At 26.2% G+C, this 57,671-nt stretch carries 57 protein-coding genes, 2 riboswitches and 1 other annotated feature (1 of these 60 running past the window's edge); of the genes, 49 read left to right on the plus strand and 8 right to left on the minus strand.

What is annotated here, in order from left to right:
- The first annotated feature begins 102 nt into the window (after positions 1 to 102).
- The 3 genes from OM90_RS01065 (at position 103) to proB (ending at position 2,922) form a co-directional block, all read left to right on the plus strand.
- Entirely contained in the window at positions 103 to 1,041 is a 939-nt protein-coding gene (locus OM90_RS01065; RefSeq protein ID WP_058485035.1) for an IS982 family transposase, read from the plus strand.
- A 287-nt stretch (positions 1,042 to 1,328) separates the two neighbouring features.
- Positions 1,329 to 2,072: an HAD-IB family hydrolase gene (locus OM90_RS01070; RefSeq protein ID WP_330381806.1), complete on the plus strand. Its 744-nt coding sequence runs from the start codon at positions 1,329 to 1,331 to the stop codon at positions 2,070 to 2,072.
- Between the two features lie 31 nt (positions 2,073 to 2,103).
- Entirely contained in the window at positions 2,104 to 2,922 is an 819-nt protein-coding gene (proB, locus tag OM90_RS01075; RefSeq protein WP_058485036.1) for a glutamate 5-kinase, read from the plus strand.
- A 20-nt stretch (positions 2,923 to 2,942) separates the two neighbouring features.
- On the opposite strand, the gene OM90_RS01080 is transcribed toward proB, so the two are convergent.
- Positions 2,943 to 3,911: a hypothetical protein gene (locus OM90_RS01080; RefSeq protein ID WP_058485037.1), complete on the minus strand. Its 969-nt coding sequence runs from the start codon at positions 3,909 to 3,911 to the stop codon at positions 2,943 to 2,945.
- Between the two features lie 108 nt (positions 3,912 to 4,019).
- Positions 4,020 to 5,729 (minus strand): ABC transporter ATP-binding protein, encoded by a 1,710-nt coding sequence (locus tag OM90_RS01085; protein ID WP_058485038.1) that lies wholly within the window; start codon positions 5,727 to 5,729, stop codon positions 4,020 to 4,022.
- A 260-nt stretch (positions 5,730 to 5,989) separates the two neighbouring features.
- Here OM90_RS01085 and OM90_RS01090 point away from each other — a divergent pair, with 260 nt between their 5' ends.
- The 34 genes from OM90_RS01090 (at position 5,990) to tyrS (ending at position 42,106) form a co-directional block, all read left to right on the plus strand.
- Complete coding sequence (locus OM90_RS01090; protein ID WP_058485039.1) at positions 5,990 to 6,190, plus strand: DUF896 domain-containing protein; 201 nt, start codon at positions 5,990 to 5,992, stop codon at positions 6,188 to 6,190.
- A 36-nt stretch (positions 6,191 to 6,226) separates the two neighbouring features.
- Positions 6,227 to 6,706: a C2HC5-type zinc finger protein gene (locus OM90_RS01095; RefSeq protein ID WP_058485040.1), complete on the plus strand. Its 480-nt coding sequence runs from the start codon at positions 6,227 to 6,229 to the stop codon at positions 6,704 to 6,706.
- Positions 6,703 to 7,344 (plus strand): DUF2085 domain-containing protein, encoded by a 642-nt coding sequence (locus OM90_RS01100; RefSeq protein WP_058485041.1) that lies wholly within the window; start codon positions 6,703 to 6,705, stop codon positions 7,342 to 7,344. The genes OM90_RS01095 and OM90_RS01100 overlap by 4 nt, the downstream gene beginning before the upstream one ends.
- Positions 7,345 to 7,372: 28 nt before the next feature.
- Positions 7,373 to 7,945, plus strand: a complete 573-nt coding sequence (locus tag OM90_RS01105) for a 5-formyltetrahydrofolate cyclo-ligase (protein WP_058485042.1) — start codon at positions 7,373 to 7,375, stop codon at positions 7,943 to 7,945.
- 90 nt (positions 7,946 to 8,035) lie between these two features.
- Complete coding sequence (gene ruvA, locus OM90_RS01110) at positions 8,036 to 8,632, plus strand: Holliday junction branch migration protein RuvA (protein WP_058485043.1); 597 nt, start codon at positions 8,036 to 8,038, stop codon at positions 8,630 to 8,632.
- A gap of 17 nt (positions 8,633 to 8,649) precedes the next feature.
- On the plus strand, positions 8,650 to 9,651 hold the full coding sequence (gene ruvB, locus OM90_RS01115) for a Holliday junction branch migration DNA helicase RuvB (protein ID WP_058485044.1): 1,002 nt from the start codon (positions 8,650 to 8,652) through the stop codon (positions 9,649 to 9,651).
- A gap of 141 nt (positions 9,652 to 9,792) precedes the next feature.
- Positions 9,793 to 10,386: a DUF1836 domain-containing protein gene (locus tag OM90_RS01120; protein WP_058485045.1), complete on the plus strand. Its 594-nt coding sequence runs from the start codon at positions 9,793 to 9,795 to the stop codon at positions 10,384 to 10,386.
- Between the two features lie 56 nt (positions 10,387 to 10,442).
- A complete protein-coding gene (locus tag OM90_RS01125; protein ID WP_058485046.1) occupies positions 10,443 to 11,135 on the plus strand; it encodes a LiaF transmembrane domain-containing protein in 693 nt (230 codons plus the stop codon).
- Between the two features lie 112 nt (positions 11,136 to 11,247).
- On the plus strand, positions 11,248 to 11,676 hold the full coding sequence (gene zapA / locus OM90_RS01130) for a cell division protein ZapA (RefSeq protein ID WP_058485047.1): 429 nt from the start codon (positions 11,248 to 11,250) through the stop codon (positions 11,674 to 11,676).
- 101 nt (positions 11,677 to 11,777) lie between these two features.
- The gene (locus OM90_RS01135; RefSeq protein WP_058485048.1) at positions 11,778 to 14,159 is read left to right on the plus strand and encodes a U32 family peptidase; all 2,382 of its coding nucleotides are present in this window, start codon (positions 11,778 to 11,780) and stop codon (positions 14,157 to 14,159) included.
- A gap of 10 nt (positions 14,160 to 14,169) precedes the next feature.
- Positions 14,170 to 15,537, plus strand: a complete 1,368-nt coding sequence (locus OM90_RS01140) for an FtsW/RodA/SpoVE family cell cycle protein (RefSeq protein WP_058485049.1) — start codon at positions 14,170 to 14,172, stop codon at positions 15,535 to 15,537.
- The gene (locus OM90_RS01145; RefSeq protein ID WP_058485050.1) at positions 15,524 to 16,921 is read left to right on the plus strand and encodes a peptidoglycan D,D-transpeptidase FtsI family protein; all 1,398 of its coding nucleotides are present in this window, start codon (positions 15,524 to 15,526) and stop codon (positions 16,919 to 16,921) included. The genes OM90_RS01140 and OM90_RS01145 overlap by 14 nt, the downstream gene beginning before the upstream one ends.
- 20 nt (positions 16,922 to 16,941) lie before the next feature.
- Positions 16,942 to 17,625: a PrsW family intramembrane metalloprotease gene (locus OM90_RS01150; protein WP_160323630.1), complete on the plus strand. Its 684-nt coding sequence runs from the start codon at positions 16,942 to 16,944 to the stop codon at positions 17,623 to 17,625.
- A 145-nt stretch (positions 17,626 to 17,770) separates the two neighbouring features.
- Positions 17,771 to 18,238 carry an NUDIX hydrolase gene (locus OM90_RS01155; RefSeq protein ID WP_058485052.1) on the plus strand — a complete coding sequence of 156 codons (468 nt, stop codon included), beginning with the start codon at positions 17,771 to 17,773 and terminating at the stop codon, positions 18,236 to 18,238.
- A gap of 119 nt (positions 18,239 to 18,357) precedes the next feature.
- The gene (locus tag OM90_RS01160; protein WP_064505468.1) at positions 18,358 to 18,978 is read left to right on the plus strand and encodes an RNA polymerase sigma factor; all 621 of its coding nucleotides are present in this window, start codon (positions 18,358 to 18,360) and stop codon (positions 18,976 to 18,978) included.
- The gene (locus tag OM90_RS01165) at positions 18,975 to 20,192 is read left to right on the plus strand and encodes a DUF4349 domain-containing protein (protein ID WP_058485054.1); all 1,218 of its coding nucleotides are present in this window, start codon (positions 18,975 to 18,977) and stop codon (positions 20,190 to 20,192) included. Before OM90_RS01160 ends, OM90_RS01165 begins: the two co-directional genes overlap by 4 nt.
- Before the next feature lies 1 nt (position 20,193).
- Complete coding sequence (locus OM90_RS01170) at positions 20,194 to 20,934, plus strand: SIMPL domain-containing protein (protein WP_058485055.1); 741 nt, start codon at positions 20,194 to 20,196, stop codon at positions 20,932 to 20,934.
- 91 nt (positions 20,935 to 21,025) lie between these two features.
- On the plus strand, positions 21,026 to 21,874 hold the full coding sequence (locus tag OM90_RS01175) for a ComEC/Rec2 family competence protein (protein WP_058485056.1): 849 nt from the start codon (positions 21,026 to 21,028) through the stop codon (positions 21,872 to 21,874).
- A gap of 17 nt (positions 21,875 to 21,891) precedes the next feature.
- Positions 21,892 to 24,570, plus strand: a complete 2,679-nt coding sequence (gene polA, locus OM90_RS01180) for a DNA polymerase I (protein ID WP_058485057.1) — start codon at positions 21,892 to 21,894, stop codon at positions 24,568 to 24,570.
- Positions 24,571 to 24,602: 32 nt separating this feature from the next.
- Complete coding sequence (coaE, locus tag OM90_RS01185) at positions 24,603 to 25,193, plus strand: dephospho-CoA kinase (RefSeq protein WP_058485058.1); 591 nt, start codon at positions 24,603 to 24,605, stop codon at positions 25,191 to 25,193.
- A gap of 23 nt (positions 25,194 to 25,216) precedes the next feature.
- Positions 25,217 to 25,795, plus strand: coding sequence for a lytic transglycosylase domain-containing protein (locus OM90_RS01190; RefSeq protein ID WP_058485059.1), 579 nt, complete (start codon positions 25,217 to 25,219; stop codon positions 25,793 to 25,795).
- 40 nt (positions 25,796 to 25,835) lie between these two features.
- Positions 25,836 to 27,422, plus strand: coding sequence for an ABC transporter substrate-binding protein (locus OM90_RS01195; RefSeq protein ID WP_058485060.1), 1,587 nt, complete (start codon positions 25,836 to 25,838; stop codon positions 27,420 to 27,422).
- A 141-nt stretch (positions 27,423 to 27,563) separates the two neighbouring features.
- Positions 27,564 to 28,442 carry a patatin-like phospholipase family protein gene (locus tag OM90_RS01200; RefSeq protein WP_058485061.1) on the plus strand — a complete coding sequence of 293 codons (879 nt, stop codon included), beginning with the start codon at positions 27,564 to 27,566 and terminating at the stop codon, positions 28,440 to 28,442.
- Between the two features lie 212 nt (positions 28,443 to 28,654).
- Positions 28,655 to 30,652, plus strand: coding sequence for a cell division protein FtsA (locus tag OM90_RS01205; RefSeq protein ID WP_058485062.1), 1,998 nt, complete (start codon positions 28,655 to 28,657; stop codon positions 30,650 to 30,652).
- A 4-nt stretch (positions 30,653 to 30,656) separates the two neighbouring features.
- Positions 30,657 to 32,315 carry a sensor domain-containing diguanylate cyclase gene (locus OM90_RS01210; protein WP_058485063.1) on the plus strand — a complete coding sequence of 553 codons (1,659 nt, stop codon included), beginning with the start codon at positions 30,657 to 30,659 and terminating at the stop codon, positions 32,313 to 32,315.
- A 79-nt stretch (positions 32,316 to 32,394) separates the two neighbouring features.
- Positions 32,395 to 33,264: a DNA-processing protein DprA gene (gene dprA, locus OM90_RS01215; protein WP_058485064.1), complete on the plus strand. Its 870-nt coding sequence runs from the start codon at positions 32,395 to 32,397 to the stop codon at positions 33,262 to 33,264.
- 49 nt (positions 33,265 to 33,313) lie between these two features.
- The gene (gene thpR / locus OM90_RS01220; RefSeq protein WP_058485065.1) at positions 33,314 to 33,868 is read left to right on the plus strand and encodes an RNA 2',3'-cyclic phosphodiesterase; all 555 of its coding nucleotides are present in this window, start codon (positions 33,314 to 33,316) and stop codon (positions 33,866 to 33,868) included.
- Positions 33,840 to 34,268: a hypothetical protein gene (locus OM90_RS01225; RefSeq protein WP_242860839.1), complete on the plus strand. Its 429-nt coding sequence runs from the start codon at positions 33,840 to 33,842 to the stop codon at positions 34,266 to 34,268. Before thpR ends, OM90_RS01225 begins: the two co-directional genes overlap by 29 nt.
- 53 nt (positions 34,269 to 34,321) lie before the next feature.
- A riboswitch (glycine riboswitch) is annotated at positions 34,322 to 34,397 on the plus strand.
- 3 nt (positions 34,398 to 34,400) lie between these two features.
- A riboswitch (glycine riboswitch) is annotated at positions 34,401 to 34,479 on the plus strand.
- A gap of 148 nt (positions 34,480 to 34,627) precedes the next feature.
- Positions 34,628 to 36,001: an alanine/glycine:cation symporter family protein gene (locus OM90_RS01230; RefSeq protein WP_058485067.1), complete on the plus strand. Its 1,374-nt coding sequence runs from the start codon at positions 34,628 to 34,630 to the stop codon at positions 35,999 to 36,001.
- Between the two features lie 40 nt (positions 36,002 to 36,041).
- A complete protein-coding gene (locus tag OM90_RS01235; RefSeq protein ID WP_058485068.1) occupies positions 36,042 to 36,311 on the plus strand; it encodes an ACT domain-containing protein in 270 nt (89 codons plus the stop codon).
- Between the two features lie 23 nt (positions 36,312 to 36,334).
- Positions 36,335 to 37,693 carry a PFL family protein gene (locus tag OM90_RS01240; RefSeq protein ID WP_058485069.1) on the plus strand — a complete coding sequence of 453 codons (1,359 nt, stop codon included), beginning with the start codon at positions 36,335 to 36,337 and terminating at the stop codon, positions 37,691 to 37,693.
- Between the two features lie 82 nt (positions 37,694 to 37,775).
- Positions 37,776 to 39,233: an aminoacyl-histidine dipeptidase gene (locus tag OM90_RS01245; protein WP_058485070.1), complete on the plus strand. Its 1,458-nt coding sequence runs from the start codon at positions 37,776 to 37,778 to the stop codon at positions 39,231 to 39,233.
- A gap of 38 nt (positions 39,234 to 39,271) precedes the next feature.
- Positions 39,272 to 40,486 (plus strand): peptidase T, encoded by a 1,215-nt coding sequence (gene pepT / locus OM90_RS01250; protein ID WP_058485071.1) that lies wholly within the window; start codon positions 39,272 to 39,274, stop codon positions 40,484 to 40,486.
- 86 nt (positions 40,487 to 40,572) lie between these two features.
- Positions 40,573 to 40,828 (plus strand) — a binding site (T-box leader).
- A gap of 51 nt (positions 40,829 to 40,879) precedes the next feature.
- Positions 40,880 to 42,106 carry a tyrosine--tRNA ligase gene (gene tyrS, locus OM90_RS01255; protein WP_058485072.1) on the plus strand — a complete coding sequence of 409 codons (1,227 nt, stop codon included), beginning with the start codon at positions 40,880 to 40,882 and terminating at the stop codon, positions 42,104 to 42,106.
- A gap of 57 nt (positions 42,107 to 42,163) precedes the next feature.
- On the opposite strand, the gene OM90_RS01260 is transcribed toward tyrS, so the two are convergent.
- The 5 genes from OM90_RS01260 to OM90_RS01280 form a co-directional block, all read right to left on the minus strand.
- Positions 42,164 to 43,363 (minus strand): AI-2E family transporter, encoded by a 1,200-nt coding sequence (locus OM90_RS01260; protein ID WP_058485073.1) that lies wholly within the window; start codon positions 43,361 to 43,363, stop codon positions 42,164 to 42,166.
- Positions 43,364 to 43,466: 103 nt separating this feature from the next.
- Positions 43,467 to 43,880, minus strand: a complete 414-nt coding sequence (locus tag OM90_RS01265; RefSeq protein WP_058485074.1) for a hypothetical protein — start codon at positions 43,878 to 43,880, stop codon at positions 43,467 to 43,469.
- A gap of 138 nt (positions 43,881 to 44,018) precedes the next feature.
- Positions 44,019 to 44,243 carry a DUF378 domain-containing protein gene (locus OM90_RS01270; protein ID WP_058485075.1) on the minus strand — a complete coding sequence of 75 codons (225 nt, stop codon included), beginning with the start codon at positions 44,241 to 44,243 and terminating at the stop codon, positions 44,019 to 44,021.
- Between the two features lie 102 nt (positions 44,244 to 44,345).
- Positions 44,346 to 44,804, minus strand: coding sequence for a hypothetical protein (locus OM90_RS01275; protein ID WP_058485076.1), 459 nt, complete (start codon positions 44,802 to 44,804; stop codon positions 44,346 to 44,348).
- Positions 44,804 to 45,127: a YtrH family sporulation protein gene (locus tag OM90_RS01280; protein WP_058485077.1), complete on the minus strand. Its 324-nt coding sequence runs from the start codon at positions 45,125 to 45,127 to the stop codon at positions 44,804 to 44,806. The genes OM90_RS01275 and OM90_RS01280 overlap by 1 nt, the downstream gene beginning before the upstream one ends.
- A 165-nt stretch (positions 45,128 to 45,292) precedes the next feature.
- Between OM90_RS01280 and OM90_RS01285 the strand changes: the two genes are divergently transcribed.
- The 12 genes from OM90_RS01285 (at position 45,293) to OM90_RS01335 (ending at position 57,372) form a co-directional block, all read left to right on the plus strand.
- Positions 45,293 to 46,561, plus strand: a complete 1,269-nt coding sequence (locus OM90_RS01285) for a M14 family metallopeptidase (RefSeq protein WP_058485078.1) — start codon at positions 45,293 to 45,295, stop codon at positions 46,559 to 46,561.
- A 273-nt stretch (positions 46,562 to 46,834) separates the two neighbouring features.
- Positions 46,835 to 47,251: a secondary thiamine-phosphate synthase enzyme YjbQ gene (locus OM90_RS01290; protein ID WP_058485079.1), complete on the plus strand. Its 417-nt coding sequence runs from the start codon at positions 46,835 to 46,837 to the stop codon at positions 47,249 to 47,251.
- Between the two features lie 19 nt (positions 47,252 to 47,270).
- Positions 47,271 to 48,542: an O-acetylhomoserine aminocarboxypropyltransferase/cysteine synthase family protein gene (locus tag OM90_RS01295; protein ID WP_058485080.1), complete on the plus strand. Its 1,272-nt coding sequence runs from the start codon at positions 47,271 to 47,273 to the stop codon at positions 48,540 to 48,542.
- A gap of 107 nt (positions 48,543 to 48,649) precedes the next feature.
- Complete coding sequence (locus OM90_RS01300) at positions 48,650 to 48,913, plus strand: metal-sensing transcriptional repressor (RefSeq protein ID WP_058485333.1); 264 nt, start codon at positions 48,650 to 48,652, stop codon at positions 48,911 to 48,913.
- A gap of 96 nt (positions 48,914 to 49,009) precedes the next feature.
- Positions 49,010 to 49,180, plus strand: a complete 171-nt coding sequence (locus OM90_RS13020; RefSeq protein WP_162838868.1) for a hypothetical protein — start codon at positions 49,010 to 49,012, stop codon at positions 49,178 to 49,180.
- 17 nt (positions 49,181 to 49,197) lie between these two features.
- Positions 49,198 to 49,506 (plus strand): hypothetical protein, encoded by a 309-nt coding sequence (locus OM90_RS01305; protein ID WP_058485081.1) that lies wholly within the window; start codon positions 49,198 to 49,200, stop codon positions 49,504 to 49,506.
- Positions 49,507 to 49,551: 45 nt separating this feature from the next.
- Entirely contained in the window at positions 49,552 to 50,313 is a 762-nt protein-coding gene (locus OM90_RS01310) for an SDR family NAD(P)-dependent oxidoreductase (protein ID WP_058485082.1), read from the plus strand.
- A gap of 64 nt (positions 50,314 to 50,377) precedes the next feature.
- Positions 50,378 to 53,299 (plus strand): insulinase family protein, encoded by a 2,922-nt coding sequence (locus OM90_RS01315; RefSeq protein WP_058485083.1) that lies wholly within the window; start codon positions 50,378 to 50,380, stop codon positions 53,297 to 53,299.
- Between the two features lie 110 nt (positions 53,300 to 53,409).
- Complete coding sequence (locus OM90_RS01320) at positions 53,410 to 54,177, plus strand: SDR family oxidoreductase (protein ID WP_058485084.1); 768 nt, start codon at positions 53,410 to 53,412, stop codon at positions 54,175 to 54,177.
- Between the two features lie 9 nt (positions 54,178 to 54,186).
- On the plus strand, positions 54,187 to 54,753 hold the full coding sequence (locus OM90_RS01325) for an NERD domain-containing protein (RefSeq protein ID WP_058485085.1): 567 nt from the start codon (positions 54,187 to 54,189) through the stop codon (positions 54,751 to 54,753).
- A gap of 101 nt (positions 54,754 to 54,854) precedes the next feature.
- The gene (locus OM90_RS01330) at positions 54,855 to 56,330 is read left to right on the plus strand and encodes a stalk domain-containing protein (RefSeq protein ID WP_058485086.1); all 1,476 of its coding nucleotides are present in this window, start codon (positions 54,855 to 54,857) and stop codon (positions 56,328 to 56,330) included.
- A gap of 85 nt (positions 56,331 to 56,415) precedes the next feature.
- A complete protein-coding gene (locus tag OM90_RS01335) occupies positions 56,416 to 57,372 on the plus strand; it encodes an RluA family pseudouridine synthase (protein ID WP_058485087.1) in 957 nt (318 codons plus the stop codon).
- Positions 57,373 to 57,380: 8 nt separating this feature from the next.
- Here OM90_RS01335 and OM90_RS01340 read toward each other — a convergent pair whose 3' ends face one another.
- On the minus strand, positions 57,381 to 57,671 hold the 3' portion of the coding sequence (locus tag OM90_RS01340; RefSeq protein WP_058485088.1) for a soluble NSF attachment family protein. The gene runs 891 nt beyond the window's last position; 291 of the gene's 1,182 nt are visible here — the last part of the coding sequence; its start codon lies beyond the right edge, outside the window; it ends in the stop codon at positions 57,381 to 57,383.

The raw sequence follows: 57,671 nt of genomic DNA on the forward strand, positions 1-57,671 counted from the left end.
ACTCGTTGTGCTAGTTAAAAATTACAAATAAAAAGCTCCAGCATTTTATGTTATCCTATCTTTACAAAGATATTTCCAAAATCCATGATAGGGGGACCATAAATGCTGAAGCTTAATAATTATTCTATCACAGAAATTGAAAATTTAAAGGATTTTTTTACAGTAAGTTTTGTTATTATAGATGATATTTACCAAGAAATTATTCCTGATAATATTCGTAACCGAAAAAATATCAATTTAGCTATTCTATCAGACAGCGAAATAATCACCATTGCTTTAGTTGGAGAACTGCTAACTATCGATTCTGAAAATGCATGGTTTAAATTTGTAAAGAAAAATTTTAAAGATCTTTTTCCTAAACTATGTGATAGGTCTAGATTCAATAGAACAAGAAAAAATTTGAGTTCTGTTATTGATGAAGTACGTAAACAATTAACCAATTTCTTTAAAAGTAACCAACCTAATTATAGGATTATAGATAGTATGCCAATCCCTGTTTGTAAATTTGGAAGAGCTCATTTCCATAAAACATTTAAAACACATGCGTCTTATGGATATTGTCCTTCTAAAAAAGAAACATATTATGGTTTTAAACTTCACGTACTTACAACATTTGAAGGATATATTACAGATTTCGTTCTAACTAATGCTGCTGTAGATGATAGAAAAGCTATATGGGAGCTTACTGATAAATATGAAAAAGGTTTAACCATTATAGGTGATAAAGGTTACATTAATAAAGATCTTAATCCTGCTCTTAAAAAAGAAAAGGATATTAATCTAATCTTTATGCAGAGAGATAAATGTAAAAGTCCATATCCTAAATGGTATAGACAAATGATTTTTAAAATCAGAAGAAGGATAGAAACCTCTTTTTCTCAACTTACTGAACAATTAAACATTGCAAAAGTAAAAGCAAAATCTTTATTAGGGTTAATTGTAAGACTTAGAACAAAAATTCTTGCATATAATCTTTGTTTTTATATAAACCAATGTTTAGGGAAAAAAGAATCAAAAATTAAAAATTTAATATTTGGATAATTAATCCAATAATTTATAATTATATGGGTAGAGACTTTTTAACTTTTCTAACTGGATATATTATCCATATATTTTAATTAACTAGCACAAGAGATTANATTTATAATTATATGGGTAGAGACTTTTTAACTTTTCTAACTGGATATATTATCCATATATTTTAATTAACTAGCACAAGAGATTAATATAGGATGTGCTATAGGAGCCCATTCTGGGCCAGGAACAATTGCTCTTTTCTTTCTTAATAAGGAATTACCTTTAAATACGAAATAATACTAAAAATAGGGGTGAGTTATATTAAAAATATAGCAGCTTTTTTTGATATAGATGGGACTTTATATAGAGAAGGTCTTATAACTGAAATGTTTAAAAAATTAATAAAATATGATATTGTAGATCCTAAAAAATGGTATGAAGAAGTAAAACCTAAATTTATAAAATGGGATAATAGAGTTGGAGAATATGATGATTATCTTCAAGAAATGGCAGATATATATATCGAAGCTATAAAAGGTTTAGATTGTGCATTAATTGAATTTATCGCTAAGCAAGTAGTAGAACAAAAAGGAGGAAGAGTTTATACTTTCACTAGAGATAGGATTTTATGGCATAAAGAACAAAATCATAAAGTAATCACTATATCAGGAAGCCCTATTGAATTAGTAAAAGAAATGTCTTTAAGATATAATATGGATGATTATAGAGGAAGTATTCATGTTTGTGATAAAAAACGATATGTAGGGCAAGTAATACCTATGTGGGATAGTAAGAGTAAAAAGAAAGCATTAGATGAATTAGTTAATAAATATAATATAGATTTAGAAAATAGTTATGCATATGGTGATACAGCAGGGGATTTTTCTATGTTAAAGGCTGTAGGAAATCCTTTTTGTATAAATCCTACTAAAGAATTAATAGAATTAGTTATGAAAGATGAAAGTGTAAAGAAAAAAATAAAAGTAGTTGTAGAAAGAAAAGATATGATTTATTATTTAGATTACAATTATTTTGAAATGAGAAAAGAAAAATGACTATAAATTATATCAAAGGGGATTTAGTTACATGGACAGTAGAAATAAACTAAAAGATAGTAAAAGAATTGTTATAAAAATAGGGACATCATCATTAACCCATGAAAATGGAACTCTTCATTATAGTAAGATGGAACATTTAGCAAGAATTTTATCGGATTTAAAAAATTCAGGAAAAGAAGTTATTTTAGTTTCTTCTGGAGCTATTGGAGTTGGTTCAGAGAGATTAGGTTGTAAGCAAAGGCCAAAACAAATAGAAATGAAACAAGCTGCTGCAGCTGTAGGACAAGCTATATTAATGCAAATATATGAAAAGTTTTTTGGAGAATATAATCAAATTATAGCACAGATATTATTAACAAAAGATGTTTTAGAAGATAATATAAAAAAAACAAATGCTCAAAATACACTAAATACTCTTCTAAAAATGGGGGTTATTCCTATTGTTAATGAAAATGACACCATAGCTACAGAAGAAATACAAGAAAGTATTTTTGGAGATAATGATACTTTATCGGCTATGGTTGCAGTATTGATAGAAGCAGATTTGCTTATTCTTCTTTCAGATATAGATGGTTTATATACAGAAGATCCTAGAAACTGTATTGATGCCAAGTTAATTGATACAGTAGATAATATTACTTATGAAATTGAAAGTTTAGCAGGAGATTCTGGAAGTAATGTAGGGACTGGAGGAATGATAACGAAAATTTCAGCTGCTAAAATAGCTAATAAAAATGGAATAAATATGGTAATAGCTAATGGAGAGAATTTAAATAATATATATAAAATATTAGAAGGGGAAAATGTAGGAACTTTATTTAAGAGCAATAAAAAAATGAACGCATAATATAGGCGTTCATTTTATATTTATTCAAATAATTCAGACATTTCTTTAATATTTTCTAAGGCAATATCACATTTAATAGTAGTTAAGGTTGAATCTTCTTGTTTTATGACATCCTCTAATTCAATAATACTTTGATTAAATTTTATAGCTAAAGAATCTTTTTCTTCCATAATTTTCGATTGAAATGTTGGCCATATTTCATTGATTTCATTTAAACTTTTTTCAACTTCATCCCATTTATTTTGTTTTGAAGATATTTTTATATTTCTTAAAAGATATTTTAATGTTAATATATCAGAGGGGAATTCGCTTTTAAATAATTCAACCATATATGGAATATGACTTGTTAATTTTACAGCAGCATGGGCAATTTCTAATTCCTCAGAAGTAGAAGTCATAAGAGGATAAGAATCAGGAAGAATTTCTTCAGGAAGAGTTATTTCTTCTTTAACATCTTTTTCACTGCTAGATGAACTATTTTGACTAGAGGAATTGTTACTAGAAGTATTACTAGAGTTTTCACTGGATTCTCCAGATTGTTCTTTGTTATTTCCTTCTTCATTACTTTCTTCTTTGGACATATATTTTTCTAATTCTAAAGTAGTTTTTTTATATTGCAAATCAATTTTAGCTTTACTATCTTCCATAGCTTTTGAAATAATTAAGCTAGTCAATGTATTTAAATCTTTATTGAAATTATCAACTTTTTCACTAGATATTCCTTTTTTTTGTGCTTCTACAAAAAAATCATTCCATTTAGAATGGATAGATTTAATTTGTTTTGCACTCATGGACCAGTCTTTATTATTTATATAAGTTAGCATATCTTCTGATAATTGTTGTAAATCTTCCAATGAAGAAGGAGGAGAATTATTTTCAGTCGAATCAGATTCAGATTCCAAATTTTTTTCTGATACGTCACAGGCTGCTAATACAAAAATAATCAAAATTAAACATAATAGTATATAAAATAAATATTTTCTTTTCATAATATTCCTCCAATTTACGTCATAAATAGTTTTAAATTAATATAAGTAGTATTTGTCATAAAGACAGATAAAATACAGATAAATAAAAAAGTCGTTATTAAACGACTTTTATTTGAATTGAGAATTATACAAGGAATAATAAATTCCTCCTTTTTTTAACAATTCTTCATGTTTTCCTTTTTCTTGTATTCCTTTATCTGTTATAACTACAATTTCATCTGCATTCTTAATAGTAGATAATCTATGAGCTACAACAATAGTTGTTCGTCCTTTAGAAAGTTCATCTAAGGATTGTTGAATTAATAATTCAGTAACATTATCAAGAGCTGAAGTTGCTTCATCTAATATTAAGATGGGAGGATTTTTTAAAAATATTCTAGCTATAGAAATTCTTTGTTTTTGCCCCCCAGATAATTTTATTCCTCGTTCTCCAATATACGTATCATATCCATCAGGTAAAGACATAATAAAGTCATGAATATTTGCTTTTTTTGCTGCATAAATTACTTCTTCTTTTGTTGCATTATAATTTCCACATATAATATTATCATAAATAGTTCCTGTAAAAAGGAATACATCTTGTTGAACTATTCCAACATTTTTTCTTAAAGATTTTAATGTGAAATTTTTTATATTTTTGCCATCAATAAAAATATTTCCAGATTCTAATTCATAAAAACGAGGAATCAAATGACAAAGAGTTGTTTTTCCTCCTCCAGAAGGACCAACTAAAGCTATGGTTTGTCCTGCTTTAATATTTAGATTAATATTTTTAAGTATAGATTTATGTTCATTATAAGAAAAGGATACATTTTCAAATTTAATATTTCCTTTTACAGTTTCTACATCAATAGCATTAGGTTCATCTTTTTCTATTGGTTCATTCATAAGTTCATCAAATCTTTTAAATCCAGATATCCCCGATTGATATTGTTCTACAAAATTAATTAATTTTCTAATAGGAGTTAAAAAATTTCCAATATATAATATAAATGCAGCGAAATCTCCAAAATTTATATATCCTTTATAAAAAAATATTCCACCTGCTCCTAATACTAAAATATTTAAAAAATCCATTATGAATGAAGAACCAGTATGAAATTGTGCCATTACTTTGTATGCATTTTTTCTAGCTGTTTGAAATATATCATTATTTTTATTGAATTTTTTTAGTTCATTCTTTTTATTATTAAAAGCTTTAGATACTCTAATCCCACTAATACTATTTTCTAAAGTTGCATTTACTTCTCCAATAGTAATTCTTGTTTCTAAAAATGCATTAGACATTTTAATTCTTAATTTCATAGCAAAAAAAACTAGAAGAGGAACAGCAGAGAATACAATTATAGCAAGGGGGAAATTTATAGTACTTAATATAATAAAAGACCCTACCATCATGACAATAGAAATAAATAAATCTTCTGGGCCATGATGAGCGAGTTCTGAAACTTCCATAAGGTCATTAATAATTCTAGAAGTAATTGTACCAGTTTTATTGTTGTCAAAAAAAACAAAAGGTAAATCTTGAAGATGTTCAAATATATCTTTTCTCATATTTGCTTGCATAGTTACTCCCATAGAATGACCATAATAGATTATATAATAATTGAATATAACTTTTAATATATAAAGAATACCAAGAATTATTAACCATTTTATTATTAAGTTAAATTGTTGATTTGGAACGTAAATATTAATAATATTTCTTGTAATCATAGGATAGAATAAATCACATGCAGATACTAAAAAGGCACAAAGTATATCAATAGCAAAAATTTTACTTACAGGTTTATAATAATGTATAAATCTTTTAATCATTATAGTACGACTCCTTGCTGTAATTATTTATATTTCTAATCTATTATAATTAACATATAATAAAATTTCAATAAAAGATAAGAGCCTTAGTATAAAAATAATTTAAAGGGAAATACAAAAAAGTAGCTCTATTTTATTAAACAAGGAAAAAATAATTATTTTTTTATAAAAAAAATTATATTATGTATGAAAATTTTTGATAATTTTTAAAAAATATACTATAATAAATGTAAAAATTAAATATTATACAGGAGGGAAATATGGAACAGAAAAAGATAAAAAGAATTAATGAATTATATAAAAAACAAAAAACTGTAGGATTGACATTGGAAGAAAAATTAGAACAAAAAAAGTTGAGAAAAGAATATATAGAGCTTTTTAAAAGAAATTTGAGACAAACAATGGATAATATAATGATAAAAAATGAAGATGGAAGTATTACACCATTGAAAAGAAAATAAGTTTTAAAAAATTATTATAGTATAGGAGGGGAAGATATGAACTATTGTAAAAAATGTGGTAAAATAATTGAAGACAATATTGGAAAATGTCCATTTTGTGGGGCAGAAATTAATAATTCAAATGCCACATATGCTATTGAAGAAAAAATTTTTAAAGAAAAAGACAATCAATATATTGATGCAGGTTCGAAAGTTATTGAAAGAAGTATATCAGATGATAGTTATGAAGAAGTTTTTAAAGGACATACTAAAATGAGCAGAAAAGTTAATGATAATAATTACAAAGTAGAACCTTTAAATAATTGGGTTAAAGTTACTTTATCAATTTTAATTTTATTAATTCCTGTAATAGGTTCTATAATAGATATTATTGTGGCTATAGTTTTTATGAATAATGAGGATGAAGATAGAAAAAGCTTTGGATATGCTCTTCTTACATATAGTATTATTTTCTTAGTTATATTTTTCGTTTGTTGTTTATTATATTCATTAGATGATGTAGAGATGTGGTTATGATGAAAAAATTACTTTATTTTTTAGGTCGTTCAGTATGTCATCAAATACCTGAACGTTCTTTTTTTATTGGTGGATGTCAAATGCCTTTATGTGCAAGATGTACAGGAACGTATATGGGAATTTTTTTAGGATTTATTTATTTACTTGTTAGAAAAAGATTAAGAGGAAATAAGCCTCCAAATTTAAAAATATTATTTTTAATGATTATTTGTTGGATACCTTTTATGATAGATGGAGCAACTTCCTACATAGGACTTAGAGAGACTAATAATATTATAAGATTTATTACAGGATTACTTTTTGGAATATTTATTCCTGTATTTATAATTCTTATTAAAAATTTTGATTTTAAAAATAAGAATTATATATATATTATAAAGAGCTATAGAGATTTAATGTATATGATTTTAATGTTATTTTTTGGAGTAATAATTATTATAGAACTTGATATAATTTGGTGGATAATATCTATTATTACTATATTTACTATTTTATATTTGTATATTCAAATTTTTAATATTATAATAAGAAAATTTATATCAAAAATTAATAGAAAAACATCTTACATAATAGCTTTTATTATTACTATGATAATACTGAGTAGTTTATCCATGGTTAACAAAATAATATTACAATAATGATATTAGAATTATAAAGGGTGATATTATGACAGAAAAGCAAAGACTTAGGAAGTTATTTCTTGAAAGAAGAAATAAAATGTTAAAGGAAGAAGTACAAGAAAAAAGTAAAAAAATATATAATAATGTGATTTCTTCTTCTGTATATAAAAAAGCAAAATCTATATTTATATATGTTAGTATGGGAAATGAAGTAGATACTAAAGATATTATTAATAAGGCATTAAAAGATGGGAAAATAGTTGCAGTACCTAAAGTGTATTCTAAAAGAAAAGAAATGATTTTTTCAAAAATAACTTCTTTAGATGAATTAGAATTAGGACATTTTAATGTTTTAGAACCTAAAAATGAAAGTATAAATCCTTTAACTAGTGATGAATATACTATTATAATTGTTCCCGGAATAGTATTTGATAAGAATAATAATAGAATAGGTTATGGAGGAGGATATTATGATAGATATCTTTCTTCTGTTAAAACTTCTTTAAAAATTATAGGAGTTTGTTATGATTTTCAGATAATTGATAAAATACCTGTTGATTATTATGATATTTCTTTGGATAGTATTATTACAGATGATATTAATTTAAAAAATTTATAAATTATATAACCTATCTTGTTATTTTAAATATAATAAAGTATAATAAATAAAAAGAACTAATGTTCTCAACCTCCAGAAAGGATGAAGGTTTTGATTTCATATGTTAAAGGAAGATTAGAATATATAGGAGAAAGTTATATTATTATAGAAGTTAATGGAATAGGATATAAAATAAATATCCCTTCCTCAACTATAGAGAAGCTTCCTTCCCTTAGAAGTGAATTAAAAATGTTTACTTATTTTTATGTTAAAGAAGATGAAATGTCTTTGTATGGATTTCTTTCAAGGGAAGAACTTACTATGTTTGAAAGACTTATATCTGTGAGTGGAATAGGACCTAAAGTGGCTGTTGGAATTTTATCTACTATAAGTCCCCAAGATTTATGTTTAGCAGTTATAACAGAAGATATTAAAACTTTAAGTACTGCTCCGGGGGTTGGTAAGAAAACAGCTCAAAGAATGATATTAGAATTAAAAGATAAAATAGATACAGTTGAAACTTTACAAAGTAGTGTTGATGATTCTAGATTAAGGGAAAATAACGTTTCACAAGAAGCTATTTCAGCCCTTATTGCTTTAGGATACTCAAGAATCGATGGAACAAAAGCTGTACAAGCTGTTTTTGAAGAAGGAATGACTGTAGAAGAGGTTATTAAAGCTGCATTAAACAAATTGGCAATATTCTAAAGAAATGGGTGAAATAATTGAAAGACCGTATTATTACATCGGAATTAAGATATGAAGATTTAGAATTAGAGAAAGGAATTCGTCCTAAAACTCTAGATGAGTATATGGGACAAAAAAAAGTAAAAGAAAATTTAAAGGTATTTATACAGGCTGCTAAAGATAGAAAAGAAGCTTTAGATCATGTATTATTATATGGTCCACCAGGACTTGGCAAAACTACTTTAGCTCATATTATTGCCAATGAAATGAACGTAAATATAAAAGTAACTTCAGGTCCTGCAATTGAAAAACCGGGAGATATGGCAGCTATATTAAATAATTTAAACGAAGGAGATTTACTATTTATAGATGAAGTTCATCGTTTAAATAGACATGTAGAAGAAATATTATATCCTGCGATGGAAGATTTCACTATAGACATAGTAATAGGAAAAGGGCCTAGTGCAAGGTCTATTAGATTGGATCTTCCGAAATTTACATTAATAGGAGCAACTACAAGGGTGGGGTTACTTACAGCACCTCTTAGGGATAGATTTGGAGTGATTCAAAGACTGGAATATTATACAATTGAAGAATTATCTAAAATTGTGAATAGAGCTGCTAAAGTTTTAAATATAGAAATAGATAAAGAAGGAGCAGAAGAAATAGCAAGAAGGTCAAGAGGAACACCTAGAATAGCTAATAGACTTTTAAAGAGAGTAAGAGATTTTGCTCAAGTAAAATATAATGGATTTATTAATAAAGAAGTAGCTTCATCAGCATTAGAATTATTAGAAGTAGATGAGTTAGGTTTAGATAGAATAGATAGAAAAATATTATTAGTTATGATAGAAAAATTTGGTGGAGGACCAGTTGGTATAGATACTTTAGCAGCTGCAGTAGGAGAAGAAAATGATACTATAGAAGATGTATATGAACCATTTTTAATACAATTAGGATTTATTAATAGAACGCCTAGAGGGCGAGTTATTACAGATCTAGGATATAAACATTTTGGGATAGAACAAATGAAGATTTAATTATTATAGGAGCGGTTAACCGTTCCTTTTTTAATAATTAATTGACAAATTTAATTAATATGGTACAATTTAGAGTAAGACTCTATTTATTACAGACTGTATATATACACTTCTATTTTTATATAAAAGGAGGATATTGATATGAAAAATAAAGAAAAATTTACAACTAAAAAGCTTTTGGAGTTAGTAAAAAAAATAGCAGATAGTAGTAATTTTGTGGAACTTAATACTTTTAATGATGAAATGACTATTTCTCAAGTAGTTCGTTTTTTTAACAAACAGAGAATAAATTTTACAAAAACTATGATACAAAATTATGTTAGAGTAGGAGTTTTACCACCACCTTTAGATAAAAGATATTATACTAAAAATCATTTAATTTTACTTGTTTTAATAGATAATTTAAAATCAATTTATTCTTTAGATGAAATAAAGAATGTATTGGCTCCTATATTAAAAAGTCCAGAAACTTTTGAAGATGATATTATTAAAGTATCAGATTTATATAAAAATTATATAGAGCTTCATGAAAAAGTATTAGAAAATTGGGAAAAGTCTTTGCCACAAAATTTAGAAGAAGTTAAAAAAATTTTAGAAGAATATGATATTGTTGAAGATGAAAAAGATACAGTGTCGGCTTTTATGCTTGTGTTGACTTTAATGACTGAAACTATAGCAATTAGAAAATTAATACATCTTATATTAGAAAAATATTTAATAAATAAAGAAGAATAAATTAATAAATTAAAGTAAAAATAATTATCAATATAATTGTTAAAAGGAGAAGAAAAATGCATGGGAAAAAATTTTTTGGAGTAATTCTTATTATTTTAGGAATAGCTTTTTTACTAGATGAATTGAAAATCATTGAATTTGGAAATTTAATAGGGACATATTGGCCTATTATTCTTATTATAATTGGATTAGTTAATATATTAAAAAAAGATAGTATTTTATCAGGAATTATATTAGTTTTTATTGGAATCTTATTTCAAATGAAAATATTAAATATATTTTATGATATATGGGATATTTTTTGGCCAATTTTGCTTATAATAATTGGAATAAATATTATTTTTTCTAACAAGTTTAAATTACAAAAATCGATTTATAATGAAAATAGTAACAGTACTAAAAGCCGATTTGAAGATATAATAGATTATTTTACAATTTTTTCTGGTTTAGATACAAAAAGCAATTCGCAAAATTTTAAAGGTGGTAGTGCAATAGCACTTTTTGGAGGAATGAACATAGATTTAAGAGAAGCTAAAATTATTGAAGAAAGAGTGTTTTTAGATTTAAAAGCTATATTTGGAGGAATAGAAATAAAGGTACCAGAAGATTGGAAAGTAGTAGCTAAAGGAATTCCTTTATTTGGAGCGTGGGAAAATAGGACTATTATAAGATATACTAATCAACAAAATATTCCTGTATTAGAAGTTAAATGTTTAGCATTATTTGGTGGCATCGAGATTAAAAATTAAGGAATAAGATTAATAAAAAATCAAATTAAAGTATAAAAATAGTTATTGTCTATTTTAAGCAATATGATATAATAAAATTAATACTCTTTATAAGTAATTAAGGAGCGGTCATATGAATGAAAAGAATAAAATTGAAGTCATTATAGGTGGAAATGTTTATACATTAGTGGGAGAAGAAAGCCAAGAATACATTCAAAAAGTAGCTTTATATATAGATAAAAAAATGAATGAAGTGAAACAAATAGAATCTTCTAAAAAGTTAAGTACTAGTTTAATTTCCATTTTGACTTCTATAAATGTGGCCGATGATTTATTTAAAGTAAAAAAAGAGTTACAAGATGCCTACAAAAAAATAGAAGATTTAAAAAAGCAAATAAATGAAAAAAATAGTCAAATAAAAGATTATGAAAAAGAATTAGAAAATATGCAAGCCGAAAATATAGCTTTAAGAGAAAAAGTAGATGAACTACAATTAGAAGTAATGAGAGGGAAAATGGAATTAGATGAGTACATAAGAACTTTTGATTCTAAAGCAAAATAATCTAATATTTGAATTATAAAGGGGAGTAATATTTATTACATCCCCTTTTTATTATATAATATTTTTTTATATGAGATTTAAATATCAGAAAGGTGATAGTTATGGATAAAAAAATAGAACTCCTTGCACCGGCAGGGATTAAGGAAAGCGTAATTGCTGCAATAAATAATGGATGTGATGCTGTATATTTAGGTGGAAAGTCATTTGGAGCAAGGCAATATGCAGGAAATTTTTCTATTGAGGAGATAAAAGAAATGGTTGACTATTGTCATTTAAGGGATGTAAGAGTATATATAACTGTAAATACCCTATATAAACAAAAAGAATTAAAGGTTTTATTTAATTTTTTAAACGAAATATATAAGATAGGAGTAGACGCTTTTATCGTTCAAGATATTGGAACAGCAATTCAAATTAAAAAATTATTTCCTAATATAGAACTTCATGCTAGTACTCAGATGACAATTCATGATTTATATGGAGTAAAATTTTTAGAAACTTTAGGATTTAAAAGAGTAGTTTTAAGTAGAGAAATGTCATTAGAAGAAATAGCATATATATCAAAAAATACAAATTTGGATATAGAAGTTTTTGTACATGGAGCATTATGTTTTAGTTATTCTGGGCAATGTTTAATGAGTAGTATAATTGGAGGAAGAAGTGGAAATAGAGGTCGATGTGCTCAGCCTTGTAGATTACCTTATAAACTTTTTGAAAATAAAAAAGAAGTAGGAGAAGGATATCTTTTAAGTCCTAAGGATATTCAAACTCTAGATTATATTCCACAGCTAATAGAAGCAGGAGTTACTTCTTTTAAGATAGAAGGAAGAATGAAAAGACCAGAATATGTAGCAGGAGTAGTAAGTACTTATAGAAAATATATAGACAAATATTTAGAAAATCCAAAATATTATTCAGTAGAAAATAAAGATATAAAAAATTTAGCACAAGTTTTTAATAGAGGAGGATTTTCTAAGGGATATTTATATCAACATAGTGGAAAAGATATGATGAGTATCGAAAGTCCTAAACATAAAGGGATATATTTAGGAAAAGTAATAAAATATAATAAAAAAACAAAAAAATGTATAATAGATACAAAAGAGCCTTTAGAAGCTGGAGATGGAATAGAAATATGGAGAAGAGATAAAGAAAATATAGGAACAAATATATCTAAAGCAAGTAAAGCTGGTGAGAAAATTACTGTATATATAAAAGATACAGTTAAAACTGGGGATTTAGTTTATAAAACAAAGGATAAAGTACTACTTGATAAGTTAAAAAGTTCTTATAAAAAAGATATTCGAAAAAAATCTATATTTGCTCATATTGAATTAAAAAAACATACTCCTATTAAACTTCAGTTATGGGATAATGAAGGGACCTTTATTGAAGTAGAGGGAAGTAATGCAGAAAAAGCAGATAATCAAGCTCTTTCAGAAGAAAGAATCAAATTACAAATATCAAAGATGGGAAATACTCCATTTAGACTATATACTTTAACTATAGATATGGATAAAGATGTTTATGTTCATATTAAAGAATTAAATTCTTTAAGAAGGTGTGGAGTGGAGAAGTTTCAAAAAGCTATTATAGAAAAGTCAAGACGCAATTCCATATCTTTAAACTATTCTTTTAGCAAAAAAAATGATTTTATAAAAAAAGAGAAATATTTCACAGTATTAATTAGAGATATTGATAAAGTACAATATGCTTTTCATCCTAAAGTTAAAAGGATATATCTTGATGTAAATAAATATAAAATATCAGACATAGAAGAAATAGCAGAAATATGTCATAAAAATAACACAGAATTTTATATTGCATTACCACGAATAGATGTTAATTACAAAGCACCAAAAATATGGTATAATTTAGAAAGTACTAATATAGATGGTTATTTAATTAGAACCTATGGACAAGTTTTTAAACTTAAAAATACAATGAAAAGAAAAATTTTGGATTATACTTTCAATATATTTAATCAATTAACAGTAGAGTTTTGGTTGGGACATGGGGTAGACGGTGTTACTCTTTCGCCGGAATTAAATTATGAAGAATTAAAAGGTTTTACATCAAATCAATTAGAAAGTATAGTATATGGACATATTCCTTTAATGACAACACAGCAGTGCATTATAGGAAATATTGTAGGTGAAAAGTCTAAAAAAAGATTTTGTAATAAAAACAATAATAAAAATTTATATCATCTTGTAGACCGTAAAGGAGAGATTTTTCCTATAGTAGAAGATTGTACTTCTTGTATAGCTACTATATATAATGGAAAGCCTATTTTTTTAGGAAAAGACATGGATTCTATTTTATCCCTTCCTATGGATTTCTTAAGGTTAGATTTTATATTTGAAGAAGGAGAAGATATAAAAAAAATAATAGAAATTTATAGTGATTACAAAAATATAAACTTTTCTAAATTTAATAACATGGCATATACAAAGGGGCATTATTTTAGAGGAGTAGAGTAGGTGAATTATTATGAGCCAGAAATCAATTGTAGAAATCATTATATTAATCTCTAGAAATCTATTTTTATTGTTAATTTTTATGTTTTTATATTCAGGATATAAAGCGGCTATGTACGAGAGAAAAAAAGAAAGAGATATGTATAAGAAAAAAATATTTATGCAAAGATGTTATGTTATTATTCTTCATTTTTTAGGTTTTATTATATTGATAATAAACTCTAAGAATACTGAATCTATGTTAGAAATAGCTAAAATAGGAATGGGTGGTGCCTTTTTTATTATATTTAGCATTATACTTATATCCATAATTTATAAAAAAGGTGATGCTATCCTTTGGAATAGTGTATTTTTTTTGATGGATATTGGATTAATTATGCTCCAACGATTAGACCCACAATCAGCGGAAAAACAGCTTATATGGTATTCTTTAGGTGTGGGGCTAACCCTTTTATTTCCATTTATATTCAAAATAATTCTTAATTTTGAAAAATTTAAAGTTTTTTATGCAATATTAGGATGGATATTTATTTTATCTCCACTATTATTTGGAAAAGAGCAATTTGGGGCAAAAAATTGGATTTTAATAGGCAATTTTGGTTTTCAACCCTCTGAAATAGTAAAACTTTTGTTTATATTTTATTTATCTGCTTCATTTATAAAATATAAAACTTTTAAAGATCTTATATTTCCTATTATAATGAGTGGGGGATATATTTTAATACTTGTAATTCAAAGGGATTTAGGAGGGGCTTTAATATATTTTCTTACTTTTTTAGTTTTATTATATATCAGTACTTCTAGTGTTATTTTGTTTTTTGGGAGTTTAGGAGGAGCTTCTTTAGCTTCTATGTTGGCTTATAAATTATTTAATCATGTTAGGGTTAGGGTAGAAGTGTGGTTAAATCCATGGAAAGAAATAGATTCTAAGGGATATCAAATTACACAATCTTTATTTGCTATTGGAACTTGGGGATGGTTAGGGAGTGGTCTTACCCTAGGATATCCTACTAGTATCCCAGTTGTTAATACAGATTTTATATTTTCTGCTATATGTGAAGAATTCGGAAATTTATTTGGTATAGGAGTAATTTTAATATTTTTACTTATTGTATTTAGGGGTATTATTATTTCTATTAGATGCAATGAAAAATTTTATTCTCTTATTGGAGTAGGGATTAGTAATTTAATTGCCATACAGACTTTTTTAATTGTTGGAGGAGTAATAAAAATGATCCCTTTAACAGGAGTAACTCTTCCTTTTATAAGTTATGGAGGAAGTTCGGCAATAGTTAGTATTATAATGATAGGGTTACTTCAATGTTTAAAAAGTTTTTATATATTAAGAAAAGAGGGGGAGAAAAACTTTGAAACAATTTAGAAAAAATATAAAAAGAGTATTTGGGGTATATGTAGTAATGTTTTTCTCTCTTATTTTATATTTAGTTAAATTTTTAATATTAGATAGTTCTTCGATAATTATAAATACATATAATCCAAGATTAAGTGCCTTAGAAGAAAATATAATTAGAGGAGAAATAAGAGATAGTAAAGGGGTCGTATTAGCAAGAACAAAGTTAGAAGGAGATACTTGGATTAGAGAATATCCTGAAGGAAGAGATTTTGCTCATATAGTGGGATATGTTCAAAAAGGGAAAACAGGAGTAGAAGCTTTTAGTAATTTTAAGTTGTTAGAAGTAAGTAATAAAATTATACAAAATGTAAAAAGTCTTTTCACAGGAGATAAACTTAAAGGGAATAATGTTATTCTTACGTTAGATGCAGACATTCAGCATACAGCTAGAGAGTTATTAAATAATCAAAAAGGGGCTATTGTTGTTATGGAGCCTTCTACAGGTAAAATTTTATCAATGGTATCGTATCCAGATTTTAATCCTAATGAATTAAATGAAATTTGGGAACAATTAAATAAAGATGAAAAAAATAGTCCTCTCATTAATAGAGCTACTCAAGGATTATATCCTCCTGGTTCAGTTTTTAAGATTGTAACAGCTTCAGCTGTCTTAGAAAATAAAGAGGATTGGGAAAATTTTACTTATAATTGTACTGGAGAAGAAGAGTTCCATGAAAAAATAATTCGTTGTTATGGTGGTAAAGCTCATGGCGAAGTAAATTTAGATAGTGCTTTTTATTTTTCTTGTAATACAGGTTTTGCAAAATTAGGAGTAGATATAGGAGCAGAAAATCTTAGAGAAACTGCTGAAAGACTTCTTTTTAATAGGAATTTACCCTATGAATTAGAATATTCTAAAAGTCAATTTCTTCTTGATAAGAATTCAGAAGATAAAGAAATAGTTGAAACAGCTATAGGACAAGGAAAAACATTGGTTTCTCCATTACATATGGCAATGATAACTTCGGCAGTTGCTAATGGAGGAATTTTAATGAAACCATATATTATTGACCATATAGAAACAAATTATGGGAAAATAAAAGATAAAACAATTCCTAAAAAATATGCTACGCTATTTCAACCTGAAATTGCTAATCAAATAGTAGATATGATGGTAGAAGTAGTAGAAAAAGGGACAGGAACTAAAGCTAGTATACCTAATGTATTAGTAGCTGGAAAAACAGGAACGGCAGAAAATTCCTCAGGTGAAGACCATGCTTGGTTTGTGGGATTTGCTCCAGCTTATAAACCAAAAGCTGTTGTAGTAGTATTAATTGAAAATGGAGGGTCAGGAGGCAGCAAGGCAGGACCTATTGCAAGAGAATTATTTAAAAAAATTTTGAATCAGTAAAAATTAAGGAGATGACATCAGTGTCAACTTTATTGCAAGTAGCTTTAGCTCCAGTAGTTATTATAATTGTATATATTTATATAAGAGATAAATATGAGAAAGAGCCTATCAAATTATTATTTTTAGGATTACTTTTTGGATTAATTATTTCATTTCCTATTATGGGAGTGGAAATGATTTTATCCATGTTTACACCTAGTGAGCATTTTAATAAATCCGTATATACAGCTTTTGTTATTGCAGCTGGGACAGAAGAATTATTTAAATTTATAGTTTTATATTTTTTAATTTGGAGAAATAAAAATTTTAATGAAAAATTTGATGGAATTGTTTATGCAGTTTTTATCTCCTTAGGATTTTCAGCAATTGAAAATATATTATATGTATTTAATCCTTATTTAGGAGGATATGAAACAGCCTTTGCAAGAGCAATTTTTGCAGTTCCAGGGCATGGATTATTTGGAGTGGCTATGGGATATTATTTTGCTCTTGCTAAGTTTGAAATTTATAAAAAAGTTAATAAGATTTTTAAAGCTTTTTTTATTCCTTGGATTTTACATGGAGTATATGATTTTATTCTAATAATACAAATTCCAGCACTTACTATATTTTTTCTACCATTTGTTTTATATTTATGGATACAAGGAATGAGAAAAATGAAAAAACATATTCAAAGTTCTCCTTTTAAACCAAGGAATAGGTAAAAAATAAAAATAGTTTTTTTGAAAGAGTTTATATCTTAGGTTGAAAAATATATAAAAAAGAGTTATACTCATTTCATGTTTATATATAACAAATATGTATTTTATTTATTTTCAGAGTATTTGTAAAGCGTCAGGAGGATTAGAAATGATAGAAGCAGTAAGTTGTGGAGGTGTGGTAATTCATAGAGGGAAAATCCTATTATTATATAAAAATTATAAACACAAATATGTTGGATGGGTTTTGCCAAAAGGAACAGTAGAACCGGGAGAAAGATATAAAGAAACAGCTTTAAGGGAGGTACAAGAAGAAACATCGGTTTCTGCTAAAATTATTAAGTATATAGGTCATAGTCAATATACTTTTCAAGGTAGAGAAGATATAGTTAATAAGACGGTTCATTGGTATTTAATGAGAGCCAATAATTTTTATTGTAAACCGCAAAGAGAAGAATATTTTGTGGATGCGGGATATTATAAATTTCATGAAGCATATCATTTATTAAAATTTAATGATGAAAGACAAATTATGAAGAAAGCATATTATGCTTATATAGAACTTAGAAAAAATAAACAATGGATTAGACCTTTTAAAGTAAATAAAGAATCATACTAAAAAATTCAGTCAAGGGCTGAATTTTTTAGTATTTATAGGAACTTTTTTATATTTTAAATCGTCTTAAACTATATGAAGTTATAATTATTTTAAAAATAAGTATATAGGAGGTGAATTTAGTGAGCAATAAAGATGAAATAAGTTTAATTAAGAAAGCTAAAAAGGGAGATATTTTAGCTTTTGAAGAACTAATTTTAAGGTACGAAGCAAAAATATATAACATTGCCTATAGAATGCTTTCTAATGAAGAGGATGCAAAAGATGTATCTCAAGAGATATTTATAAAAGTATTTAAAAAGCTTAAAAAATTTAGGGGAGATTCCAATTTTTCCACTTGGTTATATAGAATAGCGACTAATGCATGTATAGATGAATTAAGAAAAAGAAAAGGAAAAGAGATTTATTCTGTAGATGAAAAAATAGAAACAAAAGAAGGAAGCATAATAAAAGAATATGTAGATGATAAACAAAATGTAGAAGAATTAATTATAAATAAAGAAAAAGCATATAGTATTCAATTAGCAATTAATAAATTATCAGAAGAACATAAAAAAGCAATAATTCTAAGAGATTTACAAGGGCTTGAGTATAATGAAATATCAAAAATATTAGAATGTTCTCTTGGTACAGTTAAATCAAAGATTTCAAGGGCAAGAAGGAAATTAAAGGAATTATTAATAAATGAGGAACTTTTTGAATATAAAACAAGTCTAAAAAGAAGAAAGGAGGGAAGGAAATGAGTTGTGAACAATTTAGGGAATTAATGTCTTCTTATATGGATGGATACATAGAAGAAGATAAAAAAATAGAATTCGAAAATCATTTAAAATATTGTAAAGACTGTAAAGAAGAATTTGAACAATTTAAATTTATAATTAATGAAATTAAAAAGTTGCCAGATAAAAAATTGCCTAATCACTATCATGAAGATTTAATGTTAAGACTATATAAGAGTAAAGAAGAAGACAGATTAAGCAGGAGAAATAGTTATTTTAATTGGAAAATATTAGTACCATTAGCAGCTAGTTTTATTGTATTAATTTTTGTAATAGGAAATCTAGATAATATTTTAACAACAAAAGATTATTATAAGCAAGAATCAGCCACAGAAGAAATGATGGAAGATAGTATAGATATAGATATGGCAGGTTTTAATATTGAGGGAGAAAAATTACAAATTACAGCTGAAGATGGTGTTAATTCTAAATTAAATTATTCTACTGATGTAGATCGAAAGATTATATATGATAGTAATATGTATATAGAAGTAGAAGATTTCGACAAAACTATAAATGAAATAAAAAATATGGCTAATAATAGTGGGGGATATGTTGAAAATTCTTCTAGTTATATATATGATTCAGATCCAGAAAGAGATATTTATTTAAAACAAGGAACGATAGTTATTCGTATACCAGTAGAAAGTTATGGACAAATACAAGAAGAACTTATATCTTTAGGGCATTTAATAAATCAAGAAGAAAATAGTACCAATGTAACAGAGGAATATATAGAAACAGAAAGTCGAATTCGCATGTTAGAAATAGAACAAAATAGACTTTTAGAGATTATGGAAAAATCTGATAAAGTAGAGGATTTAATTAAATTAGAAGAAAGACTTAATCAAGTAAGGACAGATTTAGAAATTTACAAAAGTAAAATAAAAAATTGGGATCAACTAGTTTCTCTTTCTACTTTTACTATAAAGTTAAAAGAAGTAAAAGAAAAAGAAGATTTAAAAAATCTTGACCCTAATTTAACGACAAAAATTAAATTTAGTTTTATTAAATCTGTAAATGATATAAGGCAAGTATTTGAAAAAATAATAATTTACGCAGCTTATGGGGTAATACCTTTTATAATATTTATAATTATTATATTCATTGTATTTATAATTACTAAACCCATAATAAAATTGTTATTAAAAAAAATTAAGAAAAGGAAGGATGAATAATATGAAAAATACAATTAAAATTTTATCATCAGTATTTATAATGGCTATTTTAGTTATTGCAGGATTTACAGGAAAGCAGATTTTTACAGCTAATCCAGTGATGGCAAATGAATATAATAATATTAATACCATTACAGCTAGGGGACAAGGAACAATAAAAGTAAAACCAGATATTGCATATATAACTATGGGAGTTCGTACAGAACATGAAGACGCAGAAACGGCTCAATCTGATAATGCTAAAAAAATGGATGAAGTCATTAATGCTTTAAAAGAAATGGGAATAGAAGAAAGAGATATTCAAACTTCAAATTATTCTATTTATCCTCAATATGATTATGAAGCAAAGGGTGGAGAAAGAATAATTGGATATACTGTAGAAAACACGGTTAATGTGACTATTAGAGATATAAATAAGGTGGGAGAAGTTTTAGATACAGGAGTAGAAAAAGGAGCTAATGTATCTAGAGGAATACAATTTAGCGTATCAAATACAGAAGAATATTATAAAAAAGCCTTAAAACAAGCCATTGAAAATGCCAAAGGAAAAGCAGAAGCTATGGGAGAAGCTATTAATGTATCTATTAAAAATCCAATTTCTGTTACGGAATTAAGTAGTGGAGGGAATAATATAATATATGCAGATCAAGAATTATTACAAAATAAGGTAAACTTAGAAACTCCAATATCTATAGGAGAATTAGATATTAATGCTTCTGTAGAAGTAGTTTATCAATATTAATTTATCTATAAAATTTATATAAATTTTAAGTTCCGAAGTTAATTCGGAGCTTTTTTTATGTTATAATAATCAAAATAGATGAGGTGTGTATATGATTAAGTGGAAAAAGTATTATATTATTAGTATAATATTTATTTTTGTAATTATATATTTTTATATAAAACATAATACAAATGATGAATTTAATAGTGAAATTCATTTTTTAGAACTTCCTATAGGGGATTGTACTTTAATTAAAACTAGTGAAAGAAATATATTACTTGGAACAGCATACAAAAAAGATTCAAAATATATAAGCAAATATTTAGAAAAATATGAAATAGATAATGTTTCAGACTTAATTTTGGTTTATCCTAATAAAGATAATATAGAAGGATTTTATTCTTTGCTTCCTCAAATAAATAATATTTATATTCCTTATATAGAAAATTTAGAATCTAGTATAGAATTTTTTACAGATGCCAAAAAATACAATATACCCATATATAAAATTGAGGATAATGAAAAATGGGAAGTAGATAATTTAGAGTTTATATTTTTAAGACCTCTAAAAGATAGCACTATTCCGGAAGATAAAAAGAAAATTGTCTTAAAATTAGAATATGGGAAAGAATCTATTTTATGGCTTCCTCCCATGGAACAAATGGATAAATCAGATTTAATGCTTAGTGCGAGAGAATTAAAATCTACTATATTAAAAATATCAGGAGAAAAAAGAGATATTTTTATGGATAAGGATTTTCTAAGTTATGTAGACCCTAGTATTATTTTATTTACAGATAGAGAAAAGCCAAAAGAAGAAGAATTAAGATTAATTTATGGATGGAATTCTAAGGTACAATTATTTTCTACTTATGAAGAAGGAGACATTATAGTTTATACACAAGATAAAAAATATAATATTATAACTAACCGAATGATGGAAATTAGGATTCAATAATAAAGAGGAGAATTGATATGGAAAAGAAAATTATGTTAGTAGATGGGAATAGTATTATAAATAGAGCTTTTTATGGAGTGCCATTACTTTCTAATTCTCAAGGAATTTATACCAATGGAGTATATGGATTTTTAAATATTTTATTTAAATTATTAGAAGAAGATAAGCCAGAATACATAGCTGTAGCATTTGATTTAAAAACTCCTACGTTTAGACATAAAGTTTTTAAAGATTATAAAGGAAATAGAAAGGGTATGCCAGAGGAATTAAGACCCCAAATACCATTATTAAAAGATATATTAGATGCTATGGGAATATTAAGATTAGAAATGGAAGGATATGAAGCTGATGATATTTTAGGAACTGTAGCTAAAAAAGCGGAAAAAGCAGGAATGAATCCTATTATAGTTTCGGGAGATAGAGACCTTTTACAATTAGCTAGTGATAAAATAAAAATAAAAATTCCCAAAACTAAAAAAGGGAAAACAGAAGTAGAAAATTATTATGCAAAAGATGTGGTAGAAAAATTAGGAGTTACTCCCGTTGAATACATTGATGTGAAAGCTCTTATGGGAGATCCTTCAGACAATATTTTAGGTGTCCCTGGTATAGGAGAAAAGACGGCAATAAAAATTATTAAAGAATATCATAATATAGAAAATGCTATAGAGCATATAGAAGAAATAAAACCTGCTAGAGCAAAAACCAATTTAAAGCTATATGAAGAACAAGCAAGACAAAGTAAATATCTTGCTACTATTTGTACAGAAGTTCCTTTAGATTTAGAATGGAATAATTTTAAGATGAATTCTATTATAAATCCTAAAGTATATGAATTATTTAAGGAGTTAGAATTTAAAAGTTTTTTAGATAAATTTAATTTTGAATTAAATGATAAAGAAGAGTTAAACAATAAACAAGTTTTAAATAGAGAATATATAGCTATTATCTCTAAAGAAGAGTATAAAAAAGTGATTGATGAAATAAATAAAGCAGAAAAATTTTCCTTTTTAATTTTTAATGAGCAAGAAAATATTTTAGGAATTAGTTTATGCTATAATGATTCTTCAGCTTTTTGGGTAGAAGCAAAAGAAGATTTTAATATAAAAGAAATAATGGAATTAACTAAACCTTTATTTGAATCAAAAAAAATAAAGAAAATAGCTCATCAAGCTAAAAAAGAGATGCATATTTTAAAAAAGTTCGGGATTACTTTGAATAATCTTGTATTTGATACTATGATAGCAGGTTATGTTTTAAATCCAACAAAAGATACTTATGGATATGATGATTTAGCTAAAGAATTTTTAGGAGAAATTATACCTAATGAAGAAGAAGTTTTAGGTAAAGGTAAAAGTAAAAAATCTATTATGGATTTAGAAAAGAATAATAGAATAAAATTTACAGCTCAACAGGCATATATTGTTTTTATTTCAGAAAAACAAATGACTAAAAAGCTAAAAGCAAATAATCAAGAATATCTGTATTATGAAATAGAACATCCATTAATAGAGGTTTTATTTAGTATGGAAGAACATGGCTTTAAAATAGATGTTAAAAAATTAAAAGAGTATGTAGAGGAATTAGATAAAAAAATAAATATTTTAACATCAGAAATATATGAAATAGCAGGTGAAGAATTTAATATTAATTCTACTAAACAGTTAGGGAAAATTCTTTTTGAAAAATTAAAATTGCCTGTTATAAAGAAAACAAAAACAGGATATTCTACAGCAGCAGAAGTGTTAGAAAAATTAAAATACACTCATGTAATTATAGAAAAAATATTAGAATATAGACAATTAGTAAAATTAAAAACTACTTATGGGGATGGATTATTTAATGTAGTTAATAAAAAGACCAATAAAATACATTCTACTTTTAATCAAACAATTACTGCTACAGGAAGAATAAGTAGTACTGAACCAAACCTTCAAAATATACCAATTAAACTAGAAATGGGTAGAAAAATTAGAAAAGTATTTATTCCTAGTAATGAAGATTATTTATTATTAGATGCTGATTATTCTCAAATTGAGCTTAGGGTTTTAGCACATATCTCTCAGGATGAAACACTTATTAATGCATTTAAAAAAGGAGAAGATATTCATAAAATCACAGCTTCTCAGGTATTTAAAGTTCCTCTTAAAGATGTTACTCCAAGACAGAGAAGTGATGCTAAGGCAGTAAATTTTGGTATTGTATATGGAATAGGAGCTTTTAGTTTAAGTCAAGATTTAAATATTTCTAAAAAGGAAGCAGAAAAATATATAGAAGGATATTTTGAAAAATATCCCAATGTAAAAAAATATATGGATGATACAGTTCAACAAGCTAAAGAATTAGGATATGTAACAACATTATTTGGAAGAAGAAGAATAATTCCAGAAATTAATTCTAAAAATTTTGTACGTCGTTCTTTTGGAGAAAGAGTTGCTATGAATACTCCTATTCAAGGAACGGCAGCTGATATTATTAAAATTGCTATGGTTAAAGTTTTTAATAAATTAAAAGAAAGAAATTTAAAATCAAAACTTATACTCCAAGTACATGATGAACTTTTAATTGAAGTTCATAAAGATGAATTAGAGGAAGTTAAAGAAATACTTAAATATGAAATGGAACATGCAGTAAGTTTAAGTGTTCCTTTAGATGTTGATATGCATGTAGGAGAAAATTGGTTTGAAACAAAATAATTTATTAAAGAATTGATTATTGGGGGAGTATGATGAAAATAATAGGATTAACTGGAGGAAGTGGTAGTGGAAAAAGCACAGTAGTAACTATATTATCTGAAATGACTACAGTTTATATTATTGATGCAGATAAAATTGGACATAAAATTATTTTAAAAGGTAATCCTGCATATTATGATATTATAAATTATTTTGGTAAGAAAATTTTAAAAGAAGATGGAGAAATAGATAGAAAAATTTTAGGGAAAATTGTTTTTTCTGACAAAAATGATTTAAAAAAATTAAATGAAATTACTCACTATAGAATAAAAGAATATATTATTAATACTATTAAGGAAATAAAAAAGACCCCATCTTTATATAAATATATAATAATAGATGCTGCTCTTTTAATTGAAACAGGGCTTCATACTTTAGTAGATGAGATATGGGTAGTTTATGCAAGATTAGAGGATAGAATTAAAAGAATTATGGAAAGAGATAATATTAGTGAAGAACAAGCGAGAAGACGAATTAATTCTCAAATATCTTGGGAAGAATTAAAAAAATATGCCAATAGGATAATTTATAACGAAAAAAATAAGGAGTTTTTAAAAGAGCAACTAATTTCTATTTTAAAGTAGATAATTAAAAAAGGAGATAATTTATGTTTTATATTATTAATCTTAGAGATGGGAGAATTAGAAAGTTTGTTTCTATTATATTTGTTTTTATTATTACTTTTTTTAGCTTGTTGATTTTAATTAGAACTTTTTTTTATCCTGTAAAGTATACAGATTTAATAAATAAATATGCAAATGAATATAATTTAGATGTTTATTTAATTTTAGCTGTTATAAAAACAGAAAGTAAATTTGATACTAAAGCTATATCCCATAAAGGAGCTAAAGGGCTTATGCAAATTACGGATAAAACTGGAGAATGGGCTGCAAAAGAAATAGAAATAGAAGAATATGATAGTGAAAAGCTTTATGACCCAGAGATTAATATTAGAATAGGTTGTTGGTATATTAGTAGACTTTTAGTTCAATATGAAAATAATATTGGAACAAGTTTAGCAGCATATAATGCTGGGAGTGGAAATGTTTCTAAGTGGTTACAAAATAATGAATATAGTAGAGATGGTAAAAATTTAGATCAAATTCCTTTTAAAGAAACTAGGGATTATGTAAAAAAAGTATTAAAAAATATGCAGATATATAAAAAATTATATAAAAACTTGTAATAACATATAATACAGATATTTTAGGAAGGGAAGAAGTAACTTGATTAGAAAAAAAGAATTTATAATATTTATTTTAATTTCATTAATATTTACAAGTTGTGTAAATACTACCCCAAAAAATATAGAAGAACCTAAAGTGGAAGAAAATGTTACAGAAATACCTCTAAATCCAACTAGAGGAGGAGAAATAAATATATCAATGAGAAATCCTAAAACTTTAAATCCTTTATTAAATGAAGATTATACAGTGGACCAAATTCTTAAATTAGTATTTGATACATTAATAACTTTTGATAAGAATCAAAAACCTGCTCCTAATTTAGCTTCAGGATGGAGTTTTTCAGAAGATGGAACAATGCTTACATTAAATATTAGGCAAGATGTAATGTGGCATGACGGAACTCCTTTTACAGCTAAAGATGTAAAGTTTTCATTAGATACAATAAAAGAATCTTCTGATACTTCTGCTTATAAAAAATGTATACAGAATATAACATCATATATGGTAGTAGATGATTATACTATAAAAATTATTTATAATCAGCCTTTTAGTGGTTCTTTATATGGCTTATATTTTCCAATTATTCCTGCCCATATATATGAAAATAATACGGAAAATGCAGTGGGGGATATTATACCTGTTGGAACAGGGAGATATAAAGTAGCAGATTTTCTTCAAGGAAAAGAATTAAATTTAGTTGTCAATGATAATTGGTTTAAAGGAGCACCATACATAGAGAAAATAAATGTATTAATAACTCCTGATAGTGAAACTGATATGTATTCTTTTGAACAAGAAATATTAGATGTTATTATTACTGATGTTGTTGATTGGGATAAATATGCCCAAAATCAAAATATAAAAATACACGAGTATGTTACTAATTATTATGATTTTATAGGATTTAATTTTAATAAAGCATTATTTCAAGATAAAAATATAAGGCAAGCCATAGCGTATGCTATTGACCGTGAAAGTATATTAGAAAACTACTATTTAAATCATGGAGTCATAACAGATGTACCTATAAATCCTGAGTCATGGCTTTATAGTGAAGAAAGCAGAAAATATAATTTTGACATAGAAAAAGCTAAGGAACTTTTAGGAGATAAAAATGTAAGTTTTAATCTTTTAGTTAGTATAGAAAATGAAATCAGAAAAGAAGTAGCTTATGAAATTCAGAATATGCTAAAAGAGGTTGGAATAAATATAGAAATTGAAGAAGTAAGTCAGCAAGAGTTTATTAATCGTTTACAAACTAAAAACTTTGATGCTTTTTTGGGCGGATGGAAACTTTCACCTATTCCAGACTATACTTTTGCTTTTCATTCATCAGAAATAGAAGAAGGAACAAATTATATTTCTTTTAGAAGTGATACTATGGATAATTTAATTAAACAAACTTTTGTGGCTATTAAGGAAGAAGATATAAAAAGTGCCTATGATAATTTACAAAAATTTATTGCAGAAGAACTTCCTTATGTAAGTCTTTATTTTAGAACTGCAGCACTTATTACTAACGATAAAATTCAAGGCGAGATAAATCCTAATAAAGATTTTTATATGAATAATATAGAAGATTGGTTTGTATACGAAGAAGATACAAATAATATTACAAATGAATAATTTATCAAACCTCCTATGCAATTGTATAGGAGGTTTTTATATTAAAATTTAAAATTTTATAATTTTCACAATATATGAATAATACACATTCCTTTATACAAAAGAATATTATATAAAAAAGTTATATTGAGAGGGGAAAATATGAAAATCGGATTAGCTTTATCGGGAGGAGGAATAAGAGGGATGTCTCATATAGGAGCTTTAAAAGCTCTTATAGAAGAAGGAATAAAACCTGATTTAATATCTGGAGCAAGTTCAGGAGCAATTATAGCAGGATTATACGGATGTGGATATACTCCAGAAGAAATTGAAGCAATTGTAAAAAACAATTTAAATAACATAATTGATATAGATTATTTTAAAATAATTTTTACAATATTAAATTTTAGAGAAATAAAGACAAGAGGTTTGAGTGGAATCATAAAAGGAGAAAAAATAGAAAAAATTTTACAAATTAATACACAGTTTAAAAACATAAAATGTACAAAGATTCCAATAGCAATTTCTGCTACAAGAGTACAAAATGGAGATAGTTTTTACTTTGTTTCTGATAAATCGAATCTAAAAGATAGTAAAAAAATAAAATTTATAGATAACATTGCTTTAAGTAAAGCTATAAGAGCGAGTATTTCTTTTCCATCATTATTTAAACCAAAAGATATCATATATAATGGAGAAAAAATATTTTTAATGGACGGTGGAATAGTAGATAATATGCCAATAAAAGTTTTAAAGAAAATGGGAGCAGATGTAGTTATAGGAGTTAATTTAGGATATAATGGAAGAATAAAAAAAGATATAGATAGTTTTATTGAAATAGGAGAACAAGCGATTTCTATTATGTCTTATATGCTTATTAAAAAAGAATATTATAATAAGGATTCTTCGATTTATGTATATAATCCCCATATATGGGATATACCTTTGCTTGAATTGTCAGCTGTAGACGAGTGTATTAAAAAAGGATATTATGCTATGAAAAGAAATATCCCAATGATTAAATATAAATTTTTTATGTAAAGAAGAATGTATTTTACAAAAAATAACAGTAAATATTTTTAAAATACATGTAAGGATTAATATAACCTGAAATTTAGTTAATTAATTTTAAATGTGTAAATTTAGTCTAGATTTTTTTATTACTTATGATATCATTATATATATAATAAAATCGTATAAATTTTAGTAATAGTTATACCACGCCCAAATCTTAATATAGAGGAGTGGGGAAATTGATTTTAGATTATGATATAAAAGAAGAAGAAATAATATTTGGATTAGATATTGGAACTAGAACAGTAATTGGAATAGTTGGATTTCAAAAGGACGAAAAATTTGTTGTTATTGATAGTGAAATGGTAGAACACGAAGCAAGAGCCATGGTGGATGGACAAATTCATGATATTTTTAAAGTTTCTCGTGCAGTTGAGAAAGTAAAAGATACTTTAGAAGGGCGATTGGGAATAGAATTAAAAGAAGTAGCAATTGCTGCTGCTGGAAGAGTTTTAAAAACATATTTAGTTAGAGTAAATCAAGATTTAGATGATGAAAAAGAAATTCAAAGAGATACTATAAAAGAATTAGAGCTTAAAGGAATTGATAAAGCACATTTAAAATTAAAAGAAGATTTAGGAGATAGAGATATAGAATATTTTTGTGTAGGATATTCTGTAGTTAATTATTATTTAAATGAATATATTATTAATAATTTGCAAGGACATAAAGGAAAGAATATAGGAGCTGATGTATTAGCTACATTTCTACCTAAAAGTGTTGTAGATAGTTTATATGCTGTTATGGAAAGAGTGGGATTAGATGTAGTTAATCTTACATTAGAACCTATTGCAGCAATTAATGTAGCAATTCCGGAAAATTTGAGATTATTAAATTTAGCTTTAGTAGATATAGGAGCGGGAACTTCTGATATTGCTATTACAAAAGAAGGGTCTATAATTGGTTATGGAATGATATCTATAGCAGGAGATGAAATAACAGAGCAGATTATTCATAAATATTTAGTTGATTTTGAAACTGCTGAAAAAATAAAATTTCAAATCGGAAAAAAAGAAAATATTTCATTTGTTGATATATTAGGGTTATCTCATACTATTACCTCAGAGGAAATATTAGAATATTTAGAACCTTCTATCAATAAATTAGCAAAAGAAATTTCTGAAAAAATTCAAAAAATTAATGGAAATAAATCTCCTAATGCTGTTTTTTGTGTTGGTGGAGGAAGTCAAATTATAGGATTAATAGATAAAATAGCTCAAAATTTAAATATACCAAAAGAAAGAATTGCCTTAAGGGGAGGGGACTCATTAATTAATGTAGTATATGAATGTGAAATAAACAAGACTCCTAATATGATTACTCCTATAGGAATTTGCGTTACTTATGTTATGCAAAAAGGATATGATTTTATTGAAGTTAAAATAAACAGAGAACCAGTTAAACTTTTAAACACAAAGAAATTAACTGTTGCAGATGTAGGAATTCAAAAAGGATTTGATCATACTAATTTATTAGGTAGAAAAGGAGCTTCTATTACTTTTTGGATAAATAATAAAAGAAAAAAAGTATGGGGAGAACCAGCAATTCCTGCAGAAATTTATGTTAATGGGAAATCTGCTAGTTTAGATACTCCAATTCGTGGTGGAGAAGAAATAATAATTCAACCTGCAGTTAATGGGAAAGATGCAAAGGCATTTATAAAAGATTATATTAGTGAAAAAGATATAAAAAAAGTTTTTATTAATGGGATAGAAATGAAATTTTCTGTACTGTGTACTATAAATGGTAAATTTGCTGATATAAATGAAGAAATTCATAATGGAGATAAAATTGAGTTATTTGAAATAAAAACAATTAAAGATTTAGCACAATTGTCAGATATAGATTTAAATAATAAGAAAATTTTTGTAAACGGAGAAGAAGTAGACCTAAATTATTATATAAAAAATGGGGATAAAATAGATTTTAAAGAAAAAAATATTAGTGATAAAAATAATGAAGATTTTATAGTAAAGGTTAATGGTAGAGAAGTTAGTCTAAGTGATAAAAATAAGCAATACATTTTTGTAGATATTTTTAATTTTATTGATTTTGATTTGAAAAATCCACGAGGAAATATTGTTCTTTTATTAAATGGGAAAAGAGCTGCCTTTACAGATCCTATAAAACCAGGAGATGATATTAAAATATACTGGGATAAGGAGGATAAGGAGTGAATATATGACGAAAAGTAAATCTTTAGAAAAATATTATACATATATTTATATAGGAATTTTATTATTTATACTTATTCATTTAGAATTAAGTAAATTAGTTGAAAATATTAATAAAATATCTTTAAGTTTAGTAATTACTATTATAGGGTTAATTACTATGGTTGTTAAACTTTTTATTTTAGAAAAAGGGTTATTAGAAAAAGGTAAAATATATATTCTATTAAAAATAGCAGAACTTTTTGTAGCTTCATTTTTTATATATTATGAACAAGAAGTTAATATCATAGGAGCATTAATTTATGTTTTGACATTATTAGAAATTTTTTCTTTTAATAATGAATTAAAATTTATGTTATATTATTTTTCTCCAATTATAATAACAGGAATTTTAATGTTAGGAAAAGAATTTTTTACATATTATATTATAATAAATACTATATTTATTATATTGCTAGATATATTTATAATTTATATTGTTCAATGTATTTTAAAAGATATTATAGAAAAAAAAGAAGAAGTTAGTAAGTTATTAGAACAGGAAAAGGAAAAAAATAAGCAATTAATAGAAATTAAAAAACATATAGAAAAAAGTAATAAGGAATTAGAACGTCAAAAAGAAGAAATGAGAAAAACTAGGGATAGTTTTAGAAATAGTGTTGCAGAGTTATTTATTCTAAAAGAAACTAGTTCATATATAGGTTCTATTCTTGAAATTCAACAGCTTTTAGAATTAGTCTGTGATATGATAATGGGAATTATGGGAGTGGATAGTTGTTCTATTATTGTATACAATGAAAAAGATTCTTCATTAGATTTTCATGTTAAAAGTATATATAGTAAAGAAGTAATTGAAAATTTTAAAGCAAAGGGATGGAGTAGTTATTTAAGAGAAAAAATGAAAAATAAGGAAATACTTATTGATAATAATGTAGACCCTAATAAATATAGTTTCTTAGAAGGAAGAAAAGTAGGTTCTTTTGTAGCAGTTCCTTTAAGAAAAGGAAATACTTCCTATGGATTAATTTTGGCAGAACATTCTTTAGAAAATTATTTTTCTACTAGTAGTACAGATTTATTTAAAGCAGTATCTATGCAAGTGGCTATGGCTATAGAAAATGCAAAATTATATGAGAAAATGGAAGAAATAGCAGAAAAAGATGGACTTACAAATATTTATAATAGATTGTATTTGCAAAAAATTATGCCAAAACTAGTTGAAGATGCAAAGAAGAATAATACTCCTATTAGTGTTGCTATATTTGATATTGATCATTTTAAAAAATTTAATGATACTTATGGTCATATATTTGGTGATGAAGTTTTAAAAGCAGTGGCTAACTTAGCAAAGAAAAAGTTAGAAGCATATGGAGGAATTATTGCTAGATATGGTGGAGAAGAATTTTTTATGATTTTTCCAAATTTAGGAATAAAAGAAGTAGCAGATATTGTAGAAGAACTTAGACAAGAAATAGAAAATATTGAATTAAAAAAACAAAATATAAAAGCTAAAATTACAGCTAGTTTTGGAGTAAGTGGATATCCTGAAATAGCAGATAATTATACAGAACTTATAAGGACTGCAGATGATGCTATGTATTGTTCTAAAAACAGAGGAAGAAATTGTGTAACTATAGCTCCTATTAATGTAAAATGTAATTTATAAAGTATTTAATTATAAAAAGAGGCTAAAATATATATAGCTTCTTTTTTAATGTAAAAGAATTTTAATAAATAATAAGGGAGTGAGTTTAATAGATATAATAGATATCTTAACATTATTATCTATAGATAGAATTGGAAGAAAAAGTATATATAACATTTTTCAAGAATATAAAAAAGAAAGACTCTTATTTAATGAATTAAAAGAAATTTTAACAAGCAAATTAAGTAATATAGATTATAAGGAATTTAAAAATACTTATGAAAAAAGCAAAAAAATCGTAGATGATGCTCAAAAGTCTAATATACATATAATTAGTTTTAAAGATAGTAATTTCCCTATTGCTCTTAAATCTATCCCAGATCCCCCTTTGCTTTTGTTTATTAAAGGAAATTATGATTTTATTAAAAATAAGGAAGAATGTATTGCTGTTGTAGGAACAAGAAATCCTACTTATTATGGAAAAAAAATATCAAGAAAAATAGGAAAATACTTAGCCTCAAATAATATAGGGGTAATTAGTGGATTAGCTTTAGGATGTGATACTAATGCTCATATAGGATGTTTAGAAGGAAAAGGAAGAACGGCTGCAATATTAGCTCATGGATTAAATATGATTTATCCTTATAAGAATAAAAGATTAGCAGAAGAAATTATATATAATGGGGGATGTATAATAAGTGAATATCCACCTCATCAAAAACCTAAAAATTATACCTTTATTGAAAGAAATAGACTTCAGAGTGGATTAAGTAAAGGAATTATTGTTATTGAAACTGGAGAAAATGGAGGAACTATGCACACAATAAAATTTGCTATAAAACAAGATAGAAAAATTGCATGTATAAAATCTTCATTTTTAAAAGGAAATGAAATAATATTAAAGAATAAAAAAGTTACACCTATTGAAAATTACTCAGATATAAACTATTTTATTAATAATAATATGTGATATTATATTTAATAAAAGAAGATTTATTAGTATAAACAGGAGAGATTATATGAGAGTATTTATTGCCATTAATTTTGAAGATAGCTTAAAATCTTATTTAAAGGAAAAACAAAATAAGCTTAAATTATATTGTACTAAAGGGAATTTTGTAGACAAAGAAAATTTTCATCTTACGCTTAAATTTATAGGAGAAATAGATAAGAAGAAAATTGCATATATTAAAAAAGCTATGGATATAACAGGAGAAAATTGTGAAAAATTTTTAATTACTTTAGGAGAATTAGGAGCTTTTAAAAGAAACAAAGAATATATTCCCTGGATTGGATTAGATGGAGATTTATATAAGTTAAATTATTTATATGATAAAATTCAATTAGAATTATATAATGTAGGATTTCATAAAGAGAATAGACCGTTAAAACCTCATATTACTTTGGGAAGAAGAGTTATTTTACAAAAAAATTTAAGTTATATTATAGAAAAAATTTGTATAGATAAGATAAATATACTAGTTAAATCCATCACACTTATGGAAAGCACTAGAATAAATGGTAAACTTAAATATATTCCTATTTATGAGAAAGAATTATCTAGTAAGGAATGATTTTATGCCTTCTAATAAACGACGTTCTCATATTCACATTATAAGACAGTATAAAAGTGAAAATTTAGAATATACAGGAAGTAGAATTGTGTTTTTTATAAAAGAAAAAGGAATAAAATACATAATGGATATAGATAATTTTTATGTTCATCAATATTATAAACCAAAAAAGAAAAAATATTCTACCTCAAAATGGAAAAAAAGTTTATGTAATATTCCTCAAGTAATAAAAAAACAAATGAAAAATGAAAGTTTATGTAAAAAATACAAGATGATACATTTTTTATATGAATCAGAGACAAAAAACATAGAAGAGTTTTTAGAAGAAGTGTTGAAAGAAGAAAAAATTTTGCTTTCAAAAGAAGATATTAAAAAAATAAAAAAAAAGATTAAAAAATAATTGATAATTAGTATACAGTATGCTAAAATAGTGAAAACAATTGAATAATTCGGATGAAGATTGCAGGAGAGAGATGAGTTCATCCACCGAAGAAGTAAATCTTTCAGGTAAAAAGACTGCAATTGGACGAACCTCTGGAGAGATTCATTGTAATGAACACCGAAGGAGTAAGCTACATTTAGTAGTGAAACTCTCAGGTAAAAGGACAGAGTTAATATAAAACATATTTAAATATGTTTTATATATTACTATGTCTAAAATTCAGAGGCCGTTAATTTATACGGTCTTTTTAATTGCTTATTTTATCTTAAATATCAATTTTTAAAATTTATACTTTAATAAGAGAGGACAGTGTAAAGATGGAATTTTTAAAAACATTGGATTCATGGGTATGGGGGCCACCACTTTTAATTTTATTAGTGGGAACAGGAATATATCTTAGTATTAGGTTGAAGCTTTTACAAATAATAAGATTGCCTTTAGCTTTTAAGTATTTATTTTCTAAAGAGAATAATAATGATAATGTACAAGGAGATGTATCTAGTTTTGCAGCATTATGTACAGCCTTATCTGCTACTATAGGAACGGGAAATATAGTTGGAGTTGCTACGGCAATTAGTGCAGGAGGTCCAGGAGCTTTATTTTGGATGTGGATTGCAGCCTTTTTTGGCATGGCTACTAAATATGGAGAAGGACTTTTGGCTGTTAAATATCGTGTAATTGATAAAAATGGTCAAATGTCTGGAGGACCTATGTATTATATAGAAAAGGGATTAGGGAATAAATGGCTTGCAAAAATATTTGCCCTATTTGGAATATTTGTGGCCTTTTTTGGTATAGGGATATTCCCTCAAGTAAATGCTATAAGTACAGCTACAAAAGATACTCTTAATATGCCAATAGAGCTTACTGCTATTATACTTACTATTTTAGTAGCATTAGTAACCATCGGAGGAATAAAAAGTATATCTAAAGTATCAGAACTAATTGTACCTTTTATGGCTGTATTTTATATAGTTGGGGCTTTAATAATATTAATATTTAATATTAAAGAAGTTCCAGGAGCAATAGCTTTTATTATAAAAAGTGCTTTTTCACCAACAGCAGCAGTAGGGGGATTTTTAGGTTCAACTGTGATGATGGCAATTAGAAACGGTGTTGCTAGAGGTGTGTTTTCAAACGAATCTGGTTTAGGAAGTGCTCCTATTGCAGCAGCTGCAGCCAAAACTAAATCCTGTGTTAGGCAAGGTCTTATTTCTATGACAGGAACATTTATTGATACTATTATAATTTGCACCATGACAGGGTTAGTATTAGTTGTGACAGGAGTTTGGAATTCAAATTTAGAAGGATCTGCAATGACTAATGAAGCTTTTCGTATAGGATTACCTATTGCTGGAATTGGACAATATATTGTAACTATTGGATTACTATTTTTTGCTTTTACTACCATATTAGGTTGGAATTATTATGGAGAAAGATGTACAGAATATTTATTTGGAGTCAAAGGCATAAAATTTTATAAGTTTATATATATAGGATTAGTTGCTGGAGGTCCATTTTTAAAATTAGATGTAATATGGACATTAGCAGATATTGTAAATGGATTAATGGCTGTGCCAAATTTAATTGGACTAATTGGTTTAAGTGGTGTAATTATTAAGGAAACCAAATTATATTTGACAACAGTAGATTCAAAGAAAAAATTAAGAACAGTTGATTCTATTCAATAAATTGTGGTAAACTAGCTATATGTAAAAATGGAGGTGCCATATGAAAGGAATTATTACAGTTGTAGGTAAAGATAGGGTTGGGATTATTGCAAAAGTATGCACCTTGCTTTCTGAAAGAAATATTAATATTTTAGATATATCTCAAACAATAGTGCAAGGTTTTTTTAATATGATGATGATTGTAGATTTATCTAATTCAACAGAAACTTTTGAAAAAAATGAAGAAGATTTAGAAAGACTAGGTGAAAAAATAGGAGTTGTGATAAAACTTCAAAGAGAAGAAATTTTTAATACTATGCATAGAATTTAGATAAATTGGAAAGAGGAAGTTTTATGATTACAAGATTAGAAGTTCAAGAAACTAATAAAATGATAGAAGAATCTAAATTAGATGTTAGAACCATTACCTTAGGAATTAGTTTACAAGATTGTGCTGATTCTAATATAGAGAAGCTTAATAAAAAAATATATGATAAAATTACCAAAACAGCAAAAGATCTTGTAAAAACAGGAGAAGAAATTGAAAGAGAATTTGGAATACCTATTGTAAATAAAAGAATATCAGTAACTCCTATATCCATTGTAGCAGCAGGATGTAGAACAGATTCTTATGTATCTATTGCCCATACACTAGATAGAGCGGCAAAAGAAGTAGGGGTTAATTTTATTGGAGGCTTTTCAGCTCTAGTTCAAAAGGGATGCAATTCTTCTGATAAAATACTTATTAAATCAATTCCCCAAGCTCTTGCAGAAACTCAAAGAGTATGTTCATCAGTTAATTTAGGAAGTACTAGAACAGGAATTAATATGGATGCTGTAAAAGAAATGGGAGATATTATAAAAAGAACTGCAGAGGCCACAAAAGATAAGGATTCCATAGGATGTGCAAAGCTTGTTGTATTTTGCAATGCTCCAGAAGATAATCCTTTTATGGCGGGAGCTTTTCATGGAGTAGGAGAAAGAGAATGTGTTATTAATGTAGGAGTTAGTGGCCCGGGAGTTGTAAAGAAAGCTTTAGAAACAGTAAAAGGAAAAGACTTTGAAACTCTTTGTGAAACAGTTAAAAAGACTGCTTTTAAAATTACAAGAGTAGGTCAGTTAGTAGCAAAAGAAGCATCTAAAAGGCTTAATGTTCCATTTGGAATAATTGACTTATCTTTAGCCCCCACCCCAGCTATAGGAGATAGTATTGCAGAAATATTAGAAGAAATGGGATTAGAACGTGCGGGAGCTCCAGGAACTACAGCTGCTTTAGCTCTTTTAAATGATAATGTAAAAAAAGGTGGAGTAATGGCCTCTTCCTATGTAGGAGGTCTTAGTGGAGCTTTCATTCCTGTAAGTGAGGACCAAGGTATGATAAAAGCAGTGGAAGCAGGGGCTTTAAGCTTAGAAAAATTAGAGGCTATGACTTGTGTATGTTCCGTAGGATTGGATATGATTGCTATTCCGGGAGACACTAGTAAAGAAACTATTTCAGGAATTATAGCAGATGAAATGGCTATAGGAATGGTTAATAGTAAAACTACAGCAGTTCGTATTATTCCTGTAATAGGGAAAAAAGAAGGAGATATTGTTGAATTTGGAGGGCTTTTAGGATATGCTCCTATTATGTCTGTAAATAATTTTAGTTGTAAAGAGTTTATTCAAAGAGGAGGAAGAATTCCTGCACCTATTCACAGTTTTAAAAATTAAATAAATGTGTTATATTTAGTATAAACCAAGTCTAAAATATATATAGACTTGGTTTTTAAAATGAAGAAAGAAGGGAATTGTTATGAAAAGAATTTTAGAGGGATTAGAGCCTAAAAGCGTATTTAAATATTTTGAGGAAATAAGTCAAATTCCTAGAGGTTCAGGAAATGAAAAAGAAATAAGTGATTATCTAGTAGCGTTTGCTAAAAAACATAATTTATCAGTTATACAAGATAAAGCATTAAATGTTATTATAAAAAAAGACGGAACTCCTGGATATGAAAATGCTCCTGGGGTTATTTTACAAGGCCATATGGATATGGTATGTGAAAAAAATAAGGATACAGAACATGACTTTTTAAAAGATCCAATTAATTTAAAAGTGAAAGATGATTTTGTTTATGCTGAAGGAACAACCTTAGGAGCAGATAATGGAATAGCTGTAGCTTATGCCTTAGCCCTATTATCTTCAAAAGATATTCCTCATCCTCCTTTAGAAGTTGTGGTTACTACTAATGAAGAAACAGGATTAGAAGGAGCAGCAGCTCTTGATACCTCTCTTCTTAAAGGGAAAATTTTAATTAATTTAGATTCAGAAGAAGAAGGGGAATTTCTTGTAAGTTGTGCAGGAGGAGGAAGAGCTCATATCGTTTTGAAGCCGGAATGGATTAAAGAAAAAGTAAAAGGTCCTGTTTATTCCATTCAAATAAGAAATTTAAAAGGAGGACATTCTGGTCAAGATATAAATAAAGGCAGAGGGAATGCCAATAAAATGATGGGAAGAATTCTTTTAGATATCAAAGATAATATTGATTTTAAATTAATATCTATTAATGGTGGAGCAAAAGATAATGTTATACCTAGAGAAATAGATACTATTATACAAGTTAAAAAGGAAAATGAAGAAGATTTAATTAAAAAGATAAAAGAATGGGATGATTTATTCAAAAAAGAATATAAAACTTCTGATTCAGATGTGACTGTAAAAATTGAATTAGTTAGAGAAATAACAGAAGAATATTTATCTGAGGATACTAAAAATAAAATAATTTCTATACTTTCTTTAATTCCTAATGGGGTTCAAACTATGAGTATGGATATGGAAGGATTAGTGGAAAGTTCTACAAATCTAGGGGTAGTTATAACTGATAAAGATAAAATAGAGTTTATAAGTGCTGTTAGAAGTTCAGTTAAAACAAGAAAATATGATATTATGGCACGAATAAAGACTTTAGCTGATTTAGTAGGAGCAGATTATTTTACAAGGGGAGAATATCCTGCATGGCAATATACTAAGGAATCAAAAATAAGAGATTTATGCATACAAGTATATGAAGAAATGTATGGTAAAAAACCAGTTATAAATGCAATTCATGCAGGAGTAGAATGTGGATTTTTTGCAGAAAAAATGAAAGATATTGATATAATTTCTTTAGGACCTAATATGTGGGATGTTCATACTCCAAATGAAAGGCTTAGTATATCTTCTACTAAAAGAGTATGGGAATTTTTAATTAATGTATTAAAGAGAATTAAATAAAAGAAATAAGGACAGAAATTTATGGAGGGAATAAAATAATGGACAACCTTGTAAAGAGATTTTTAAAATATGTAAAATACAATACTATGTCTGATGAAAATTCTAATACATGCCCTAGTACAAAGGGACAGTTAGAATTTGGAAAAGTATTAGCAGAAGAATGTAAAGAAATAGGATTAAAAGAAGTAGAAATAGATAAAAATGGTTATGTAATGGCAACTCTTCCTTCTAATATAAATAAAGAAGTTCCTACTATAGGATTTATTTCTCATTTAGATACAAGTCCTGATATGACTGCTAAAAATGTAAATCCTAAAATAGTTGAAAAATATGATGGAAATGATATTGTATTAAATTCAGAAAAGAATATAGTTTTATCTCCTAAAATTTTTCCAAATTTAAATTCTTATATAGGTCATACCTTAATTACTACCGATGGAAATACTTTATTAGGAGCTGATGATAAAGCAGGGATAGCAGAAATTATGACTGCGATGGAATATCTTATTAATCATCCTGAAATAAAACATGGGAAAATTAGAATTTGTTTTACTCCTGATGAAGAAGTAGGAAGAGGAGCAGACTTATTTGATGTAAAAAAATTTGGAGCAGATTTTGCTTATACTATGGACGGAGGCTTATTAGGAGAATTAGAATATGAAAATTTTAATGCTGCTCAAGCTAAAGTAACAATATATGGGCAAAATGTTCATCCAGGAACAGCAAAAGGGAAAATGAAAAATGCTATTTTAATAGGCAATAAATTGATTAGCCTTTTCCCAGAAGAAGAAACTCCAGCACATACAGAAGGATATGAAGGATTTTATCATCTTAACAATTTTAATGGAAATGTAGAAAAAGTAGAATTAATATATATTATTAGAGATTTTGATATGGATAATTTTAAAAAACGTAAAGAATTTATGAAAAATGCAGTAGATAAAATTAATAAAATGTATGGGGATAAAACGGTTCATTTAGAATTAAAAGACCAATATTATAACATGAAAGAAAAAATAGAAGATAAAATGGAAATAGTAGAAAGAGCTTCCAATGCTATGAAAGAAGTTGGAATAGAGCCTGTAATAAAACCTATTCGTGGAGGGACTGATGGCTCAAGATTATCTTATATGGGATTACCATGTCCTAATATTTTTACAGGTGGAGATAATTTTCATGGAAGATATGAATACATATCAGTAGATGCTATGAAAAAAGCAGTAGAAGTAATTATAAAAATTGTAGAAGAATAAAAGATATAAATGATATTTCATATTTTTGATAAAAATTACTTGAGTTTATATTATTTTTATGATATTATATGTGACAATCAATATAGATAAATGTAATGATGGAGTTCTAGTAGCTTTTCATGGTTACAATCAAAGAGAGCAAATCGGTTGGTGAAAGGTTTGCAGCACATGAAAAAGTGAAATACAGCTCCTGAACATCAAGCTAAAACTTGACGGTTCCCACCGTTATTGGGTTAGAGGTATACATTGGATGTATATAAATAATTCCTTTATTTAATATAAATTTATATACATTTAATGTATATAAATTAAGGTGGTACCACGGGAGCTCTCGTCCTTATGTTTTAGGATGAGAGTTTTTAATTTTGAAAATAATATAAAAGGAGTATGAATATGCAAAACGTATTTGATATTTTAAAAGAACGAGGATTCATTGAACAAACAACTCATGAAAAAGAAATTAAAGAGTTATTAGGGAAGGAATCAGTTACATTTTATATAGGATTTGATCCAACTGCTGATAGTCTTCATGTAGGGCATTTCGTTACAATTATGGCCATGGCCCATATGCAAAGAGCAGGACATAGGCCCATTGCGCTTATTGGTGGAGGAACAGCAATGGTTGGAGACCCTACAGGTAAAACAGATATGAGAAAGATGATGACAAAAGAAACCATTGAGCATAATGCAAATTGTTTTAAAAAGCAACTTTCTAGATTTATTGAATTTGGAGAAGACAAAGCTATTATGGCTAATAATGCAGATTGGCTTTTAAATTTAAATTATGTTGATTTCTTAAGAGAAATAGGTGTACATTTTTCTGTAAATAGGATGTTAACTTATGAAAGTTATAAAACTAGAATGGAAAAAGGACTCTCTTTCTTAGAGTTTAATTATACTCTTATGCAATCATATGACTTTTTAGAATTATATAGAAAGTACAATTGTAAACTTCAGCTAGGAGGAAATGACCAATGGTCTAATATTTTAGGAGGAGTTGAGCTTATTAGACGACTTGAAAATGATAGTGTGTATGGTATGACATTTAGTCTTTTGACTACTAGTGAAGGAAAGAAAATGGGTAAAACTGAATCAGGAGCAGTATGGCTTGACCCTAATAAAACATCTCCTTATGATTTTTATCAATATTGGAGAAATGTTGATGATGCCGATGTTAAGAAATGTTTATCTCTTCTAACTTTTCTTCCTATGGAAGAAGTAAATAAATTGAGTTCTTTAGAAGGAGCAGAAATTAATAAGGCTAAAGAAATTTTAGCTTTTGAGGTTACTAAAATAGTGCATGGAGAAGAAGAAGCTAAAAAAGCTGATAAAGCAGCTAAGGCATTATTTACTGGTGGTTCTAAAGGAGGGTCTATTCCAACCACAGAAATTTCTAGAGACGAATTAGGAGAAGGAATTGATATTTTAACTATTCTTCAAAAAGCAAATCTCATTCCTTCACGTTCTGAAGGACGCAGATTAATTACTCAAGGAGGAATTAAAGTTAAGGGAGAAAAAGTAAATGATATAAATTATATAGTAAAAGAAGATGACTTTAGTGATGATACTTTAATGATCCAAAAAGGAAAAAAAGTATTTCATTGTATAAAACTAATATAGATAAAAAAGTAGTGTTTAGAAAATTTTCTAAACACTACTTTTTAGTTATTAAAATTTTTAAGCTTTAGGCATTTTATTCATAAATCTAATTAATAATAATTTTAATAAGGCTGCTGCTGGAACAGCTAAAAGCATTCCCATTAAGCCGAATAATGAGCCACCTACAGTAATAGATATAATTATAGCAATAGGATGAACATCCACACTTTCTCCTACAATTTTAGGAGCAATAATTGCTCCATCTATTTGTTGAAGAATAAAAAGAGTAATTATTGCATATAAAGCTTTCATAGGATTATCACTTATTAACCCCATTAAAACAGCAGGGATCATTCCTATAATAGGACCAAAATAGGGAATAATATTAGCTATTCCTGCGATAATCCCGATAATAATTGGGAAATCAATGCCTATTATGGCAACACTAATGCCAATAAGTATACCCATAATAAGAGAATCGGTTAGTTGACCTCTTATATATGCAGATAAAACATGGTCTATATCAGATAAATAATTTTTAATATTTTCAAAGGTTTTTTGAGGAAGGATGATCTTAAAAAATTGATTAGATAAATTTAAAAAAATAGATTTATCTTTTAATAAATAAAAAGATATAACTAGAGCCATAGCAAAATTTATTACCTGATTTCCAGCTTTAGTAATTCCGTCTATTATTTTTGCAGTTACATTTTGAACTAATTCTCCTAATTTATTTGTAAAATCATAAATAGTATTTTCTACTTCTTGTAAAAATCCTATACGGTCTAAATTTTGTTGAATATCAGATATTATATTATTAAAAGATTGAGTATAGGCTTTAATACTATTAATTAAATTGTCCATACTTTTAAAACCCTTATGACTACCTATACTAGTAGAGAGCAAGATGCCAATTAATATTATTATCAAAATAATTGTGATATAGGTAAGCAATGTTGCAAAAGTTCTAGTATTTTTTACTTTATATTTTATATTATTTTTTTTTCTAGATATATTTTTACTATTTTTTAATTTTAAAGATATAGGTTTTATTACTTTTTCTTGATAAATATTAACAATAGGGTCCAATAAATAAGCAATTACTACTCCTATAAAAAATGGAGAAAAAAGCGAGAGAATTTTAGAAATAATAGAACTTAAACCTATAGTTATAGGAATAAAATTTATAATAATAAATCCTAATCCTAGTATTACCAATAATGTAAATATAACATGAAAAGATATTTTCAAATATTGTTTGTCCCAAGGTAATTTCATTTGAATTCCATCTTTCTATAAATAGTATTTATTATTTTACTAAAGTAATTATATAATTTATAAAAAATTTTTTCAATTAAAAACCCCCTGTTAGGGGGTTAAATTATGCAATTAAAAAAGATTTAAAATTATCAGGAATTTCATTATTTTTACAATTTAGTCCAATTATAAAGTTAACAGTATATTTTTTTGATATTTTTTTTAATTTTTCTAAAAATAAATGGGCATCTTCTAAAGAAAGTTTAGTAATTTTTAAAAGTCCATCAATGTATACATACTCTATATCATGGTCTTGAGCTAAAATTCCACATATAAAACCAAAAAATTCTTTAAACCCATTTACAGGGAATTCATTTGTTTCTATAAAACGAATTTTATAGTTTAAATCATAAATATGATCATGATCGTTATCAAGATATATTATGTGACCCGAAGTATTTTTAACACATTCATTAGCCATATTGATTAGGTGCTTTGTTTTCCCTTCTCCCTTTTCACCTGTAATAATTTGTATCATTGTAATCTCCCCCTTAAATATAATTGTATAATAATTATATTCTTCTTAAAATTTAAAAAACCTTTTTTAAAAATATTAAAAAATATAAAAAATAAAGAAAAATATAAAAATAAAGCGGATTAGCCGCTTTTAATAAATTTATTCGGTTTTTCTAACATCTTCGTTATCAATTCTTCCAAATAAACTTAATCCGTAAAGACCAGCTAATCCTACTAAGGCATAAATTATACGACTAAACCAGCTTTCCATTCCTCCAAATAATGTAGCAACTAAGTCAAATTGAAAAAATCCTATTAATCCCCAGTTAATAGCTCCAATTATAATTAAAAGTAAAGAAATAAAATCTAGAGGTTTTGTACTCATACGAATACTCCTTTCATAAATTAAATCTTACTCATGTAAGTGTTCTTAAAAATATTATTTCACTATAATGCATTTTTTACTATTGTAAAATATTTACAGATGCTAAGTTTTTATTTTTTTTACATTATATTTAATGTACATAGTATCTGTCAGAATGATACTTTTAATCTCTAATTGGTATTCTCCATCTTTAAATTTTAATATGCGATTATTTAATCCATTATAAATTAAATCAACATCAATTGCAGTCAATTCCTTGCCTATTTGATTATTTAATAAAATTTTTATGTACTGTTCTATTTCATCTTGAGGAATAATATTTTCTTCTTCTTCATTCAAAAAAATAGGTAATATATTATTTAAAGAAAGAGTTTCTTTTTTTTGAGTTAATGTTTCTAATTTTTTTAATTTAATTAAATTTTCTTCTAAATCAGCAGAAAGAATTTCATTTTCTTTTATTAAATTTTCCATTTTATACATATATAAAGTATTATAAAAAATTACTCCAATGATAAATCCGAATAAAAAAAGATAAAACGATGATAGTCTTAATTTTTTCATTAATTATGCACTCCTAAGGAATTTAAAATCATATACCCAATATGGGCACCTGAAAATGCACTCAAAATATATAGAATTTGTTTTATTACTGCTTTAAATTCACCTTTTAATATTCCTAAGTCTAATATTTCAAAAGTAGGAAAAGTTCCTCCAAGAGCTACAATTATTGCCCAAAGTTTTAATTGTTCTGCAAAAATCATCATCATATTTATAGGTTTTTCATTGCATAATATAGCAGCAGCGGAACCAAATAAAGCACCTCCAATAATTACTCCTAAAGCTATAAAAAAATTATATACCATAGTACAAAGTAATTTACTCATAAAACCACTCCAATAATAATTTAATATATTTAAATTATATGTTTAAGGATTTTAAGTAATTAAAATTATATTTTATGGTTAATTTAAAATATTAGTAATATTCACATTTATAAAATAATAAGGATAAAATAGTATAAAAAAGGTTTAATAAAAAGAGGTGAAATAATGAGGACCTTAAGAAAAGGGATGGAAGGGTCAGATGTAGCAGAAATACAAAGTATATTACAAATAATAGGATATAATCCTGGAGAAATAGACGGAATATTTGGATTAAAAACAGAAGAAGCAGTGAAGGCTTTTCAAAAAAATAATAATTTAACTCCAGATGGAATTATAGGCCCTAAAACTTATGAAAAATTAGAACCTATTTTATTAGGATATGATTTATATATTATTCAATCAGGAGATACTCTTTATGAAATTGCTAAAAAATATTATACTAATGTGTCTAGTATAACAACAGCTAATCCTGGTATAAATCCATTTTTTTTAAATGTTGGAGAAGAAATTATTGTACCTTATGGAATAGATGTGGTGCAGACTGACGTTCCTTATACTTATGATATAATGAAAAGAGATATTCGAGGGTTAGAAGCTAGGTATCCATTTTTGACAGTAGATACCATAGGAAAAAGTGAAGAAGGAAGAGAATTATATGTAATTAAGTTAGGAGATGGTCCAAGAGAAGTATTTTTTAATGGGTCTCATCATGCTAATGAGTGGATTACTACTCCGGTTTTAATGAAATGGATTGAAGAATTTTCTAAAGCTTTTGCTATGGGAGGAGTTATAAAGGGATATCCTACAACAGTTATATGGGAACAAGCTACAATTTATGTTGTTCCTATGGTTAATCCTGATGGAGTGGAACTAGTTATAAACGGGATTTCCCCCGATAATCCACGATATGATGAATTAATTAAATGGAATGATGGAAGTAGAGATTTTACTAAGTGGAAAGCAAATGCAAGGGGAGTGGATTTAAATAGGAATTATGATGCTTCTTGGGAAGAATATAAAGAATTAGAGAAAAGTTTAGGGATAGATGGACCAGCGCCATATTTATATGCGGGACCAAATCCAGAATCGGAATCAGAGACTAAAGCAATAGCTAATTTTACTAGAGAAAAAGATTTTCGTTTAACTTTATCTTATCATACCCAAGGAGAAGTGATTTTTTGGAATTATAGAAATCTTCAACCTCCAGAAGCTTTAAAAATCGGAGAATTATTTTCAGCAGTCAGTGGATATTCTCTTGATGAACCTGTAGGAGCAGCTTTATATGCTGGGTATAAAGATTGGTTTATAAAAGAATATAGAAGGCCAGGATATACTATAGAAGTTGGAAGAGGCATAAATCCACTGCCTATTGAACAGTTTGAAAAAATATATGATGATAATGAAGAGTTATTATTATTGGCTACTTTAGTTTAATAAGATATAGTTTAAGAAAATAAATTTTCTAAACTATATCTTTATTTGTAAGATTTGTATAAAAATTTATAATATATAAGGAGTATGTCAAAAAAGAATTGGAAATAACTAAAGATAATTTTATTTACATTTTTTGATAATAAATATATTTAGGGGATATTTTTAATTAAAATGAAAGGATGGAGTGGATTTTTTTATAAAAGTAATATAATATAAAATTATATATTACAGAAAAGAGGTTTATCATGAAATAAATAAAAGGAGGGAGTTTTTTTGAAATCTTATAGAAAAGAATTATGGTTTAACACTAGTACTAGAAGGGCATTTATAAATATTACTCCTAAAATAGAAGAATGTTTAAAAGAAAGTGGAATAAAAGAAGGATTATTATTATGTAATGCTATGCATATTACATCAAGTGTTTTTATTAATGATGATGAATCTGGATTGCATAGAGATTTCGAAAGATTTTTAGAAAAATTAGCTCCAGAGAAACCTTATGATCAATATGATCATAATGGATTTGAAGATAATGCAGATGCTCATCTAAAAAGAACCATTATGGGAAGAGAGGTTGTCGTAGCTGTAACAAATGGTAAATTAGATTTTGGACCTTGGGAACAGATTTTTTATGGAGAATTTGATGGAAAAAGAAAGAAAAGAGTTTTAGTAAAAATTATTGGAGAATAGAGATTAATGGAGGATAAAGATGAATAATTGGAAAATAGAAACTAAAGCAGTGCAAGGAGGATATACTCCTAAAAATTCAGAACCAAGAATATTACCTATATATCAAAGTACAACATATAAATATGATAGTGCAGAACATGTGGCGAAATTATTTGATTTAGAAATAGAAGGACATATGTATTCAAGGATTAGTAATCCTACAGTAGAAGCATTTGAAAAGAAAATAGCAGCTTTAGAAGGAGGAGTAGGAGCGTTAGCAACATCTTCAGGACAAGCTGCAACAACTTTGGCTATTCTTAATATATGTAAATCGGGAGAACATATAGTAGCAGCAAGTACTTTGTATGGAGGAACTTTCAGTTTATTTTCTAATACTTTAAAAAAATTAGGCATAGAAGTAAGTTTTGTTAATCCAGAAGCTAGCATTGATGATATAAAAAAACATTTTAAAGATAATACGAAAGCAATATTTGGAGAAACGATAGGAAATCCAGGACTTAATATATTAGATTTTGAAAAATTTTCTTCAATAGCTAAAGAAATGGGAGTTCCTTTAATAGTTGATAATACATTTGCAACTCCATATCTTTGTAAACCATTAGAACATGGAGCTAACATAGTGGTTCATTCAGCAACTAAATATATTGACGGACATGCAAGTAGTGTAGGAGGAATTATAATAGATGGAGGAAATTTTAATTGGAATAATGGTAAATATCCTGATTTAGTAAATCCAGATCCAAGTTATCATGGAGTAAAGTATGTAGAACAATTTGGTAAACAAGCATATATTGTAAAAGCCCGTGCTCAACTTTTAAGAGATTTTGGAGCTACTTTAAGTCCTTTTAATGCTTTTCTAATGAATATGGGACTTGAAACATTACATCTTAGAATGGAAAGACATAGTGAAAATGCTTTAAAACTTGCTAAATTTTTAGAAAAACATCCTAAGGTAGCTTGGGTAAATTATCCGGGACTTTCTAATCATAAATCTTATTCTTTAGCTAATAAATACCTTTCAAAAGGATGTAGTGGAGTTTTAACCTTTGGAATTAAAGGTGGTAAACAAGCAGGTATTAAGTTCATTGATAGTGTAAAATTAGCTGCGTTAGTAGTACATGTAGCAGATGTAAGGACATCTGTAATTCATCCTGCTAGTACTACTCATAGGCAACTTACAAAGGAACAACAAATATCTTCAGGAGTAACAGAAGATTTAATAAGAGTATCAGTAGGAATTGAAAATATTGAAGATATAATAGCTGATTTTGACCAAGCATTAAATGCATAGTAATAAAGCCCCTATAGTTAGGGGTTTTATTGCTATATTGAAATAAAATTAAGTAATGATATAATAAAAATTGTTACTTATCTAGATTAAGAGGAGAGGATATTTTGATTGAAGAAGATAAAAAGCAAGTGTTAAACCTTTTAAAAACAGCAAGAGGACAATTGGATGGAATTATTCGTATGGTTGAAGAAGATAGGTATTGTATAGATATATCAAAACAATTACTAGCAGTACAAGCATTACTAAAAAAAAGTAATCTTCAAGTGTTAAGACAACATATTTATAGGTGTGTAAGAAACGCTTTAATTAATGGAGAAGGAGAAGAAAAAATAGAAGAAATTATAATGATATTAGACAAGTATATGAAATAAAAATATTTAATAATTGTTCATAATTTTTTCATATTTATATATTATAATATAATCATAGCCTATTAACATTATAATATATAAGGAAGTGAGTATGTTATGGAATGTCCTATATGTCATAATAAAAAATTAGGAGTGTTAGGGAAAATCAGATATTATTGTCCTATATGTAATGTTGAGATAGTATTAAAACATGATAAATTAGAAATATATGAAATAAAAGAGGATGGAGAATTAATACTTATTAAAAATAAGAAAAAGGCGTCATAAATTAGGAGGGATGCATAATGGAAATAATGACAGATATTTTATGGATGGTTGCATTATGGTGGATGATTTCTAGAATTATTGCAGCAATTCAAATAATTAGATATCAAAATATACTTAAAAATAAAAAAGAAATGGCTAATGTTTCAAAGGAAGAAAAGAAAGAACAAAAAGAAGTAGAAACATTAGAAATGGTACAAGATGCGGTGTGTGGTAAATTTATTGAAAAAAGTCAGTCATACCAACTAGTTACAGAAAATGGGATTATGTATTTTTGTAGTTGGGATTGTAGACAAAAATATATAAAAGAACATAAGCAGTCCGAATAATTGGGACTGCTTTTTGAGCATAATAATTCAAAAAGGAGAATTATAGTGAAAAAAATAGCTATTATAACAGGTGCATCTTCTGGATTGGGAAGAGATTTTGTAAAACAGATAGATAGAAAATATAATTTAGATGAAATTTGGATGATAGCTAGAAGAGAAGAAAAAATGAATAATATTGCTAAAAAGCTTAAAAAAGCAAAAGGCATAGTAATTAAAGCAGATTTATTGAAATTAGAAGAAATTGAGAAAATTTCAGAAAAGCTATATAAAGAAAAGCCTAAAGTTTGTATTTTAGTAAATAGTGCAGGATTTGGGAAAATAGGTAATTTTATTGATTTAAGTTTAGAAGAGCAGTTAAGTATGATAGATTTAAATGTAAAAGCTTTAACAGCATTAACTTACAAAGTTATACCTTATATGCCAAAAGGTTCAAGAATTATACAAATTGCTTCTTCTGCAGGATTTTTACCTCAACCAGGATTTAATATTTATGCTGCTACAAAGGCTTTTGTAATACATTTTAGTAAAGCTTTAAATATTGAATTAAAACAAAAAAGAATTAAAGTATTAGCTGTATGTCCAGGACCAGTAAAAACAGAATTTTTTAATATTGCCTCATCTAAAGGGAAACCTTTAGATTGGAAATCTAAATTAATGGTTAATTCAAGGGATGTAGTTTGTAAGGCTTTAAGAGATTCTGATGAAAATAAAATGGAATCTATTTATGGTAGTTTAATTAAGGGATTTAAAATAATATCTAGAATAATTCCTCATTCAATAATATTAAAATTATTTAAATGGAATTAGAATATAATATCTTCATTTGTATATAATTAAATTATATAAACTAAGGATAAGGAGAAGATAAAATATGGAATTAAATGATATAGTTTATGGATTTAGACTTTTAGAAAAACAAGAAATAAAAGAAGTTAATTCAACAGCTTATATTTTTGTACATGAAAAAAGTGGAGCTAAACTTCTTAGTTTACAAAATGATGATAAAAATAAAGTTTTTGCTATAACTTTTAGAACTCCTCCTCAAGATAATACAGGACTTCCTCATATTTTAGAACATTCTGTTTTATGTGGTTCAAGAAAATTTCCAACTAAAGACCCCTTTGTAGAATTGGCAAAAGGTTCTTTAAATACATATTTAAATGCAATGACTTTTTCAGATAAAACTATGTATCCTATTGCTAGTACTAATGATAAAGATTTTTTTAATTTAATGGATGTTTATCTTGATGCTGTATTTTATCCAAATATATACAAATATCCAGAAATACTTATGCAAGAAGGATGGCATTATGAATTACAAAATAAGGATGATGAAATAACTTATAATGGAGTAGTTTATAATGAAATGAAAGGAGCTTTTTCATCCCCAGAATCTATTTTATTTAGAAAAATAGAGGAATCTCTTTTCCCAGATACTCCTTATGGAAAAGAATCAGGAGGAGATCCTGAATACATTCCAGATTTAACTTATGAAGATTTTATTAAATTTCACAGAAAATATTATCATCCTTCTAATAGTTATATATATCTTTATGGTAATGGAAATCTTGAAAAACAACTAGAATTTATTGATAGAGAATATTTAAGTAATTTTGATAGAAAAAGTATTGATTCTAATATACCTATACAGAAGGCTTTTGATAACATAAAGGAAATAAATATTAATTATCCTATATCTCCTGAAGAAACAGAAAAAGAAAAGACTTTTTTAAGTTTGAATTATGTAATAGATAAATCAACGAATCCTGAAATATATTTAGCATTTCAAATTTTAGAATATTTACTTTTAGAAACACCAGCAGCTCCTCTTAAAAAAGCTATATTAGATGCTGGGATAGGTAAAGATGTGTTTGGAAGTTTTGATACAAGTATTCAACAGCCTACTTTTAGTATAATAGTTAAAAATTCAGATAAAGAAAAAGCAGAAAAATTCCAAAAAACAGTAAAAGAAACTTTAACAAATTTAGTTAATAAAGGAATAGACAAAAAATTAATTAAAGCGGCAGTAAATTCAAAAGAATTTATCCTTCGTGAAGCAGATTCAAGAAATTATCCAAAAGGTCTTATATATGCAATAAAAGTAATGAGTACTTGGCTTTATGATAAAAACCCTCTTATAAATTTAAAGTATGAGCCTATTTTAGAAAAAATAAAAGATAGTTTTACAGCTCCTTATTTTGAAAACTTAATAAAAAAATATTTGCTTAATAATACCCACGGAACATTAATAATATTAACCCCTAAGAAAGGCCTTTTAGAAGAAAAAACTCAAAAAATAAGAGAAAAATTATTAGATTATAAAAATAAGTTATCAGATGAAGAAATAGAAAAATTAATTATTCAAACTAAACAATTAAAGAAAAGACAAATTACTCCTGATAATCCTAAAGATATAGAAAAGATACCATTATTATCTTTAGAAGATCTTAATAAAAAAGCAGAGAAACTTCCTCAAGTAGAGAAAGAAGAGGAAGGAGTTAAAGTTCTATTTCATCCTATGTTTACAAATAAAATTACTTATTTAAATTTGTATTTTGATTTAAAAGGTTTAGATCAAAAACTTATTCCTTATGCAGGTATGTTAGTAGGGATATTAAGCAAAATGGATACTAAAAATTATGAGTATGCAGACTTATCTAATGAGATAAATATTCATACAGGAGGTATCAGTATTTATGCAGATACCTTTGGAATAAATGGGAAACCTAATGAATATGAGAGTAAACTTATATTAAAGTCAAAAGCATTAACTAAAAAATTTCCAGAACTTATAAATTTAATTAGAGAGATCATTACATCTACTTCTTTTGAAAATGAAAAAAGGCTTTTAGAAATTATTAGAGAAATGAAATCAAGAATGGAAATGGTACTTTTTGACCAAGGACATATGGTTGTAGCTAATAGATTATTATCTTATTTTTCAGAAAAAGATCGATATAATGAAGAATTAAAAGGATTTTCTTTTTATCAATTTGTAACAGATATAGAAGAAAAGTTTGAAACAAAAAAATTAGAAGTAATTAATAATTTAAAAGAAACAGCAAAACAAATTTTTAATAAAAATAATTTACTTATAGGTATTACATCGCAAGAAGAAGATTATGAGGAGATAAGAAAATATTTGTCAATATTATTTGAAGACCTAAATGATAATGTAATTAATAAGAAAAAATATTCATTTAATGAAGAAATAAAAAATGAAGGATTGATGACACAAAGTAATGTTCAATATGTAGCAAAAGGATATAATTTTTTAGAACTTGGATATTCTTATTCTGGTAAGCTTCAAGTTTTAAAGACAATAATAGGATTAGATTATCTTTGGAATAAAGTTAGAGTACAAGGAGGAGCTTATGGTGCGTTTATTAATTTTTCAAGGACAGGAAATGTATTTTTCTCCTCTTATAGAGACCCTAATTTAAAAAGAACTTTAAATATATATGATGAAGTTGGGAAATATTTAGCTGAATTTAATGCTAGTAGAAGAGATATGACAAAATATATTATAGGTACTATTAGTAGATATGATCATCCCCTTACTCCTTCTATGAAAGGAGAAAAGGCTGTCTCTCAATATATAAGTAAAATAACTTATGAAGATACTCAAAAAGAAAGAGAAGAAATTTTAAGCACTACTAAAGAAGATATAGTGAATTTTAAAGAAATGATGGAAAAATTATCACAACAAAATTATATTTGTGTGATGGGAAATAAAAATATAATAAAAGAAAATAAAGACATATTTGAAAATATAATTGATGTATTTAAATAAAAGTCTACGTAAGTAGGCTTTTCTTTTTAATTTTTTTTTGCTAAACTAAAAGAAAATTTATTTTTATTTAAATCAAATCTCTTTCAAATTATATGAACGGAGGAAAAATTATGAAATATAAAAACAAAGTAGTAATAGTTACTGGAGGTGGACAAGGAATAGGCGCTTGTATAGCAAGAGAATATGCAAAAGAAGGAGCATATGTAGTTATTGCTGAAATAGATGAAGAAGCAGGTAAAGAAAATGAAAGTTTTATTTTAGAACAAGGACTACAATGTCTGTTTATTAAAACAGATGTAGGAGATGAAAAAAGTGTTAAAAGATTAATGGAAATTGTATTAAACAGATTTGGAGCAATAGATATTTTAATAAATAATGCTGCTATTTCAAATGTTAATCAAGGAACATTATTTTCAAGAACTATTGAGGATTGGGATAAGGTAATAAGGGTAAATTTAACAGGGACTTATTTATGTGCAAGATATGGAGCGGAAATTATGAAAAATGGAGGTAGTATAATAAATATTGCTTCAACTAGGGCATTAATGTCAGAACCTCATACAGAGCCATATTCAGCTTCAAAAGGAGGTATATTAGCTTTAACCCATTCCCTTGCTGCTAGTTTAGGCCCTAGAATTAGAGTGAATGCCATAAGTCCTGGATGGATTGATATATCTCAGTGGAAAAAGAAAAAAGAAAGGAAGTTTACACATTTATCTGATAAAGACCATGAGCAACATTTAGTAGGAAGAGTAGGAAAGCCAGAAGATGTTGCAAAAGCTTGTTTATTTTTAACTTCAGAAGATGCAGGATTTATAACAGGTACAAATTTAATTGTTGATGGTGGGATGACAATAAAAATGATATATACAGAATAGAGGGATATTATGGCTAAAGTTATACAAAAGGCAGATTATATTAAAAAAAGAAAGAAAAAATATTTTATATATACAGTCATAAGTTTTACCCTTATGATAATAATATTTTTATTAGGAATCATTATTAATAATTCTAAATATAATTTATTTACTTTATTTGCTATTTTATTTACTTTACCTGTAGCTCAATATGCAGTACAATTTATTTCTATTCTAAAATACAGGGATGGAGATATTAAAGTAGCAAAAGAACTTGAAAAACTTCCGGATTCTTACATAATATGGAATAGTGCTCTTTTTGCTGATAATATAGGAATGGCATTTTTTGACCATATCGTTTTTACTGATAAAAAAATATTTTTTATTTTAGATAAACCTTCTAAAACTTATAAAGAAAATTTAAAAACTATGAAACGAATTATAGAAAATAAAGGTTTAAAAAATAATGTTGTATTTATTGAAAAATATAAGCAAGATTTAACAAAACTTATTGATATATGGAACAAAGAAAAAATAAAAAGTAAAGATAGACAAGAAGAGTTTGTAAAATTATTACAAAGTTCTGCTATAATGTAATATAATATTATATAGAAATTTTTAAAGGAAGTAGTTGCCAAAATATATAAAAATGTGATATGATAGGTCATAAGTAATAAAAAGATGGAGGGAAATAAATAATGTTAAAAAGAAAATTAGGATTGTTGTTTTCAGTGTTTATACTTATAGCTTTTACAGTTGGATGTAGTAGTACAGAATTAGAGTTTTATAATTTATCACAGGAGATAAATAATTTAACTAAGTATCAAACAAGTGGAGAATTTAACATTACATTGGATAATATTGATTTAGAAGATGAGGAGGTACTATCTCAAGTAAAATCAATATTTAATAATTACAGCCTTACATATGATGCACAAGTAGATGTAGAAAATTCAAAATTAGCAATGAAATATTATTTTAAAGATAAAAATACAGGAGAACAGGCTGAGATTGTAAGTATATTAGGAGATGGAAATAATATATATATAAAAGTAGATAATTTACTTGATTTTATTAAGTCTTTTGATGACCAAGAAACAAATCAAGCTATAGATGAATTTTTTGGAAATACTAAATATATAAAAATCAGTAAAGAAGAAATGAAAGAATTACTTTTTGAAGTTTATGGTAGTGAAGTATTAGCTGAACAAATGACTGACATATATTTTGATTTAGGATTTGCTGTTGAAGAAAATAATCAAGCAGCAGATGCGTTTTTAATAGAAAGTGTATATGATGAATATGAAAGTGGAGTTATAACTAAGGAAGGAAATAAATATATTTTTAGATTAACATCAGAAAATTTAGTAGATACTTTTGTTTCATTTATGAATTATTCTATAGACCATATAGATGAATTAGGTGAGTATTTAAAACAAAATATTGATAATATGGGTGATTATCAAAAAGATTTATTTACTATGTATGGTATAGATGAAAATAATATAAGCCAACAAATAGATGAAATGGTTGAAATGGTTAAATCTAATAAAGAATACTATAAACAAAGTATTTCTGATGTTGTTTCTGTTGATAATGATGAATTTAAAGAAGCTTTAAAAGGAAGTAAAATAGAATATAGTTTAGAAAAAGTAAGTGATGTTCATTATAATCAAGGTCTTGATTTAATATTGAATGTTGATGATCCTATGACAGGAGAAAATATTATAAAAGGATCTTTTAGTTTTGCTCAAGCAATAAAAGTAATAGATTCTGTTACTATTGATGTTCCAACAGAAAATATTATGTCAATAACAGAAATTAAAAATAAAATAGAAGAGTTACAATATCAAACATTAGTTATTGAATCAAATGCATTGAAAATAGATTTAGATAATGGATATTATATATCTGAAAATAAAGAAGGAACAGTTGATATTAAGGTTATAGAAGGGTCATCTTATATTCCTTTAAGAGATACTGGTAATTTATTAGGTGTAGAAGTTAATTGGGACAATGAATTAAAACAACCTTATTTAACAAGAGCAGGTGAAACTTATTATTTAAATGCAGTAGTAATAGATGGAAAATCTTATATACCTTTAAGAGAATTACAAAAAGCTTATTATGAAGTTAGTTGGGACTCAGAAAGTAATGTAGTGACAATTAAGTAGATTTTATATCTAAATATATGAATATATTTTTAAAATCGCCCATAATTAGGGCGATTTTGTTAATATAAAAGTAAAAGGTGAATTTATGAGAGAAATACATATTACAGAAAAAGACGCTAATCAAAGATTGGATAAATTTTTAATTAAATATATGGATAAAAGTTCTAAAGGATTTATATATAAAATGTTGAGAAAAAAAAGAATAAAATACAATGGTAAAAAAGCAAAAGGCAATGAAAATCTTAAAATGGGAGATAGTATTCAGTTATATTTATCAGAAGAAACAATTAATAAATTTAGAGAGATAAAAGAAATACAAAATATAAAAACGACTTTTGAAGTTATATTTGAAGATAAAAATATATTATTATGTAATAAACCTTTAGGACTATTAGTTCATCCAGATAAAAAAAGTTCTAAAAATACATTAATTGATGAAGTATTGTCTTATCTTGTATCAAAGGGAGAATATGATCCAAAAAACTCTATGGGATTTACTCCTGGAATTTGTAATAGATTAGACAGAAATACTAGTGGAATCATTATAGTTGGGAAAAATTTAAAAACACTTCAAACTATAAACCAAATGATTAAAGAAAATAAAATAAAAAAATATTATTTAACTATTGTAAAGGGAGTAGTTGAAAAATCAGGAATTTTAAAAGGATATCATAAGAAAAATAATAAAAATAATCAAGTTGAAATTATGAATACATATAAGGAAGGTAGCAAATATGTAGAGACTCGTTATAGACCATTAAAAAATAATGGTGTTTACACTCTTTTAGAAGTGGAAATAATAACCGGGAGATCTCATCAAATTCGTGCTCATCTTTCAAAAATAAATCATCCTATAATAGGAGATAGAAAATATGGGGATTCGACAATCAATAATTATTTTAGAAAAAAATATAAATTAAAACATCAATTTTTACATGCTTATAAAATAAATTTCCCGGGAAAAAAAGAATTTATAGCAAATATGCCAGATATATATAAAAAAATTTGTATGGGTGAAAATATTAATATAAATTTACAATAGTAAATAATTTATGCAGGATAATTTTTAATAAATAAATATTTTTCAATTTCTTTTTCAGTTTTCCCGGCTAATTTTAAACATTCTCTACATTTTTTAACATTATCATCTAAAAGATAGTATTGGGCTGCTTGTTCATAATATTTTATATCTTTTAAGATATTAGCTGTATCAGAAGGATGAGGAAGTTTTTTTGCAAAATTAGCAACAAAATCTAATTTATTTTCTTGTTTAAAGTATTCTATAGCTTCGTTAAAGTCTTTTAATTGCTCATAAATCCAAGATATTTTTGTATAATTCTT

It is taken from the genome of Defluviitalea phaphyphila, assembly GCF_001466305.1.
Lineage (GTDB): Bacteria > Bacillota > Clostridia > Lachnospirales > Defluviitaleaceae > Defluviitalea_A > Defluviitalea_A phaphyphila.

Excerpts from the sequence above, each read along its gene's own strand:
- OM90_RS01065 (WP_058485035.1), top strand. The coding sequence starts at position 103 with ATGCTGAAGCTTAATAATTATTCTATCACAGAAATTGAAAATTTAAAG.
- proB (WP_058485036.1), top strand. The coding sequence starts at position 2,104 with ATGGACAGTAGAAATAAACTAAAAGATAGTAAAAGAATTGTTATAAAA.
- OM90_RS01080 (WP_058485037.1), bottom strand. The coding sequence starts at position 3,911 with ATGAAAAGAAAATATTTATTTTATATACTATTATGTTTAATTTTGATT.
- OM90_RS01085 (WP_058485038.1), bottom strand. The coding sequence starts at position 5,729 with ATGATTAAAAGATTTATACATTATTATAAACCTGTAAGTAAAATTTTT.
- OM90_RS01090 (WP_058485039.1), top strand. The coding sequence starts at position 5,990 with ATGGAACAGAAAAAGATAAAAAGAATTAATGAATTATATAAAAAACAA.
- OM90_RS01095 (WP_058485040.1), top strand. The coding sequence starts at position 6,227 with ATGAACTATTGTAAAAAATGTGGTAAAATAATTGAAGACAATATTGGA.
- OM90_RS01100 (WP_058485041.1), top strand. The coding sequence starts at position 6,703 with ATGATGAAAAAATTACTTTATTTTTTAGGTCGTTCAGTATGTCATCAA.
- OM90_RS01105 (WP_058485042.1), top strand. The coding sequence starts at position 7,373 with ATGACAGAAAAGCAAAGACTTAGGAAGTTATTTCTTGAAAGAAGAAAT.
- OM90_RS01120 (WP_058485045.1), top strand. The coding sequence starts at position 9,793 with ATGAAAAATAAAGAAAAATTTACAACTAAAAAGCTTTTGGAGTTAGTA.
- OM90_RS01125 (WP_058485046.1), top strand. The coding sequence starts at position 10,443 with ATGCATGGGAAAAAATTTTTTGGAGTAATTCTTATTATTTTAGGAATA.
- zapA (WP_058485047.1), top strand. The coding sequence starts at position 11,248 with ATGAATGAAAAGAATAAAATTGAAGTCATTATAGGTGGAAATGTTTAT.
- OM90_RS01135 (WP_058485048.1), top strand. The coding sequence starts at position 11,778 with ATGGATAAAAAAATAGAACTCCTTGCACCGGCAGGGATTAAGGAAAGC.
- OM90_RS01140 (WP_058485049.1), top strand. The coding sequence starts at position 14,170 with ATGAGCCAGAAATCAATTGTAGAAATCATTATATTAATCTCTAGAAAT.
- OM90_RS01155 (WP_058485052.1), top strand. The coding sequence starts at position 17,771 with ATGATAGAAGCAGTAAGTTGTGGAGGTGTGGTAATTCATAGAGGGAAA.
- OM90_RS01165 (WP_058485054.1), top strand. The coding sequence starts at position 18,975 with ATGAGTTGTGAACAATTTAGGGAATTAATGTCTTCTTATATGGATGGA.
- OM90_RS01170 (WP_058485055.1), top strand. The coding sequence starts at position 20,194 with ATGAAAAATACAATTAAAATTTTATCATCAGTATTTATAATGGCTATT.
- OM90_RS01175 (WP_058485056.1), top strand. The coding sequence starts at position 21,026 with ATGATTAAGTGGAAAAAGTATTATATTATTAGTATAATATTTATTTTT.
- polA (WP_058485057.1), top strand. The coding sequence starts at position 21,892 with ATGGAAAAGAAAATTATGTTAGTAGATGGGAATAGTATTATAAATAGA.
- coaE (WP_058485058.1), top strand. The coding sequence starts at position 24,603 with ATGAAAATAATAGGATTAACTGGAGGAAGTGGTAGTGGAAAAAGCACA.
- OM90_RS01190 (WP_058485059.1), top strand. The coding sequence starts at position 25,217 with ATGTTTTATATTATTAATCTTAGAGATGGGAGAATTAGAAAGTTTGTT.
- OM90_RS01200 (WP_058485061.1), top strand. The coding sequence starts at position 27,564 with ATGAAAATCGGATTAGCTTTATCGGGAGGAGGAATAAGAGGGATGTCT.
- OM90_RS01210 (WP_058485063.1), top strand. The coding sequence starts at position 30,657 with ATGACGAAAAGTAAATCTTTAGAAAAATATTATACATATATTTATATA.
- thpR (WP_058485065.1), top strand. The coding sequence starts at position 33,314 with ATGAGAGTATTTATTGCCATTAATTTTGAAGATAGCTTAAAATCTTAT.
- OM90_RS01225 (WP_242860839.1), top strand. The coding sequence starts at position 33,840 with ATGAGAAAGAATTATCTAGTAAGGAATGATTTTATGCCTTCTAATAAA.
- OM90_RS01230 (WP_058485067.1), top strand. The coding sequence starts at position 34,628 with ATGGAATTTTTAAAAACATTGGATTCATGGGTATGGGGGCCACCACTT.
- OM90_RS01235 (WP_058485068.1), top strand. The coding sequence starts at position 36,042 with ATGAAAGGAATTATTACAGTTGTAGGTAAAGATAGGGTTGGGATTATT.
- OM90_RS01240 (WP_058485069.1), top strand. The coding sequence starts at position 36,335 with ATGATTACAAGATTAGAAGTTCAAGAAACTAATAAAATGATAGAAGAA.
- OM90_RS01245 (WP_058485070.1), top strand. The coding sequence starts at position 37,776 with ATGAAAAGAATTTTAGAGGGATTAGAGCCTAAAAGCGTATTTAAATAT.
- pepT (WP_058485071.1), top strand. The coding sequence starts at position 39,272 with ATGGACAACCTTGTAAAGAGATTTTTAAAATATGTAAAATACAATACT.
- tyrS (WP_058485072.1), top strand. The coding sequence starts at position 40,880 with ATGCAAAACGTATTTGATATTTTAAAAGAACGAGGATTCATTGAACAA.
- OM90_RS01260 (WP_058485073.1), bottom strand. The coding sequence starts at position 43,363 with ATGAAATTACCTTGGGACAAACAATATTTGAAAATATCTTTTCATGTT.
- OM90_RS01265 (WP_058485074.1), bottom strand. The coding sequence starts at position 43,880 with ATGATACAAATTATTACAGGTGAAAAGGGAGAAGGGAAAACAAAGCAC.
- OM90_RS01270 (WP_058485075.1), bottom strand. The coding sequence starts at position 44,243 with ATGAGTACAAAACCTCTAGATTTTATTTCTTTACTTTTAATTATAATT.
- OM90_RS01275 (WP_058485076.1), bottom strand. The coding sequence starts at position 44,804 with ATGAAAAAATTAAGACTATCATCGTTTTATCTTTTTTTATTCGGATTT.
- OM90_RS01280 (WP_058485077.1), bottom strand. The coding sequence starts at position 45,127 with ATGAGTAAATTACTTTGTACTATGGTATATAATTTTTTTATAGCTTTA.
- OM90_RS01285 (WP_058485078.1), top strand. The coding sequence starts at position 45,293 with ATGAGGACCTTAAGAAAAGGGATGGAAGGGTCAGATGTAGCAGAAATA.
- OM90_RS01295 (WP_058485080.1), top strand. The coding sequence starts at position 47,271 with ATGAATAATTGGAAAATAGAAACTAAAGCAGTGCAAGGAGGATATACT.
- OM90_RS13020 (WP_162838868.1), top strand. The coding sequence starts at position 49,010 with ATGGAATGTCCTATATGTCATAATAAAAAATTAGGAGTGTTAGGGAAA.
- OM90_RS01305 (WP_058485081.1), top strand. The coding sequence starts at position 49,198 with ATGGAAATAATGACAGATATTTTATGGATGGTTGCATTATGGTGGATG.
- OM90_RS01315 (WP_058485083.1), top strand. The coding sequence starts at position 50,378 with ATGGAATTAAATGATATAGTTTATGGATTTAGACTTTTAGAAAAACAA.
- OM90_RS01320 (WP_058485084.1), top strand. The coding sequence starts at position 53,410 with ATGAAATATAAAAACAAAGTAGTAATAGTTACTGGAGGTGGACAAGGA.
- OM90_RS01325 (WP_058485085.1), top strand. The coding sequence starts at position 54,187 with ATGGCTAAAGTTATACAAAAGGCAGATTATATTAAAAAAAGAAAGAAA.
- OM90_RS01330 (WP_058485086.1), top strand. The coding sequence starts at position 54,855 with ATGTTAAAAAGAAAATTAGGATTGTTGTTTTCAGTGTTTATACTTATA.
- OM90_RS01335 (WP_058485087.1), top strand. The coding sequence starts at position 56,416 with ATGAGAGAAATACATATTACAGAAAAAGACGCTAATCAAAGATTGGAT.